The 55,959-nt window shown below is 72.3% G+C and carries 61 protein-coding genes (1 of these 61 only partly in view); 41 read left to right on the top strand and 20 right to left on the bottom strand.

Going from position 1 to position 55,959, the window contains the following annotated elements; genetic code table 11:
* The 6 genes from clpB to V6U82_RS25985 form a co-directional block, all read right to left on the bottom strand.
* On the bottom strand, positions 1-492 hold the beginning of the coding sequence (gene clpB / locus V6U82_RS26010) for an ATP-dependent chaperone ClpB (RefSeq protein WP_334465457.1). It extends 2,163 nt beyond the left edge of the window; the window shows 492 of its 2,655 coding nt (coding positions 1-492); its start codon is at positions 490-492; its stop codon lies off the left edge, out of view.
* A gap of 7 nt (positions 493-499) precedes the next feature.
* Positions 500-820, bottom strand: coding sequence for a chaperone modulator CbpM (locus tag V6U82_RS26005; RefSeq protein ID WP_334465455.1), 321 nt, complete (start codon positions 818-820; stop codon positions 500-502).
* On the bottom strand, positions 817-1,806 hold the full coding sequence (locus tag V6U82_RS26000) for a DnaJ C-terminal domain-containing protein (protein WP_334465452.1): 990 nt from the start codon (positions 1,804-1,806) through the stop codon (positions 817-819). Before V6U82_RS26000 ends, V6U82_RS26005 begins: the two co-directional genes overlap by 4 nt.
* A 15-nt stretch (positions 1,807-1,821) precedes the next feature.
* Positions 1,822-2,421, bottom strand: coding sequence for a nucleotide exchange factor GrpE (locus tag V6U82_RS25995; protein ID WP_334465450.1), 600 nt, complete (start codon positions 2,419-2,421; stop codon positions 1,822-1,824).
* A 45-nt stretch (positions 2,422-2,466) separates the two neighbouring features.
* Positions 2,467-4,353, bottom strand: a complete 1,887-nt coding sequence (gene dnaK / locus V6U82_RS25990) for a molecular chaperone DnaK (protein WP_334465447.1) — start codon at positions 4,351-4,353, stop codon at positions 2,467-2,469.
* 403 nt (positions 4,354-4,756) lie between these two features.
* Positions 4,757-5,143 carry a MerR family transcriptional regulator gene (locus V6U82_RS25985; protein ID WP_334465444.1) on the bottom strand — a complete coding sequence of 129 codons (387 nt, stop codon included), beginning with the start codon at positions 5,141-5,143 and terminating at the stop codon, positions 4,757-4,759.
* A 107-nt stretch (positions 5,144-5,250) separates the two neighbouring features.
* Here V6U82_RS25985 and V6U82_RS25980 point away from each other — a divergent pair, with 107 nt between their 5' ends.
* From V6U82_RS25980 to V6U82_RS25960, 5 genes are all read left to right on the top strand, one after another.
* Positions 5,251-5,676 carry an Hsp20/alpha crystallin family protein gene (locus tag V6U82_RS25980; protein ID WP_334465442.1) on the top strand — a complete coding sequence of 142 codons (426 nt, stop codon included), beginning with the start codon at positions 5,251-5,253 and terminating at the stop codon, positions 5,674-5,676.
* 164 nt (positions 5,677-5,840) lie between these two features.
* Complete coding sequence (locus V6U82_RS25975) at positions 5,841-6,311, top strand: Hsp20/alpha crystallin family protein (RefSeq protein WP_334465440.1); 471 nt, start codon at positions 5,841-5,843, stop codon at positions 6,309-6,311.
* 60 nt (positions 6,312-6,371) lie between these two features.
* A complete protein-coding gene (locus tag V6U82_RS25970) occupies positions 6,372-6,866 on the top strand; it encodes a general stress protein (protein WP_334465437.1) in 495 nt (164 codons plus the stop codon).
* Between the two features lie 75 nt (positions 6,867-6,941).
* The gene (locus V6U82_RS25965; protein WP_334465435.1) at positions 6,942-7,364 is read left to right on the top strand and encodes an Hsp20/alpha crystallin family protein; all 423 of its coding nucleotides are present in this window, start codon (positions 6,942-6,944) and stop codon (positions 7,362-7,364) included.
* A gap of 31 nt (positions 7,365-7,395) precedes the next feature.
* Entirely contained in the window at positions 7,396-8,268 is an 873-nt protein-coding gene (locus tag V6U82_RS25960) for a mechanosensitive ion channel family protein (protein ID WP_334465432.1), read from the top strand.
* A 37-nt stretch (positions 8,269-8,305) separates the two neighbouring features.
* Here the strand turns inward: V6U82_RS25960 and V6U82_RS25955 are convergent, their stop codons facing one another.
* Positions 8,306-8,506: a hypothetical protein gene (locus V6U82_RS25955; RefSeq protein ID WP_334465429.1), complete on the bottom strand. Its 201-nt coding sequence runs from the start codon at positions 8,504-8,506 to the stop codon at positions 8,306-8,308.
* Between V6U82_RS25955 and V6U82_RS25950 the strand changes: the two genes are divergently transcribed.
* The gene (locus tag V6U82_RS25950; RefSeq protein ID WP_334465426.1) at positions 8,490-8,918 is read left to right on the top strand and encodes a hypothetical protein; all 429 of its coding nucleotides are present in this window, start codon (positions 8,490-8,492) and stop codon (positions 8,916-8,918) included. The two genes, V6U82_RS25955 and V6U82_RS25950, sit on opposite strands and share 17 nt — an antisense overlap.
* Before the next feature lie 96 nt (positions 8,919-9,014).
* Here V6U82_RS25950 and V6U82_RS25945 read toward each other — a convergent pair whose 3' ends face one another.
* Positions 9,015-9,734, bottom strand: a complete 720-nt coding sequence (locus V6U82_RS25945; RefSeq protein WP_334465423.1) for a PP2C family protein-serine/threonine phosphatase — start codon at positions 9,732-9,734, stop codon at positions 9,015-9,017.
* Complete coding sequence (locus V6U82_RS25940; protein ID WP_334465528.1) at positions 9,731-10,552, bottom strand: GntR family transcriptional regulator; 822 nt, start codon at positions 10,550-10,552, stop codon at positions 9,731-9,733. The genes V6U82_RS25945 and V6U82_RS25940 overlap by 4 nt, the downstream gene beginning before the upstream one ends.
* Positions 10,553-10,802: 250 nt before the next feature.
* Here V6U82_RS25940 and V6U82_RS25935 point away from each other — a divergent pair, with 250 nt between their 5' ends.
* The 14 genes from V6U82_RS25935 to V6U82_RS25870 all read left to right on the top strand — a co-directional run bounded on the left by V6U82_RS25935 (position 10,803) and on the right by V6U82_RS25870 (position 25,521).
* Complete coding sequence (locus V6U82_RS25935; RefSeq protein WP_334465420.1) at positions 10,803-11,423, top strand: sigma-70 family RNA polymerase sigma factor; 621 nt, start codon at positions 10,803-10,805, stop codon at positions 11,421-11,423.
* The gene (locus tag V6U82_RS25930) at positions 11,420-11,935 is read left to right on the top strand and encodes an Lsr2 family DNA-binding protein (RefSeq protein ID WP_334465418.1); all 516 of its coding nucleotides are present in this window, start codon (positions 11,420-11,422) and stop codon (positions 11,933-11,935) included. The genes V6U82_RS25935 and V6U82_RS25930 overlap by 4 nt, the downstream gene beginning before the upstream one ends.
* Positions 11,932-12,612 (top strand): GGDEF domain-containing protein, encoded by a 681-nt coding sequence (locus V6U82_RS25925; RefSeq protein WP_334465415.1) that lies wholly within the window; start codon positions 11,932-11,934, stop codon positions 12,610-12,612. The genes V6U82_RS25930 and V6U82_RS25925 overlap by 4 nt, the downstream gene beginning before the upstream one ends.
* Positions 12,609-13,109 carry a hypothetical protein gene (locus tag V6U82_RS25920; RefSeq protein WP_334465412.1) on the top strand — a complete coding sequence of 167 codons (501 nt, stop codon included), beginning with the start codon at positions 12,609-12,611 and terminating at the stop codon, positions 13,107-13,109. Before V6U82_RS25925 ends, V6U82_RS25920 begins: the two co-directional genes overlap by 4 nt.
* Positions 13,109-13,375, top strand: coding sequence for a hypothetical protein (locus V6U82_RS25915; protein WP_334465409.1), 267 nt, complete (start codon positions 13,109-13,111; stop codon positions 13,373-13,375). The genes V6U82_RS25920 and V6U82_RS25915 overlap by 1 nt, the downstream gene beginning before the upstream one ends.
* Complete coding sequence (locus tag V6U82_RS25910) at positions 13,372-14,724, top strand: hypothetical protein (RefSeq protein WP_334465406.1); 1,353 nt, start codon at positions 13,372-13,374, stop codon at positions 14,722-14,724. The genes V6U82_RS25915 and V6U82_RS25910 overlap by 4 nt, the downstream gene beginning before the upstream one ends.
* A gap of 83 nt (positions 14,725-14,807) precedes the next feature.
* On the top strand, positions 14,808-15,152 hold the full coding sequence (locus V6U82_RS25905) for a hypothetical protein (protein ID WP_334465403.1): 345 nt from the start codon (positions 14,808-14,810) through the stop codon (positions 15,150-15,152).
* Between the two features lie 257 nt (positions 15,153-15,409).
* Entirely contained in the window at positions 15,410-15,667 is a 258-nt protein-coding gene (locus V6U82_RS25900) for a hypothetical protein (protein WP_047891154.1), read from the top strand.
* 66 nt (positions 15,668-15,733) lie between these two features.
* Complete coding sequence (locus V6U82_RS25895; RefSeq protein ID WP_334465399.1) at positions 15,734-16,231, top strand: hypothetical protein; 498 nt, start codon at positions 15,734-15,736, stop codon at positions 16,229-16,231.
* Positions 16,225-17,097, top strand: coding sequence for a hypothetical protein (locus V6U82_RS25890; RefSeq protein ID WP_334465396.1), 873 nt, complete (start codon positions 16,225-16,227; stop codon positions 17,095-17,097). Before V6U82_RS25895 ends, V6U82_RS25890 begins: the two co-directional genes overlap by 7 nt.
* Positions 17,098-17,191: 94 nt before the next feature.
* The gene (locus V6U82_RS25885; RefSeq protein WP_334465393.1) at positions 17,192-19,549 is read left to right on the top strand and encodes a hypothetical protein; all 2,358 of its coding nucleotides are present in this window, start codon (positions 17,192-17,194) and stop codon (positions 19,547-19,549) included.
* A 34-nt stretch (positions 19,550-19,583) separates the two neighbouring features.
* A complete protein-coding gene (locus V6U82_RS25880; RefSeq protein WP_334465390.1) occupies positions 19,584-20,219 on the top strand; it encodes a hypothetical protein in 636 nt (211 codons plus the stop codon).
* Positions 20,216-22,636 carry a DNA translocase FtsK gene (locus V6U82_RS25875; protein ID WP_334465387.1) on the top strand — a complete coding sequence of 807 codons (2,421 nt, stop codon included), beginning with the start codon at positions 20,216-20,218 and terminating at the stop codon, positions 22,634-22,636. Before V6U82_RS25880 ends, V6U82_RS25875 begins: the two co-directional genes overlap by 4 nt.
* Before the next feature lie 863 nt (positions 22,637-23,499).
* Positions 23,500-25,521: a hypothetical protein gene (locus tag V6U82_RS25870; RefSeq protein ID WP_334465384.1), complete on the top strand. Its 2,022-nt coding sequence runs from the start codon at positions 23,500-23,502 to the stop codon at positions 25,519-25,521.
* 57 nt (positions 25,522-25,578) lie between these two features.
* Here V6U82_RS25870 and V6U82_RS25865 read toward each other — a convergent pair whose 3' ends face one another.
* Positions 25,579-26,385 (bottom strand): hypothetical protein, encoded by an 807-nt coding sequence (locus V6U82_RS25865; protein WP_334465381.1) that lies wholly within the window; start codon positions 26,383-26,385, stop codon positions 25,579-25,581.
* 2 nt (positions 26,386-26,387) lie between these two features.
* Entirely contained in the window at positions 26,388-27,425 is a 1,038-nt protein-coding gene (locus tag V6U82_RS25860; protein WP_334465378.1) for a ParA family protein, read from the bottom strand.
* Between the two features lie 112 nt (positions 27,426-27,537).
* On the opposite strand from V6U82_RS25860, the gene V6U82_RS25855 reads away from it, so the two are divergent.
* Genes V6U82_RS25855 through V6U82_RS25835 form a run of 5 tightly spaced genes read left to right on the top strand, consistent with a single transcriptional unit; the run spans position 27,538 to position 33,419 of the window.
* Positions 27,538-28,122 carry a hypothetical protein gene (locus V6U82_RS25855; protein ID WP_334465375.1) on the top strand — a complete coding sequence of 195 codons (585 nt, stop codon included), beginning with the start codon at positions 27,538-27,540 and terminating at the stop codon, positions 28,120-28,122.
* Entirely contained in the window at positions 28,119-30,104 is a 1,986-nt protein-coding gene (locus V6U82_RS25850; protein WP_334465372.1) for a ParB/RepB/Spo0J family partition protein, read from the top strand. The genes V6U82_RS25855 and V6U82_RS25850 overlap by 4 nt, the downstream gene beginning before the upstream one ends.
* 1 nt (position 30,105) lies before the next feature.
* Positions 30,106-31,953 (top strand): hypothetical protein, encoded by a 1,848-nt coding sequence (locus tag V6U82_RS25845; RefSeq protein WP_334465370.1) that lies wholly within the window; start codon positions 30,106-30,108, stop codon positions 31,951-31,953.
* Positions 31,950-32,396 (top strand): DUF4326 domain-containing protein, encoded by a 447-nt coding sequence (locus V6U82_RS25840; protein ID WP_334465368.1) that lies wholly within the window; start codon positions 31,950-31,952, stop codon positions 32,394-32,396. The genes V6U82_RS25845 and V6U82_RS25840 overlap by 4 nt, the downstream gene beginning before the upstream one ends.
* A gap of 36 nt (positions 32,397-32,432) precedes the next feature.
* Complete coding sequence (locus V6U82_RS25835; RefSeq protein WP_334465365.1) at positions 32,433-33,419, top strand: NUDIX domain-containing protein; 987 nt, start codon at positions 32,433-32,435, stop codon at positions 33,417-33,419.
* Positions 33,420-33,487: 68 nt separating this feature from the next.
* On the opposite strand, the gene V6U82_RS25830 is transcribed toward V6U82_RS25835, so the two are convergent.
* Positions 33,488-33,706: a hypothetical protein gene (locus V6U82_RS25830; RefSeq protein ID WP_334465362.1), complete on the bottom strand. Its 219-nt coding sequence runs from the start codon at positions 33,704-33,706 to the stop codon at positions 33,488-33,490.
* Between the two features lie 103 nt (positions 33,707-33,809).
* Here V6U82_RS25830 and V6U82_RS25825 point away from each other — a divergent pair, with 103 nt between their 5' ends.
* From V6U82_RS25825 to V6U82_RS25785, 9 genes are all read left to right on the top strand, one after another.
* Positions 33,810-34,469: a helix-turn-helix domain-containing protein gene (locus tag V6U82_RS25825; RefSeq protein WP_334465359.1), complete on the top strand. Its 660-nt coding sequence runs from the start codon at positions 33,810-33,812 to the stop codon at positions 34,467-34,469.
* A 134-nt stretch (positions 34,470-34,603) separates the two neighbouring features.
* Complete coding sequence (locus V6U82_RS25820; protein WP_334465358.1) at positions 34,604-35,425, top strand: hypothetical protein; 822 nt, start codon at positions 34,604-34,606, stop codon at positions 35,423-35,425.
* A 25-nt stretch (positions 35,426-35,450) separates the two neighbouring features.
* Positions 35,451-36,242 (top strand): hypothetical protein, encoded by a 792-nt coding sequence (locus tag V6U82_RS25815; protein WP_334465356.1) that lies wholly within the window; start codon positions 35,451-35,453, stop codon positions 36,240-36,242.
* A gap of 104 nt (positions 36,243-36,346) precedes the next feature.
* Complete coding sequence (locus V6U82_RS25810) at positions 36,347-37,000, top strand: hypothetical protein (protein ID WP_334465355.1); 654 nt, start codon at positions 36,347-36,349, stop codon at positions 36,998-37,000.
* On the top strand, positions 36,997-37,374 hold the full coding sequence (locus V6U82_RS25805; protein WP_334465353.1) for a hypothetical protein: 378 nt from the start codon (positions 36,997-36,999) through the stop codon (positions 37,372-37,374). The genes V6U82_RS25810 and V6U82_RS25805 overlap by 4 nt, the downstream gene beginning before the upstream one ends.
* Positions 37,371-37,709 carry a hypothetical protein gene (locus tag V6U82_RS25800; protein ID WP_334465350.1) on the top strand — a complete coding sequence of 113 codons (339 nt, stop codon included), beginning with the start codon at positions 37,371-37,373 and terminating at the stop codon, positions 37,707-37,709. The genes V6U82_RS25805 and V6U82_RS25800 overlap by 4 nt, the downstream gene beginning before the upstream one ends.
* On the top strand, positions 37,706-38,773 hold the full coding sequence (locus V6U82_RS25795; RefSeq protein ID WP_334465347.1) for a tyrosine-type recombinase/integrase: 1,068 nt from the start codon (positions 37,706-37,708) through the stop codon (positions 38,771-38,773). The genes V6U82_RS25800 and V6U82_RS25795 overlap by 4 nt, the downstream gene beginning before the upstream one ends.
* Complete coding sequence (locus tag V6U82_RS25790) at positions 38,770-40,071, top strand: hypothetical protein (RefSeq protein WP_334465346.1); 1,302 nt, start codon at positions 38,770-38,772, stop codon at positions 40,069-40,071. The genes V6U82_RS25795 and V6U82_RS25790 overlap by 4 nt, the downstream gene beginning before the upstream one ends.
* A gap of 297 nt (positions 40,072-40,368) precedes the next feature.
* Positions 40,369-40,806, top strand: a complete 438-nt coding sequence (locus V6U82_RS25785) for a hypothetical protein (protein WP_334465345.1) — start codon at positions 40,369-40,371, stop codon at positions 40,804-40,806.
* Between the two features lie 131 nt (positions 40,807-40,937).
* Here V6U82_RS25785 and V6U82_RS25780 read toward each other — a convergent pair whose 3' ends face one another.
* Positions 40,938-41,459, bottom strand: a complete 522-nt coding sequence (locus V6U82_RS25780; protein WP_334465343.1) for a hypothetical protein — start codon at positions 41,457-41,459, stop codon at positions 40,938-40,940.
* A gap of 390 nt (positions 41,460-41,849) precedes the next feature.
* Between V6U82_RS25780 and V6U82_RS25775 the strand changes: the two genes are divergently transcribed.
* The 5 genes from V6U82_RS25775 (at position 41,850) to V6U82_RS25755 (ending at position 48,261) form a co-directional block, all read left to right on the top strand.
* Positions 41,850-43,556 (top strand): replication-relaxation family protein, encoded by a 1,707-nt coding sequence (locus V6U82_RS25775; RefSeq protein ID WP_334465340.1) that lies wholly within the window; start codon positions 41,850-41,852, stop codon positions 43,554-43,556.
* Positions 43,557-43,964: 408 nt separating this feature from the next.
* Complete coding sequence (locus V6U82_RS25770; protein ID WP_334465337.1) at positions 43,965-44,315, top strand: hypothetical protein; 351 nt, start codon at positions 43,965-43,967, stop codon at positions 44,313-44,315.
* Between the two features lie 165 nt (positions 44,316-44,480).
* Positions 44,481-45,569 carry a tyrosine-type recombinase/integrase gene (locus tag V6U82_RS25765; protein ID WP_334465334.1) on the top strand — a complete coding sequence of 363 codons (1,089 nt, stop codon included), beginning with the start codon at positions 44,481-44,483 and terminating at the stop codon, positions 45,567-45,569.
* Between the two features lie 8 nt (positions 45,570-45,577).
* Complete coding sequence (locus V6U82_RS25760; protein WP_334465331.1) at positions 45,578-45,895, top strand: helix-turn-helix domain-containing protein; 318 nt, start codon at positions 45,578-45,580, stop codon at positions 45,893-45,895.
* Entirely contained in the window at positions 45,892-48,261 is a 2,370-nt protein-coding gene (locus tag V6U82_RS25755; protein WP_334465328.1) for a hypothetical protein, read from the top strand. The genes V6U82_RS25760 and V6U82_RS25755 overlap by 4 nt, the downstream gene beginning before the upstream one ends.
* A 120-nt stretch (positions 48,262-48,381) precedes the next feature.
* Here the strand turns inward: V6U82_RS25755 and V6U82_RS25750 are convergent, their stop codons facing one another.
* From V6U82_RS25750 to V6U82_RS25740, 3 genes are read right to left on the bottom strand one after another with little or no spacing between them, the layout of a single operon-like run.
* Entirely contained in the window at positions 48,382-48,999 is a 618-nt protein-coding gene (locus V6U82_RS25750) for a methyltransferase family protein (protein ID WP_334465326.1), read from the bottom strand.
* Complete coding sequence (locus V6U82_RS25745) at positions 48,999-50,945, bottom strand: heavy metal translocating P-type ATPase (RefSeq protein ID WP_334465323.1); 1,947 nt, start codon at positions 50,943-50,945, stop codon at positions 48,999-49,001. The genes V6U82_RS25750 and V6U82_RS25745 overlap by 1 nt, the downstream gene beginning before the upstream one ends.
* Positions 50,942-51,316, bottom strand: coding sequence for an ArsR/SmtB family transcription factor (locus V6U82_RS25740; RefSeq protein ID WP_442933468.1), 375 nt, complete (start codon positions 51,314-51,316; stop codon positions 50,942-50,944). The genes V6U82_RS25745 and V6U82_RS25740 overlap by 4 nt, the downstream gene beginning before the upstream one ends.
* Before the next feature lie 115 nt (positions 51,317-51,431).
* Between V6U82_RS25740 and V6U82_RS25735 the strand changes: the two genes are divergently transcribed.
* A complete protein-coding gene (locus V6U82_RS25735) occupies positions 51,432-51,782 on the top strand; it encodes a DUF5956 family protein (protein ID WP_334465319.1) in 351 nt (116 codons plus the stop codon).
* Positions 51,783-51,884: 102 nt separating this feature from the next.
* Here the strand turns inward: V6U82_RS25735 and merA are convergent, their stop codons facing one another.
* Positions 51,885-53,306, bottom strand: coding sequence for a mercury(II) reductase (merA, locus tag V6U82_RS25730; protein WP_334465317.1), 1,422 nt, complete (start codon positions 53,304-53,306; stop codon positions 51,885-51,887).
* A 159-nt stretch (positions 53,307-53,465) separates the two neighbouring features.
* Here merA and V6U82_RS25725 point away from each other — a divergent pair, with 159 nt between their 5' ends.
* Positions 53,466-53,786: an ArsR/SmtB family transcription factor gene (locus V6U82_RS25725; RefSeq protein WP_334465526.1), complete on the top strand. Its 321-nt coding sequence runs from the start codon at positions 53,466-53,468 to the stop codon at positions 53,784-53,786.
* A 206-nt stretch (positions 53,787-53,992) separates the two neighbouring features.
* On the opposite strand, the gene V6U82_RS25720 is transcribed toward V6U82_RS25725, so the two are convergent.
* The 3 genes from V6U82_RS25720 to V6U82_RS25710 form a co-directional block, all read right to left on the bottom strand.
* Positions 53,993-54,334, bottom strand: coding sequence for a hypothetical protein (locus V6U82_RS25720; protein WP_334465314.1), 342 nt, complete (start codon positions 54,332-54,334; stop codon positions 53,993-53,995).
* A gap of 227 nt (positions 54,335-54,561) precedes the next feature.
* The gene (locus tag V6U82_RS25715; protein ID WP_334465312.1) at positions 54,562-54,969 is read right to left on the bottom strand and encodes a hypothetical protein; all 408 of its coding nucleotides are present in this window, start codon (positions 54,967-54,969) and stop codon (positions 54,562-54,564) included.
* A gap of 414 nt (positions 54,970-55,383) precedes the next feature.
* The gene (locus V6U82_RS25710) at positions 55,384-55,896 is read right to left on the bottom strand and encodes a hypothetical protein (protein ID WP_334465310.1); all 513 of its coding nucleotides are present in this window, start codon (positions 55,894-55,896) and stop codon (positions 55,384-55,386) included.
* Between the last annotated feature and the right edge of the window lie 63 nt (positions 55,897-55,959).

Genomic DNA, 55,959 nt, shown 5'->3' with positions numbered 1-55,959 from the left:
CTCGTACGCGACCTCGGGGTTGGCGGAGGTGACCCGCTGGTTGCCGCGAATACCGGTCAGGGCACCCAGCAGCCGGTCGCGGGTCAGGCCGTGCTCGTGCAGCGCGCGCCCGGCCGCCGTCTGCGAGCCTTCCTCGGCCAGCGCGAGCAGCAGATGCTCGACGGAGACGTACTCGTCCCTGAGCCGCTTCGTTTCCCGTTCCGCGGTGTCCAGCAGCCTCGACAGGCGCTGGGTGACGAACACCTGCCCCGGCTGGGTACCGGGTCCGGAGACCCGCGGGCGGCGGCCCAGCTCGGCCTCGACGGTGGCGCGCACGGCGTCCGGGTCGGCGCCGGCCTGCGAAAGCAGCCGGCCGGTGAGACCGTCGGGTTGGTCGAGCAGGGCGAGCAGCAGGTGCTCGCCGTCGACCTCGACGTGCCCGAAGCGAAGCGCCTTGGTCTGCGCGTCATGCAAAGCTTCCTGCGATTTCTGGGTCAAGCGGTTGGCGTCCATCAGCTGATCACCTCCGATAGCCGTTCCGGCGGCCACGGCGTTGCGTGCGTAGCGCCGCCTCCAATTCTTCGATGTGCTCGAGTAGGTCGAGCACGACCCCGACCGCGGTGTAGTTGAGCCCCAGCCCGGCGCGCAGCCGGGTGATGCGCCCCGCCCGGGCGAGCTGCGCCATGGGCAGCATGGCCCCTGCCGGGCCGCGGACGGTGTCGAGCAGCCCCAGCGCCACGAGGCGGGTCACCTCGTGCGGGTCCAGGCCGGTCGCGGCCGCGAACTGCGCGAGCGTCAAAGCCGGTGTTGGTGTTTGCCGGGCCAGGACGTAGCGGGTCATGACCGGCTCCCCTCTGCCCCGGCGCGAGCGGCTCGGGGGTCGAACGCCGAGGTTTGCGCGAGGCGCTGCCACAGCTCGCGCTCGTCCGGTGTGGGCTCGGCCGGGACGACGATCTTGACTTCGGCGTACAGGTCACCGGCCGGGCCTTTGGGGTTGGGCATGCCGCGGCCGCGTAGCCGCAGCCGGCGCCCGGACGACGAGCCGGCCGGCACGTGCACCTGCACGCGGCCGCCCGGGGTGTCGACCGGCACGCTCGCGCCGAGGGCGGCCTCCCACGGCGTGACCGGCAGGTCGACGGTGATGTCGCGGCCGTCGACCCGGTACCGCGGGTCCGGGGCGAGCCGCACGATCAGGTACAGGTCGCCGCGGGGGCCGCCGCCGAGCCCGGCCGCGCCCTGCCCGGCCAGCCGGATGCGCTGCCCGTCGGTGACACCGGCCGGGATGGTGACGTCGAAGCTGCGCGGCCCGGACCCGGTGTGCAGGGTGATCCGCCGCCGGCCGCCGACGTAGGCGTCGGTGACCGACAGTTCGATCTCGGCCTCGCTGTCCGCGCCCGGCGCCGACACCCGGCCGCCACGGCCGAAACCTCCCGCACCGGTGCGGCCGCCGAACAGCCCGCCCAGCAGGTCATCGATGTCGACGCCGTCGAATCCGGCCTCGTCGACGCCGCCGCCGCCGGTGTTGACGTACACCCGCCGCCCACCGCCCCCGCCGAAGGGGCCGGCGCCGGGAGCGGGGCCGTCGTAGTCCTCGGGGATCTGCCGCCACTGCGGGCCGTAGCGGTCGTAGCGGGCCCGTTTCTTCGGATCCGAGAGCACCTCGTAGGCCTCGTTGATGTCCTTGAAACGGTCCTCTGCGCCGGGCTCTTTGTTGATGTCCGGGTGGAAGCGGCGGGCCAGCTTACGGTAGGCGCGCTGAATGTCGTCCTGCCCGGCTGACCGCTCGACTCCCAGGACCTGGTAGTAGTCGGTTGTCGTGGTAGCCACCGCTTCACCCCCTCCCTAACCGTCCTGCTGTTGCGTGCTCTGGTGCTCGCGCGCCTGTGCCACGGTGACGACCGCCGGTCGTACCAGCGTGCCGTCAGCGCCGGTGTAGCCGGCCCGATGCACGTCGACCACGGTGCCCGCCGGCACCCCGTCGCCGGCGGGAACGGAACCGGCGGCTTCGTGGCGGGCCGGGTCGAACCGCACACCCGCAGTGTCGATGCGCTGATAACCCAGCGTCGTGAGCACGTCGATCGCTTGGGTGTGCACGGCCCGCACGCCGGTGACGATCGCCGTCGGGTCGGCGTCGGCGTGCCGCAACGCCAGTTCCAGGTTGTCCAGCACCGGCAGGAAGGCCGCCGCCGTGCGGGCCCGTTCGGTGCGGGCCTGCTCGGCCAGTTGCCGCTCGAAGCGTTTGCGCAGGTTGTCCAGCTCCGCGACGGCTCGCCGCCACCGGTCCTCCAGCTCCGCCACCGTCGGGCCGGCATCGCGCGGGTCTGGTCCGGCCGGTGTGCCGGCCGGCGCCGTGTTCGCGTCGGCCGGCACACTCGCCTGCTGCCGCGGGGTTTCCTCGGCATCTGCGTCCTGCGGGTGGGCATGGTGCTTGGCGCTGGTCATCTCGAGGTCACCTCCGAATCGTTCGCTCACCCTCCGGTGGGCCGGTCACCCGGCCGGGGAGTAGTCCGCGTCGATCACGTCGTCGCTGCCCTGGCCGCCGCTCTGCCCGCCTGTCGCGGCGCCGGCCGCTGCGGCGCCGCCGGATGTGGTGGTCAGGCCGTGCAGCATCTGCTGCAGGTCCGCGGTCAGCGAGCGGACCCGCTCGAGCGGGGCCTCGTCCTTGATGGCCTGCCGGGCGTCACCGATCAGCATCTCGGCGCGGGCCTTGTCGTGCACCGCCACGCTGTCGCCGAGCTCGGCGAGGCGCCGCTCCAGCTGGTAGGCGGCGGAGTCGAGGGTGTTGCGGGCCTCCACGGCCTCGCGCAGCTTCGCGTCGTCGGCGCGGTGCTGTTCGGCGTCGGCGACCATGCGCTGCACCTCGGCCTCGTCCAGGGTGCCGCTGCCGGAGATGGTGATCTTCTGCTCGGCGCCGGTCGCGGAGTCCTTGGCCGAGACGTTGAGGATGCCGTTGGCGTCGATGTCGAAGGTGACCTCGATCTGCGGGGTCCCGCGCGGCGCGGGCGGGATGTTCTCCAGCCGCAGCCGGCCCAGCACCCGGTTGTCGGCGGCCTTCTCCCGCTCACCCTGCAGCACCACGACATCCACGGCGGGCTGGTTGTCCTCAGCGGTGGTGAACGTCTCGGACCGGCGGGTCGGGATGGTGGTGTTGCGCTCGATCAGCTTGGTCATCAACCCGCCGAGGGTCTCGACACCGAGCGAGAGCGGGGTGACATCCAGCAGCAGGACGTCCTTGACCTCGCCCTGCATCACCGCGGCCTGTACCGCGGCGCCGAGCGCGACGACCTCGTCGGGGTTGACCGACATGTTCGGCTCCTTGCCGCCGGTCAGCCGCTTCACCAGCTGCTGCACCGCCGGGATCCGGGTGGAACCGCCGACCAGGATCACCTCGTCCAGGTCGTTCTCGCTGATCTTCGCGTCCGCCAGGGCCTGACGCACCGGCTGCAGGCACCGCTCCACCAGATCCGCGGTGAGCTGCTCGAACTTCGCCCGGGTCACGGTGGTGATCAGGTGCTTCGGGCCGGAGGAGTCGGCGGTGATGAACGGCAGGTTGACCTGCGTCTGCGTCACCGACGACAGCTCGGTCTTGGCCTTCTCCGCGGCCTCGTAGAGCCGCTGCAGCGCCTGCGGGTCGCGGCGCAGATCGATGCCGTTGTCCCGCTGGAACTCCTCCGCGAGGTGGTCGACCAGGCGCCGGTCGAAGTCGTCACCGCCCAGATGGGTGTCACCGGCGGTGGAACGCACCTCGACCACGCCGTCGCCGACGTCGAGGATGCTGACGTCGAAGGTACCGCCGCCCAGGTCGAACACCAGGACCGTCTCGTGGCCCTTCTTGTCCAGCCCGTACGCGAGGGCGGCGGCGGTGGGCTCGTTGATGATGCGCAGCACGTTGAGCCCGGCGATGCGCCCGGCGGCCTTGGTCGCCTGCCGCTGCGCGTCGTTGAAGTACGCCGGAACGGTGATCACCGCGTCGGTGACCTTCTCCCCGAGGTGCTTGGCGGCGTCGTCGACCAGCTTGCGCAGCACCTGCGCGCTGATCTCCTCCGGCGCATGCTGCTTGCCCCGCACGGTGAACCGCACCGCACCCTCAGGGCCGGCGGTCACCTCGTACGACACCTGGTCGGCCTCGGTCTTGATCTCCTCGTGGCGGCGGCCGATGAACCGCTTCGCCGACGAGATGGTGCCCTTGGGGTTCAGCACCGCCTGCCGGCGGGCCAGCTGCCCGACCAGGCGCTCACCGCTGTCGGTGAACGCCACCACCGACGGGGTGGTCCGGGCGCCCTCGGCGTTCGCGATCACCTGCGGCTGACCGCCCTCATAGACCGCGACCACCGAGTTGGTGGTGCCCAAGTCGATACCTACGGCGCGTCCCATGGTCAACCTCCTTCACACTCCAGGAATCGCCGAAGCTCTCGTCATCCACAGATAAAACTTGAGCCGAGCACTGTCAACTATTTCGGTGTAGCCCAGGTCACACCGCTGACGGCTGGCACTCAGGTGGAGCGAGTGCGAGAACATGGCTTAGCGCACCTGATCCGGTAGCGCGGGGCTCGCCCGGTTCGGCAACGGCCCCTCTTCGTACAGAGTCCGCGCCCGCGGGGGTACGCATTCCCCGCGGGCGCGTTGACCTTCCGCAAACGATCATCACGCTGGCCCACCCTTGCCCGAAGGCGCCCCGGGCGCGGCCTCAGTTGCCGTCCGGCTCGCCGTAGTCGCCGTCATCGTGCTCAGCCCCGCCACAGGGCGAGCCCACCGCCGGGCCCGGCGTGCCTGCAGGTCAGCCGGTTCCGGATGCACCGCGTTCTGCCGACGCGGCGACGACCGGCTGCGGCACGCCGTCGAACTCGGCGCGTATCAGCGCCACCTCGGCCTCGAGCTGCAGGATCCGGCGGATACCGGTCACGTTGATGCCCTCGGCGGCCAACGCGGCCGCGCGGCGCACGATCGCGACGTCGCGGGGGCTGTACAGGCGCATGCCGCCGGCGGTACGCGCCGGCTGCAGCAGCCCGGCGCGCTCGTAGCCGCGCAGCGTGTGCGCGCCCAGGCCGGTCATCTCGGTGACCACCGAGATCGGATACAGGCCCTGCACCTTCCACTCGGCATCCGGCACGGCGCCGCCGACGGCACCCGACATCTTCTTGAACGCGGGACTTGACGCTGCCATGACTTCGTTGTATCGGTAGAGACAAGTTGAGTCAACACCACTCAACTACCGGGAGATCCCCGGGAACCGAAGCCTTTGGTGAAGGAGCACCCGAGGAGGAGATGACCATGCTGATGCGTACCGACCCGTTCCGCGACATCGACCGCGTCTTCAACCAGCTCACCGGCACCGCCAGCCGACCCGCGGTGATGCACGTCGACGCCGAACGCGACGGCGACTGGTTCAACGTGTACTTCGACCTGCCCGGCATCGACCCCGACTCGATCGAGCTCACCGTCGAACGCAACGTGCTGCAGGTCAAGGCCCAGCGGCAGCGCACCCCCAAGGACGGCGTCGAGACCGTGATCAGTGAGCGGCCCATGGGCGTGTTCAGCCGGCAGCTGTTCCTGGCCGACACCCTCGACACCGACAAGCTCGAAGCCACCTACGACAACGGCGTCCTCGAGCTGCGGATCCCGGTCTCGGAGAAGGCCAAGCCCCGCAAGATCAGCATCGGCTCCGGCAACTCCGGCCGCAAGCAGATCAAGGGCTGAGCGCACCCTCGCGGCCACCACATCCGCCCGCACTGACCTTTCTCCCGGTCACCTCCGAAGCGGCCCGGCACCCCCACCGGGGTGCCGGGCCGTGACCGGCCCCATTCACCCGCGCCCGGCGGACAACCCCGCACGGCGCGCTGTGCACAGCTGTGGAGGAAGCGATGACACTTCCGGTTCTGCGATCCCACACCGCCGCGGGCACCCCGACGGTCTACGAGCCGCTGCGCGAGTTCGCCGCGCTGCAGCAGCGCATGACCGACCTGCTCTCGACCGTCCTGGACGCCAGCCCACTGGCCGGCCTCGGCACCGGCTGGACCCCGCTCGCCGACGTCACCGAAACCGACGACGCCTACCTGGTCGAGATCGACCTGCCCGGCGTCGACCGCAAGGACCTCACCGTCGAGGTCGCCGGCGACCAGCTGCGCGTGACGGGTGAGATCGTCGAGAAGGAAAAGGTCGGCTGGCTGCGGCACCGCACCCGCCGCGTCGGCCAGTTCCACTACCAGACCCTGCTGCCCGGCGGCATCGACACCGAGCACATCAGCGCCGACCTGGCCGACGGCGTGCTCAGCGTGCGCGTGCCCAAGAGCCAGACGGCCAAACCACGCCGCATCACCGTCAACGCCGGCTAATCCTCCCGCATACGCAAAATGACCGGCTGACTCGCCCGTCAAGAAAGGAGCAGATCCGCGATGACGCCGACCCTCGCACCCACCACCACCACGCCCGCGCAGCGGGCCGTGGCCTCCTACCCCGACTACGCCGCCGCCCAGCAAGCGGTCGACTACCTGTCCGACCAGCACTTCCCGGTCGAGCACGTGGCGATCGTCGGACGCGGCCTGCACAGCTACGAACAGGTCACCGGCCGGCTCACCCTGGCCAAAGCCGCCGGCTACCACGCCATCGGCGGCGCCGTGCTCGGCGCACTGTTCGGCTGGATCCTCGGCCTGTTCGACCTCGTCAACCCGCTGGTCTCCGCGCTGCTGCTCGCCGTCTACGGGGCCATCATCGGCGCCATCGGCGGCGCCCTGCTCGGCATGGCCGCGCACGCGCTCACCGGCGGCCGCCGCGACTTCTCCTCCATCGACGCGCTGCGCGCCGACAGCTACGAAGTCCTCGTCGACGACACCCACGCCGAGCACGCCGCCCAACTGCTGGCCGCACCCGGCAACCCCGCCCGCAGCTGAGCCCGACAACCCGCGGTCCCGGCCACCAGCCCCGGTGCCGGGACCGCCGCCTGAGCCCAGGAGGTGACCTCCACCATGACCGCCACCGCCACCCAGCACACCACCGGCCGGCCCGCCAGAATCAGCACCCGCCACCCCCGCGCCAGCCAGCCGGCGGTCCCCGTGGACATCTACCAGTGCGACGACCACTACGTCGTGCTGTGCGACCTGCCCGGCCTGGACCCCGGCAGCCTCGACGTGCAAATCGCCGGCGCCACGATCACCATTCACGCCCACCGCAGCGCCCCGCACCCGAGCGACGCGACCCTGGTCACCGGCCAACGACCGCACGGCACCATCGACCATCGCATCCAGCTGGCCCAGCCCGCCACCGGCACCGGCATCACCGCCACCTACACCGACGGCGTGCTCACCCTCACCATTCCCGTCGCCGGCACCCGCGCCCGCCACGTGCACGACCCACGCTCACCCGCACACGTCCTGCACGCCATCAACTGACCCCCACCCGAGCACCGAGCGACTCACCGCCATGACCGCCCGACCCATCACCGCACCCACACCCCCCGGCGCCGCCGTCTACGTGTCCACCAACGCCCGCCCGTGCCGCCCCGCGCCGGGCTGGCAACCCGCCATCCTCACCCTGCTCGCCGCCGGCGCCGCAACCGCCGCCGCCAGCGGCGACCTGCACTCCCCGCACCTCACCGGACGGCTGATATGCGCCGCCGGCACCGCCGCGTTCATCATCACCGCCAGCGCCGCCGTCCTGCGAACCGCCACCTGGCTGTCCCGCCTCACCGCCGACCGGCTCGGACACACCCACGCCAGCGCCCTGCGCATCCTCACCGTCGTCACCGGCGCCGCCACCATCGCGCTCACCACGCTCGGCCTGCTGGCCGTACCCGTCGGCCAACTCCTACTCGGCGGTGCGCTCACCGGCGCCCTACTCGGCATCGCCGGCCAGCAAACCCTCGCCAACCTCATCGCCGGCGTCGTGCTGCTGTTCACCCGCACCATCGCCGTCGGCGACCGCATCCGCCTGCACAACGGCACCCTCGGCGGCACCTTCGAAGGCACCATCACCGAACTCGGCCTCATCCACCTGCACCTGCGCACCACCGACACACCCCTGGCCATCCCCAACACCCAAGTCCTGGCCAGCGCCATCGCCGTGCTCAACCCCGAGGCCGCCCAACCCGCCAGCCCCCTCACCCGGCGCCCCCGCACACCACGCAACCGCCGACGCCACCCGATCACCCACACCCAAGTGCTACGCACCCCCCGCGTCATGCCGATCCCGACAACCCCCAGCACCACGACGCCGCCCATCAAGCCGAAACAGTCGCCTGCCCGCGAGAAGAACCCCACCATCGCCCTCACCGCCGACTACGACCTCAGCGGCTGAGACGCCCACCCTTGGATTGCGGCTGGTGACACGGTTCTTACCGACACCCCAACTCGCCGCGGCGGGGGAACGGCTGGTCGAGCTGCTCGGTGGCGCGGGCGATCTCTTCGTGCTGATCGGCGATGCGGGCCTGCACGGTGGCCCGGGTGGCGTCCAGGTCGGTGAGCTGGTTCTCCAGGCGGCGGACGAGGCCGGTGGGGTCGCCCTCCACGGCGGAGGTGATGCTGGCCTGGGCCATCGGGATCACCGCGTGCAGTCACGCCATCGATCCCCTGACCTACTGGCGCACCCGCGACCCCCGCCGGCTCGCCCCGGAGTACGCCGGCCAGACGCTGCCCGCCGGTCGGATGCTCCGCCTCGACCGCACACGCATCGAGATCAGCGACGGGAACCTCCACCGGCCGCTGCGACTGAACTGGACCGACGTCGGCGCCGTCCTGGACAACGGCCGCATCACCAACGACCTGATCCACCAGTGCGAGGAGGCCGTCACCGCCTGGCGCGACCACCCTGGCGGCTTCCGAGGCGCCGGCTGGACCGACGTCGTCGACGCCTGCTCTCGCGCCGGACAAGCCGTATGGGCAGCGTGCCGACCAGCCGACCCCGGGGAGCAGCTCGACCTGTTTGCCAGCATCGGCATCGGCAGCTGAGGCAGGCGCCTTAACTGCCCTCAGATCCGAGCCGTACGCAGTGCTTTCGCGGACTGGCCGCGCTCACCCTTGCCACGAAGTGACCGAGTCGTCTGTCTACCGGATGTCGACTACGGCCACCGTGATGTTGTCCGGGCCACCGTGGTCGAGCGCTGTCGTGATCAGGCGCTCTACCGCCTCGGCTGGGCTCGGAGCGGCAGCCAATGCGGCATGTATCAGCTCTTGGGGGACGTAAGAGCTAAGTCCGTCGGAACACAACAGAAATCGGTCACCAGGCTGCAAGGCCAACAAGGTGATGTCGGGTGAACGGCCGTCCGGTCGTCCATCCAGGAAACGCGCCAGTCGCTCTGGAAGATTGGGCACATCGGCTGCGTCTGCGACTAGGTGCCCGTAGACGTGATCTTCAGTGATTTGAGTGGTCTGGCCCCGCTGCGGGCCCTGACCATGCAGCCGGTAGGCCCGCGAGTCACCGACATTGGCCAGCGCGGCAGTCGTGTCGCTGATGAGCATCGCAACCAGAGTGGTGCCCATGCCCGCCAACTCGGGCTCAGTCTTGATCCGGTGCCGAAGGGCGTCATTGGCGCCGTTCACCGCCCGCCCGAGGACATCAACCGAGGAACGCGACTCGACTTCTTGGTCATATTGACGCAAAGCATCGATTGCCGTGGAGCTGGCTACGTCGCCAGCCACATGCCCCCCGAGCCCGTCAGCGACCGCAATCAGGAAGCGCCCGAGGTGCATCGCATCCTCGTTGCGGCGCCGCACGAACCCTAGGTGCGAGTCGCCTGCTGACTCGATGCGAAGAGGTTGCTTCATGCGTCGCCGCCCGGCTCGCTACCAGGCGCGTCGTTGATCTCGTCAGGCCAGGGGGACTGTGCGGACTCATCCCGATGCAGGACGTGAATCGTCTCGACGCGGTCGCTGGCAACGATGTACTCGGTTACTTCAACGGGCTTGCCGTCCGCCCCGGAAGTGCCCACGCGGACGATCTCCAAGACCGGAAGACTGGTCGGGATCTCCAAGAGGGCTGCCTCGTCCTTGCTGGGCATCCGGGCTCGGTGGATCTCCATCCAGCTCAGGGGCCAATGACCAGCCCTTTCCAGGCGGTAGAGCCAGTCTCCGGGACCCGGTGCCTGCGAAGCCACTCCCGGAATGTCGGCCACCCGAGGGTGAACCCACGAGATGTTGATCTGGAATGGGGGCTCCGATTCTGGGCCGGTGACCCGGAAGCGACGCAACACTCGGGCGCCCACCTGGACACCGAGCAGCCTGGCGATCCGGGGGTCGGTCAGGGGTTCCACGGTCGCCGCCGGTGGGATGTGGTGCTTCCAGACCTCCTGGCTGGATGCCGAAGGGAACGAGTATCCCGGGGCGGTGGCGTTCCGCTTCACCAGGTTTCCCCGAGGGCGGCGAGGGCGGATCGTGCCGTGGCGAACGATGATCCCTCGGCCTTGGACCGCCCAGACGTAGCCCTCGGCTTCCAGGGCTCCGATGGCCCGTCCGACGGTGTCTCGGTTCGCTCCGTACTCGGCGGCGAAGTCGTCAAGGCGCGGCAGCCTGGTGCCAGGCTCCCACTCGTTGGCCTCGATCCGAGCGCGGATCTTGGCTGCGATGTCCAAGTAGCGCGAGTGCACTGCCACCGCGTCTCCTCATCTCGGCCAGATTGTCTTGGGACTATCGTTGACACGAGCCTATCCGACAGTCAACATTGTCCCAAGACAAGCTGCAAAGGGCTTGAAGGATCGCACCCATTGAGCCCTAAAGGTGACCGCGGCGGATCGCACCCGCCGCGGTCACGGCCCTAGCGGATCGCACCCGCTGTGACCAATGCCCTGCGGATTTGCACCCACAGGGCGGTCGGCATCTCTACCTGAGGAGGCTCAGATGCCTGCAACGAGAGTACGTGCTGCCCAAATTCGATCAGGGCAGCCCCAACCGGGATCGACGTCCGGCGAGGTATCCGCCCTGGTGGCGCGGGCGCAGGCCGGTGACGCAGAGGCGTTCGGTCTGGTCTACGACCGGTACGTCGACCAGGTCTTCCGGTTCGTCTACCGGCGGGTTCTGGACCGGCAGGTGGCCGAGGACCTGACCTCGGAGACGTTCCTGCGGGCGCTGCGCAACCTGGCCAGCTTCCGCCGGCCGGGCGGTGACTTCGGCGCCTGGGTGACCACGATCGCCAGGAATCTGGTGATCAACTGGCAGCAGTCGCACCAGCGGCGGGAGCGGCCGGTCGCCGAGCTGCGGGACGCGGCCCCGGTCGACCAGGCGCCGAGCCCGGAGGCCGCTGCGGTAAACGCCCTGACCCGTGAGGCCCTGCTCGCCGGGATCGAGCAGCTCAACCCGGCGCAGCAGCAGTGCATCACGCTGCGGTACCTGCGCGAGCTGTCGATCGAGGAGACCGCGCAGGCGCTGGGCAAGACCCCGGCGGCAATCAAGGCGCTCCAGTACAAGGCGCTGCGGGCCCTGCGGGGGCTGCTGCCGGTGACGGCGGTGATGCCGGCATGAGCACCCCGACGATGGAGGTCAACGGCGTCGACCGGGCCGCCCTGGTGCGGGCCGCGAAGGGTATGCCGGGCGTCCCCGACCTGGGAACGCCGATGGGTATCCGGGTCATCGCGGCGCCGGCTGACGCGCCGGTGCCGGCCAGTACCCAGGACGTCCTCACCGGCAAGACGCTGGAGCAGTTGCTGGCCCTGGCCCAGGGCAGCGAGGCCGGCCGTACCCGCCAGCTCGCCGAGAAGGTCGGCACCCTGGTCGCGGAGCTGACCGGCCGGCTGGAGGCCGAGCAGGCCGCCGAGGCCCGGCGCCGGGAGCTCGCCGAGAAGGAAGCCAAGCTCACCGCCGAACTCGCCGCGCTGCGGCAGAAGATGGGCACCGGACCGGAGGCCGCTGCGCACCGCGCCGCGATCCGCCAATGGGCCCAGGCCAACGGCTACGCCGTACGCGAGCGTGGCCGGATTCCGCGGAATGTCGTGCAGGCATGGGCGGCGGCCACCGGGTCGGAGGTGACCCGGTGAAGGCACGGACGATGCTGCTCCCGGCCGTCGCTGCGGCGTCGCTGGCGGGCCACGTGTGGGCCGCCTGGACGGCGCGGTCGTACCGCTCGCAACTGGCGCAGGTCCGTCGGGCCGCGACCACGGATCCGCTGACCGGGCTGCTCAACCGGCTCGGGCTGTTCACCGTCCTCGGTGAGCTGGGCGGGGAGTCCTACGACCTGGCGCTCGTGGACCTGGACGGGTTCAAGCAGGTCAACGACACCTACGGCCACCACATCGGCGACGAGGTGCTGATCGAGGTCGCGGCCCGCCTGACCGAGGCGATCGGCGAGGTCGACGGCGCGGCGGTGGCCCGGCTCGGTGGCGACGAGATCGTGCTGGTCTGCCCGTCGCCGGCGCCGATCGCGCACCTGCTCGGCACCGAGGTCATGCGGTCCCTGGCCGCGCCGCTCACGCTGCCGGGAGGCCAGAACCTGGCGGTACGGGCCAGCGTCGGCGTGGTGTCGGCGATGGTCGGTGACCAGCCGTCACGGGTGCTGCGCGCGGCCGACCTGGCGCTGTACCGAGCCAAGGCCGCCGGCGGCGACCAGGTCGCCGAGTACGACCGGATCACGGAGCTGCCGCCGGTCGAGACGCGGCCGGTGGTGCGGCTGCGGGAGATGACCGAGTCGGCCCGCGCGCTGGGAGGTGCGGCATGACGGCTCCGACGAAGGCGATGGACCTGGCCGCCGCGCTGGCGCAGTACCGCACGGGCCTGAAGGGCCTGACGGACGCCGGGCTGGAGCGCCGGGCCGCCGAGGTGGCGGCGCTGCCGGGCTGGTACGCCAGCGAGCTGCGGCGGATGGTCGACACCGAGCGCGAGTCCCGCCGCACGGCGCCGAACCAGCCGCCGACCCGGTCGCGGGCGCTGCGGGTTGCTGCCGGCGCTGCGGTCGTCGGGGCTCCGGCGGCGGTGCTGACCGGCCGGGCCCTCACCGAGTACGCCGACCAGGCGCCGCAGGTGCTGCTCTACTCCCCCGCCGTCGCGGTCGGCCTGGTGGCCGCCGCCGTCGGGGCAAGCTGGGCGGCCCGGTGGGTCGACGACCGCCGGCACCCCCTGGCCGAGGACGTCGACGAGGTCGACCTCAACCCGCTGGGCAAGGAGCTGCTGGCGAAGGTGCGGGCGGCCCGGCAGGCGCGCGGGGAGGTGTGCTGATGGCCGGGCTGCTGGTGGTGCGGGTGCACCTGGACTGGACCGGCCCGGGCCACTTCGACCGCGACAGGTCGCTGCCCTGCCGGGTCTGCGACACCGCCACGAAGATGCGCGACGCCCAGGGCGCGGCGTGCCACCAGTCGTGCGCGGAGGACGAGATCGCCCGGGAGCTGCTCGGCGCCGGGCGGGCCCTGATCGCCGATGAGCGTGTCCCTGCGCCGGCGCAGTTGGCTCACGGCGAGCTGGCCACGGCAGGAGGCTCGCAGTGAAGGACAAGCTCGCCGGCGTGTCGTGGGGACCGTGGATCGCGATGACCGCCGCGGTGATCCTCACGGCCAAGGGTGAGTTCGACCTGGCGGTGCTCGCGCACTTCAGCGAGTGGATCGCCTGGATGTTCCCGGTCATGATCGACGTCTATGTGATCACGGCGTTCCACCGTCGCCGGTGGAAGGACATGGTCATCGGCATGCTGCTGATGATCTTCTGCCAGATCGCGGTGCACCTGCTCCCCGTCTACATCACCGAGGGCGAGGAGACGCCGTGGGGCCTGGTGGTCGCGGTGGCCTGCATCGCGCCGATCGTGGTCGTCCGGGTCAAGATCCTCACCGGCCGCACCGGAAAGGAGATCGAGGCCGAGCAGGAGGCGGTCCAGCGGGCCGAAGAGCTCCAGGCGGCGCGGGCGGAAACCGCCGCCGCTCGGGCGGCCCAGGTGAAGGCGGAGGAGAAGGCGCGAGCGGAAACGGCGCGGGCCGAGGCGGAAACCGCCGCGCGGGCCGAGGCGGAAACCCGTGCCACCGAGGCGGAAACCGCCGCGAAGGCGCAGGCGGAAAAGCAGGCGGAAATCGAGGCCGCCACGGAGGCGGAAATCGCCGCCCACGCTCGTGCCGCCGCCCAGGCCGCCGAGGCGGTGCGAGCCGCCGAGCAGCGGGCCGCCGCAGCGACCGAGGCGGCCCGGCTGGCCGAGGGCCGGCTCGCCGAGGCCCGCGACACCGCCGACCGCGCCGCTGCCGCCCGGGTCCTGGCCGAGCAGACCAGCGCGGAGCAGGTACGGATCCTCACCGAAGCCGCTGAGCAGGCCGAACGCGACTACCAGCACGCCCTTGCCGACGCCCGCTTCACCGCTCAGACCGCCCAGGCCCGGGCCGAGGAACTGGACGAGATGACGCGCACGCTGCAGGCGCAGCTCGCCGAGGCACAGCGATTCGCCGAGCGGCAGGCCGCCGCCCGGGCCCGCGCGGAGCAGGATGCGCAGGCGATCATCGACGCCCGCGACGGGTTGGTCAACGAGCTGGAGCGCACCCGCCGCGCTCTCGCCCGGGCACAGGAGAAGGCGGAAACCACCTCGGGGCGGCAGCCGGAAATCGTGCGGCCCGCTCCCCGGAAATCTCTGGCCGCTGTTCCGGCTGAGTTGCCGCCTGGCCTGCCCGAGGTGGAAACGGTCAAGCCGGAAAAGGTCGCGGCGATCCTCGTCGCCCGAGCGGAAAACCCGGACGCCACGCAGACCGCGCTGGCGGAGATCACCGGAATTTCCGACCGCACCATTCGCAAGGTCCTCAACGCCGTGCCGGCGGAAATCGTCGGCCAGGTCCTGGAACTCACCAGCGGTCGCGTCGCGTGACCGGGGGCCGGCCCGCGCGTTTCCGGCCGGGCCGGCCCAAGATCAACAATCCCGCTCCCCCGCAAGATCAACTAGGAGGTGTGATGTCGGGCTACCGCAGGACCCGCGCCGCCGAACGCGTCGTCGGTGTTTCCGCAGGCCAGAGCCGCGATGACCGGCGTCGGGTCCGGGACGCGGCCCGGTCGGTGGTCGGCGATCTGCCGGCGGCGCCGAAGCGTTCGGAGTCCCGGCCGCAGCGCAAGCGGGCCGCGTTCGGCATGCGGATCGCTGCCGCGAAAACCCCTGGTCAGAAGGTGTCCGCCGCCGCGTCGTTCCTGGCCAGCGCCCTGGCCGAGCTGCCCGCCGCGCGGGCCGACCAGGTCGCCGGACACACCGTCGAGCAGCTCAAGAACCTGGCCGAGCAACTGCTGAAGGAGGCATCGGCATGAGCACCACGACCAACGAGCAGGCCACCACGGCCCGCCGCCGCCCGTCGCCCGTACCCGTGACGGAGCGTGAAACCGCACTCCCCACTTCGCACTCCGCAGGGGTCCCCACCGAGACGGCCAGCAGCGCAGCGCGCGCAGGTGCGCGCGCGAGGGTAGCCCCGGAAACCGCACTCACGCAAGGTCACGAGGCGGCGGATTCGCCGGGGGTCTGGGACGGCCTGAAGGAGCGTCTGGCGGCGTACTGGCGGCCTCCGTCGGTGGTCGCCGACCCGCCGGCGACGCTGCTGGAGCTGATCGCCTACGCCCGCACCGGCGAGTGGACCAGCGCCGGCATCGGCCCGGTGCGCGCGCTGGGCATCGGCTACTCGTGGCTGGCCGTCGCGGCGACGACGGTCCTGTACTACGCGGCCTGGATCGTGCAGCGCCCCGGCCGCCTGGCCACCGTCACCGTCCTCTACGGGCTGCTCGCCCACACCCCGCCCGGCGCCTGGCTGCCCTGGCCCGGCTGGCTGTAGCACTTCCCGCTCGCATTCCACGGAATCCCCCCTGTTCCACCTACCTGCCTCGAAGGGAGGCACCTCATGTCCACGCTCACCCTCCTGGCCGCGCCGGCCGCCGACGCCGGGTCGTCGGCCGCCGCGTCGGCGACCGCCGTCGCCGTGGCCGTCTTCGCCCTGGTCCTCGGTCTGGTCCAGTGGAAGCGGAAGAAGACCCCGAAGATCGTCGGCTGGCTGATGCTCATCGCCGGCGCCGGTATCGCCGGCGCCGCGGGCTGGGCCGGCGACTTCCTGCGCAAGGCCGGCGAGCTGGCCGGCACGGCGATGTCCGCCGGCACCGCGAGCACGTTCGGTGTGGCGATCCCCGGCGCGATCGTCGCCGGCGTCGCCCTGTGGCTCGCTCACGACCTGTGGCCCAGCAAGAAGGCCAAGGCGTCGAAGCTCCTGCCGTGGCTCGCTCTGGCCTTCCCGACGCTGCTGGCCATCGTCGGCGGCGTGTGGGCGGGCATGGGCAGCGACGCCGTCAACGTCGTCGGCGAGGCCGCCGCCGACGTGGCCAGCGCTTTCGTGACGGCGTGGTGATCGACGTGTTCCTGCCACTCGTGCTCGTCATCGCCCTGGTGTGGGTGCTCAAGAACGCCGTCGAGGACGTCATGCACGCCTCGAAGGGCCAGAACAGCCCGCGCCGCGAGTTCTGGGACAAGCGGTGGACCGCCCGGGAGAAGCGCACCGGCAAGCCCCGCCCGAAGGCCACCGGCTTCTGGAGCAAGGGGCCGCTGCGCCGCTACCTGTTCGACTCCTGGGCCGACGCGTGGGCCAACGCCAACACCAAGCGCGCCGACCGGGTCGACGACGAGCGCGCCGCGTACGAGGCGGCCCGCGCCGAGCAGGTCGCCGCCCGCGACGCCGCTCTGGCCGCCGCCGCCGAGCAGCGCACCCAGGAGTCTCGCCCCACCCCGGCCCCCGCCCCGGCGGCCGGTCAGGCCGACGCGCAGCCGGCCCCGGCTGGCACGGCGACGGCCGTCGCCGACCCGGCGTCGATCCCGACGCCGACCCCGGAGGAGCTGGCGGCGATGTTCGCCCGCCCCTCCATGCCCAACCCCGTCAGCCCGACCGGGCAGGGGGCCCCGTCCAGCAAGGAGGCAGCACCGATGAGCACCCCCACTCCCGAGGTCAGCGGGCACGCGTCCGCGAAGAACTACGCCGACGCGATGGCCAAGGCCGCCGCCGCGGCGGTCAGCAGCCTGGAGCAGACCATCGCCCGGATGACCGCCGGGAAGGTCGGCGCCCCGGCGATCGGTCACCTGGCCCAGGCCCAGGAATCCGCCACCGCGATGGCCGCTCAGCTCAAGGCCGCGCACGCCGTGCTGTCCAAGCACGACGCCGTCGGCGAGGCGTACCAGGCCAACCGGGACGCCGGTGACAAGGACTGGATGACCAAGGAGTAACCCCGCCGGCCGCCCGGCCGGGCTTCCCCTCCGGCCGGGCGGCCACCCCGCCCCGCACCAACTTCCTGCCCGTCGAGAGTCGAGGTGATCCACGATGGTCCACACCAAGCCCGGCCTGACCGCCGTCGAGGCCATGGCCGCGCCGCCGGCACCCGCGTCGACGGGACCCACCGCCGCGCAGATCCGCGCCGACCGCGAGGCCCGCCGCCGCGACCGGATGCGCTACCGGCTGCGCCACCAGACCGCTCCGCACAAGGTCCTCGTGGCCGTGTGGTCCGCCGCGTGGCTCGCCCGCGCCGCCGTGTGGCTCACCGGCGACGCCGAGGCCGTCTCCGCCGCGACCGCCGGCACCGCCGGGCTGGCCGCCGTCATCGTCGCCATGGTCCTGCGCCGAGGCCGCACCCGCCGGGTCCGTACCTGGCTGTACACGTGCCTGGCCGCCGCCGTGACCTGGCTGACCGTCGCCGCCGGCAACGGCGTCGACTGGACCATGACCGCCGCGCTGGCCGGCATCGGCTTCGGCCTGGCCACCCCGTGGTGGCGGCACCACCGCATCCCGAACGTCACCCCGGCCACCGCGCCGACGCCGGCGTTCGACCTGGACAGCGTGCCCGCCCTGTGGGCCGCGAACGTCGCCAGCAAGGGCGGCGCGCTGCCGGAGTCGTACCTCACCGACCCGCGGATCAGCGCCACCAAGGAGCGCTACAACGTGCAGCTGCGCGCCGGCCGCCAGTCGATCGCCACCGCGATGGCCGCGCTGACGCTGATCGCCTCCGGCCTGCACGTCGCCCAGGAGGACATCGTCCTGGAGCGCCACGACTCCGGCGACGCCTCCCGGGTCGCGCTGACCGTGGTCCGCAAGTCCCCGATCAAGGTGTCGCAGCCCTACCGCGGTCCGCAGCTCGACTACGACCCCGCCACGAACATCGGCACCGTGTTCCTCGGCCCCTACGCCGACGGCGAGGGCTCGGCCCCGTGGAAGCTGTTCAGCCACAACTCCATCTGGGGCGGCCTGGTCGTCGGCGGCATCGGCTCCGGCAAGTCCCGGCTGCTGGAGGCGCTGCTGTGCTCCATGCGGGCGTCCGGGCTGGTGACTACCTTCTACGGCGACCCGCAGGGCGGCACGTCGTCGGACGCGCTGGCGAGTAACGCCACCTGGGCCGCGCGCGGCAACGAGCAGATCATGGCCATGCTGCGTGGCCTGGACCGCCTCGTCTACTGGCGCGGCATCGAGAACTCCGCCCGGGGCCGCAACGGGTTCACCCCCCGCCCGCACCGCCCCGGCGTGGTCGCGGTGCTCGACGAGTGCCACATGATCCTCAGCGACGAGGTCCACGGCGAAGAGGCCACCGCCATCTGCGAGCGCATCGGCCGCGTCGGCCGCAAGCTCGGCATCGCCCTCATCCTCGCCAGCCAGGAAGGTGACCTGCCGACCTTCGGCGGCAGCAACGGCCTGCGCAACGCGGTGCGTCGCGGCAACACCGTGGTGCTGCGCACCACCAACACCCAGACCGCCGGCGTCCTCAAGCTCGACTTCGACCCGACCCTACTGCCCGACCTGCCCGGCTACGGCTACACCGTCGCCGCGATCGGCACCACCGACCGCACCGCCCCGTTCCGGTCGTACTACCTCGCCGAACTCGACGACGACGAACTCGACGCGGTGCACGCCGGCGCCGACCCCCGCGAGGGCACCTCCCACTGGTGGCTCGCCCGCACCCCCGACGCGCCCCTGGACGACGACCTGGTCGCCCTGCGCGCTCTGGGCACCCCGTACGCCGAGCGCAACGTCGCCGTCGAGGCCGCCCGCGCCGAACTCACCGGCCAGCTCGACGACCTCATCTCCGGGCGCATCGACGCCGTCGAGTTCGCCACCCCCAAGGCCACCCCGGCCGACGCCGGGCAGGCCGCCGGCTACGGCAAGGTCGTCGCCTTCCCCGGCGCCCTGAACCTGGAGGCCCCCGCCGAGAACCCGGCCACGCCGACCACCTCGGTCGCCGCCGCGCCGGACCCGTCCGGTCTGACCCCCGCCGCGCGCGACATCTACCAGGCCATCAAGGCCGGCACCACCAAGAAGGGTGACCTGATCACCGTCACCGGCCTGTCCGACAGCGGCGTCATCAAGGCCCTGTCCGAACTCATGGCCCGCGGCGACGTCGTCAAGGCCCGCCACGGCCACTACGCCCTCGCCGGCGACCAGCCCGCCGCCGACGCCGCCGACGTCGCCGTCGACGAGCTGCTGCGCCAGGCCGTCGCCCTGGTCGTCACCACCGGCATCCCCACCCCCGCGATGCTCACCCGCCGGCTGACCGTCACCACCGACCAGGCCCGCTGGCTGCTCGACCGCATGACCGAGACCGGTGTCCTCGGCCCCGCCGGCCCCGACGGCACCCCCACCGTGCTCGTCACCGCCGACCAGCTCGACCAGACCCTCGCCGACATCGACGCCTGACCCCCGCCACCCCATCGACCGAAGGAGAACCTTCGTGGAACCGCAGTTCAACGCCGGCATCGACTCCCCCGCCGACGCCTCCCCCACCCCGACCACCCCGGCGACCCGCCGCCTACCGGCGTGGGCCACCCGGGCCGACACCTGGGTCGTCGCCGGCGTGCTGACCGTCCTGGCCATCCTGGCCGGAGGGGCGCTCTGGCTGCTGTGGAAGCTGATCACCGGCTTGATCGCCATGCTCGACGCCGGCGGCGAGATCGCTGGCGACGCCGGGCGGGCCGCCGCCGGCTGGCTGGCCACCGGCCCGATCACCCGCACCATCACCACGCCGGTGCACGCCTACTTCGACAGCCACGCCGTCGGCCTGCCGGCCACCGCCGAGCAGTTGCGGTGGGGCTGGCTCCTCACCGGCGCGGTGCTGCTCACCGCCGCCAGCCTCGGTGCCCGAGGCGCCCGTATCGGCTGGTGCCTGCACGGGGCGAGCACCGCGGCGATGGTCTGGTCCGCCAGCCCACCCGGCAACCGGGAGCTCGCGGTGGCCGTCACCGCCGCCGTGTGGTCCCTGCTGGCCGTGCCCGCCTTCGCCCGCACCCGCGCCGCCCCCCGGCACACCACCGTCGTGATCACCCGGCCCGCCGGCGCGGATTCCGCGGAATCGCAGGTGGCCCGATGACCACGACGCGCGCCGGCGCCCGGCGCACCACCAGCACCCGCCGCCCGGCCCGCCGGCCCGCCCGACGGAAGAAGACCAACGTCATGAAGACCACCGGCAAGGTCACCGCGATCAGCTGGATGGGCGCCGCTGGCGGGGCCGGCTGGTTGGTCCGGCGCGCGGCCGAGCCGACCGTCGACGCGCCGTTCGGCTACCGCGACGGGACCGGCCTGGCCCTGACCCTGACCAGCGCCGGACTCGGTATCGGAGCGTGGTGGCGACCGGGCGGCTGGGCCGGCGCCCTGCCCGGCGGCCTGGCCGACCTGTGCGCCCTGTTCGTCGGCCAGGTCACCTGGACCATGCCCGCCCTGCTGGCCGCCGGCGCGGTGCTGGCGTTCCGGCACCCCCGGGGCACCCGGGTTCGCCGCAGCATCGGCGGTGGACTGCTCACCGCGGCCGGGGTGACCGGCCTGGTCGACCTGGCCGTCGCCGCCCGCGTCCCGCACGCCGGCCTCGGTGAGGCCGGCGGCCTGCTCGGCCGTCTCGCCGGCCGGGCCCTGGCCGCCGGGATCACCGGCTGGGCGGCGGTGCCGCTGCTGCTGGCCGCCACCGCTGCCGGGCTGCTGCTGGCCACCGGCGCCACCCGGGACAGCCTGCGGGCCCGGCTGACCGGGCTGTCCCCCACCGGCACCCGCCGCCCGGCCGCCGCCCCTGCGTCGACCTCGGGCCCGGTCTGGTCGGACGACGTCGCCAAGGTGGACCCCGACGACGAGGTGGTCGTTGGTGAGGTGGTCGACCCGGCACCCGCCGCGCTCGCTCCCACGGTTCACGCCGTCCGGCCCGTCTCCCCGGCCGCGCCGGCCGCGTCGACCTCCCGCCCGGCCGAGGCGCCGGTGGCCGGATCCCGCTATCACCTGCCGCCGCTGACCCTGCTCGCCGCCGGGGCACGCCCGAAGACCCAGGACGCGGCCACCGCCGCCCACGCCCAGGCGTTGCAGGGCGTGCTGACCGACTTCAAGCTCGACGCCCGCGTCAGCGACCACCGGCGCGGACCCGCCGTGACCCGCCACGAGATCACGATCGGGCCCGGGGTGAAGGTCGAGAAGGTCCTCGGCCTGGCGAAGAACTTCGGCTACGCCGTGCGGACCGAGAACATCCGGATGCTGGCCACCATCCCGGGCAAGAGCGCCATCGGCGTGGAGGTGCCCAACGAGCACCGGGAGATCGTCACCCTCGGCGACGTCATCCGGGGAGCGGCCCGCGACCAGCACCGGCTGCTGGTGGGGCTGGGCAAGGACATCGACGGCGCGGCGGTGACCACGAACCTCGCGGCCATGCCGCACCTGCTCCTGGGTGGGGCTACCGGCGCCGGGAAGTCGGGCTGCCTCAACACCCTGCTCGTGTCGATCCTGACCCGGGCGACCCCGGACGAGGTGCGGCTGCTGCTCATCGACCCCAAGCGGGTCGAGCTGACCGCCTACGACGGCATCCCGCACCTGGTCACGCCGATCATCACCAACGCCCGCAAGGCCGCCGACGCCCTGGAGTGGGTCGTGCGGGAGATGGACATGCGCTACGACGATATGGCCGCCCACGGGTGCCGGCACGTCGACGAGTTCAACCGCAAGGTCCGCGCCGGGCAGATCACCGCGCCGGCCGGCAGCGAGCGCACCCTGGAGCCGTACCCGTACCTGGTGGTCGTGGTCGATGAGCTGGCCGACCTGATGATGGTCGCCCCCCGCGACGTCGAGGACTCGATCGTGCGGATCACCCAGCTCGCCCGCGCCGCCGGCATTCACCTGGTGCTGGCCACCCAGCGGCCCAGTGTCGACGTCGTCACCGGGCTGATCAAGGCCAACGTTCCGTCCCGGCTTGCCTTCGCCACCAGCTCGCTGACCGACTCCCGGGTGATCCTCGACCAGCCCGGCGCGGAGAAGCTGCTTGGCCAGGGCGACGGGCTGTTCCTGCCAATGGGCGCCTCCGCCCCGGTCCGGATCCAGGGCGCGTGGGTGTCCGAGGCCGAGGTCACCGCCGTCGTGGAGCACTGGCGCCGCCAGGCAGGCCCCGCCTACGACCCGACGGTCACCGCCGCCCCGGCCGCCGACACCACGGCGACCGCCGAGGCCGTCGACGCCGCCGGCGTGGACGACGCCGACCGGGAACTGCTCGTGCAGGCCGCCGAGCTGATCGTCACCAGCCAGTTCGGCTCGACCTCGATGATCCAGCGCAAGCTGCGCGTCGGGTTCGCCAAGGCCGGCCGGCTCATGGACGCCCTGCACCAGATGCGCGTCGTCGGCCCGGCCGAGGGCTCCAAGGCCCGCGAGGTGCTGCTGCGCCCCGACGAGCTGCCCGCCCTGCTGGCCACCCTCACCGGCCAGCACGCCGACACCGACGGCGCGGCCACCAACGTGGTGCCGTTCCCGCGCACCAGCCGCTAACGCGGCGCGGGCGGCCCCCCTGCCTTCCAAAGCCGGGGCCGCCCGCCAACTCCCCATCCGCAACAGACGACAGGAGTCCTACTCATGGTGCCCGATTCGGGTGACCCGACCTACCTCGGCGCGGCCTACGCCAGCGACCACGACCCGCGCGGCCAGCGCCGTCACTTCCAGATCCCCACCGCGGGCGCCCACGCGGTGCTTGTGGAGGTCTCCCCCGGCCTGGCCGACAGCACCTCCCGGTGCACCCACCAAGCTCACCTAGATCAACTGCTTGGCGTTGGTTCTTCGCTGGAAACTACGGGCGGGCCCCGAGGACCGCTACGGCGAGCTGTACGCCCACGACGGCGACGGCGCGGCCGTGCACTGCGACACCGTCCACCTGCCCGCGTGATCACCCCACGCACCTCGCACGGGCGGCCTGATTCGTCGGGCCGCCCGTCGTGGTGCCCACGGCCGGAAATCCTTGCCCGGAAAGGCTGTCCAGCTAGTACCGGTATGTACGTATTTCGACGCGGAGTCTACTCAGGACAATCACTTCGTGGGCGTGTTGGGGCCCCCGTGACGGTCTGCTTCACCGTAAGATCCACGGGTTACGTTCAGACTTTGATCTTGAGGGAGCGCCCGCGCTCAACCCCTAACTGCAGACAGCAAGAGAGCCCCACACCCCCGTTTCGTTTGGCCGCGAGTTCGGGGTCTGAGGCTCCAACAAGCTCGGAGGACACCATAGCATCCACCTCCGGGCTGGGTGCATCTTTGTCTCTCGACACTTCTTCGGCGTGTCGCGCTGAGTCCTTTGCGCGCCCAGTCCCGCCCCTCCACGTCGCCGCAATTGCCGCAGGCGGTCTTTGCCTGGCGGTGCCGCGATGATCGCCACGCCCCGCTCGACCACCCTGTCGCCAGATCGGGTCACCGCCCTCGGGTACTGCCCGGACTGCTACGCCACCGGCACCGTCTCGCTGGTCGTGGCGGGCCAGTCCCGCTGCCACACCCACTTGGCCGACCAGCGGCTACTGGTGGAGTTCACGGGCACCGGGCAGGCGCGCCTGGCCTCGACCCCCGGCGCCCGCCGCCGTCCGGTTTACCCGACCGGTCTGCAGACGCCCTGTGTGTCCTGCGCGGCGGCCGGCCGGGACAAGCAGGGGCTCCCCCGCGACGGTGAGGGCTCCGAGGCGCTGTGCTGGTCGTGCTGGCGCAGCCGCACCGATCGGCAGGGCGCACGGCAGCGTCAGCGCCTGGTGGCCGAGCTGCGCGAGCGCCTGGACGTCGACGAGCCCGCCGGGTGCGCGGCGTGCAGTGAACCCGAGCCGGTGCCGACGTGCTGGCTGTGCGGGTACTCCTGGCTCGCCCAGGCTCGCGCCGACCACGAGCACGCCGTGGCCCTGGAGGCTGCCGCCACCGCCGCGCGGTTCGCGCAGCTTGCCGAGGTGACCGAGGCCCGCGAGCGCGTCGACGCCCTGACCGCCTGGACCAACCGGCTGGCCGAGACGGTGACCGCGTTCCAGACCGGCGAGAGCTGGGGCCGGCCGGTGTGGCTGCTGGCCGACGCGCTCGCACGCGACACGGCCGCCCGGGTCAGCCGCCGAGGCCGGCGCTCCGCCCTGGGCCGGGTCTGCGCCGTCATGGCCGTCAACGCCGACCGCCGCTCCGGCCGCCGCGCCATGCCCGGCCGGGCTGAAACCGCTGAGCTGGCCGGCTGCGACTCCACCCGCCCGGTCACCGATGCCTGGCGCCGCGCCGAGGCCCTGGGCTGGTGCATCCGCACCGAGCAGGGGCGCCGACTCAGCTACGCCGAGCGGTGCGCCACCGGCCGCGCCCAGGCCCGCGCCACGTTCGACATCACCCCGCTGCACCGCGGACCGCTGCACCACAGCGACCCGGCCGCCCGGGACGCCTACCTGGCCGACGCCCTGGACATCCTGGCCGGTCTGCTGGAGCACGCCCGCGGCCTGCTCGCCGCTGCCCAGGAGCGCGTCGACGCCCTCGAAGCCCGTGCGGGCGGCTGGGTCGACTACCGCGAGCAGGTCCGTCGCCGGCGGATGCGCCATGCCGTCGCCAGCGTCCGCGATCAGGCCCGCCACCAGGCCACCAATTTCCGCACCCCCCACACGGTGTCTTCAGCTATGAGTGTTTACTCCTGCTTGTCTCGGGGTCTGCTGATCTCGCCGTCGATCGCATCCGCTCCGTCGCAGAACCGGCGAAGCCGGAGGAAGGACGGCGCTTCGCGCTCATCAACGAGGAGCGGAGTCGATCGCGGCCCTGCCAGGTTACACCCTGTACAGCGTCCTAGGCCGGCTCAGAGGCCCGGTGGCGCGTCACGACGGGCCCGGCCACGTCCTGAGTGGTCGGAATGGGCGTACGACCTCGCACGGGCCGTTCAGGGCCGGTGGGTGTGGCTGCGCCGCGCTCCCCTGCCTCGGGTTGCGGCCACGCTGGGCGCCGCACTCGGTCCGGACTGGACGGCCGAGGCGCTCGACGCCTGGGTCCGGCGGGCCCGGACCCGTCCGCTGCTGGCCGAGCCCGACAACCCCACGGCCTACCTGCGCGCTCTGCTCGACGAGGCGATGACCGGACCGGCCGAGCCGCCGTACCCGACCCGTCGGCACGCCGAGCACCGCCGCGCCCTGGTCGTCGAGCAGGCGGCGGAGCAGCAGGAGCGTCGCAGGGCCGTCCGTGAGGCCCAGCGCCATGATCGGGGCGCCGTGGCACCCGGACGGCGGAGCGCGGCGGCGGAGGCCGCCCTGGCCTCGGTCCGTGCTCGTACGCCGGGACACCTTCGACGGGCCGATCGCGCCGCCCTGCTCAACGCCGCGCCGCTCGCCGACTGCGACTGGCCTGCCGTCGCCCAGCCCGGCGCCGGACTCCCCCACGGTCTCGACGAGTCCTAGCGACCACGCCGGCGGGCACCGGGGTCAGGTCGACCCTGACCCCGGTGCCCGCGGGGGTCACGCCTTGGGTCGGCGTCCGCGCGGTCGGTCGGCCGGGAGGTGAGCGTCCAGGGCCGCCACCACCACCTCAGACCGGGTGATGCGACCGCCCAGGGAGCGGGGGCCAGCGCCGAGCTGCTGCTGCACCCACCCGACCAGGGTGTCGATGACCTGGAGTTCACCGGCCAGGGGCCGGATCGGCAACTGCACCCGGCGGACCTTGGCCGCCGCCGTACGCCGCTGCGTGGAGGTGCGCCACGGGAACGGCTCGCTGGCGTCGGTGGCCACTGGCCGGCGCGCGTCGGCGACCAGGCGAGGCAGCTCGGCCAGATGCGCGCGGAGCGCGTCGAGGACGAGTTCGGTGTTGCTGCTCGAGTTACGCCGTGCCCGCTCGAACCGGGCCATCAACGGCGCCGGGACGCTGAGGACCGTCGGGCTGACCGCCAGCGCGGCGGGATCGTCCATGTCCACCGACAGGTCCGGCATCCCGGCGGCTGGGGCGCGGCCCGTCGACACCTCCTCCGTCGTCGGCGCGGACGCTGCCCGCGTCGGAGCGGCGGGCGCAGCCTCGGTACGGCCAGCGCCGGCCGCCGGCGGTTCCTCGGCGGCCGCGGGCGCCGCCTCAGCCCGGGTGGCAGGGGCCGGGCTCGCTGATTCCGTGTCATCAGGCACGCGGGGGCTGGTCGCCGGCGCGGTCAGCGCCGCCACCGCCGAGGTGCGGTCAGCGCTGACCAGCCCTGCCAGAGAGGACCCACGGGTGCTGCCGAAGCCGCGGAGCTTGGGCGCCGGCGGGGTGTAGGCGTCGGTGTTCTCCTGCTCGCTCACGTTCACCGCCCCAACTGGCTGAACCGGGTGAAGACCTCGCCGGCGAGGTCTTCGTACTCCTGGGCGACCTTCCCGGCCTCGCTGCTGGGCACCGGCCGGCCCTTGGCGGTGCCGGCGCGAACCTCCCACCACTTCGGGCCCACCACCTGCTCCAGCTCGTGCACGAGCTGGCCACGGTCGCGGCAGGCCTTGGCGACCGACGGCATGTAGCGGATGACGGAGTTGAACACCAGGGCGTCGGTGCCGGCGGCGCGCAGGTCCTCCTCCAGCTCGCGCCGTACCTCCCGCCGCTGCCCCACCTCGTCGCCCTGGCGGTTGACGCGGTACTGGAACCCGAACATGGCCACGCCCAGCAGCTCCAACTGCTCGTTGATCGTCAGCGCCCGACCGAACCGCTCCGCGACGCCGGACAGACCCTGCCGGCTGGCCTGGTCGAAGCTCACCGGCACCAGTGCGGCCCGGCTCGCGACCAGGACCAGGTCCTGCAGGTTGATCTCACGCGGCGGGCAGTCGATCAGGATCCAGTCGTACTCATCGGCGACCGTCGCCAGGACCTCCGCCAGAGCGAGGCGGGCCTGGTGGGCGTGGCCCCGCGCCGTCTTGCCGAAGATCATGCCGTTGACCTCGTCCAGGGCCGACCCGCCGGGGATGACGTCCAGCCACGGGCGAACGTCGCGCAGCCGGTGCGGCACCGTCCCCGCCTGCAAGGCCGTCATCAGCCCCTTGCCGTCGTCGCCCACCTGCACGCCCTCCGGCACCCGCCCGTCGACGGGGACGTCCTCCGGTTTGAGGTAACCGAGGTCCAGGCCGAGGTTGCCCTGCGGGTCGCAGTCGACCAGGAGCACCCGCCGCGGGGAGTTCGCCTGCTCCGCCGCCAGCGCCAGCAGACCTCCCAGGTTCGCGGTCACCGATGTCTTGCCCTGGCCGCCCTTCCCGTTCAGCACCGCCAGCACGCGGCCGAGGGACGGCCGTAGTCGACGCGACAGCTCCATCGCCGCCACGAGGTCGGGATCGGCGCCCACCATCTGCCCGAACGTCATCGGTCTGCCTTCTCTCATCGCGCAGGTTGCGTCTTCGGCCGTGTGCCTATCACCCACGAGGCCCATCGCGCCAGGTGCCGCGCGCCGGCGCGCGCCGAAGATCACACCCACGATGACCAGCAACATCGCCGGTCAACACGCGAGCGGTCGCGCAACCAAGCTCGCCTACCAGTCCACGCACGATAGGGCATGCGATACGACGCGCTATAGAGCACGCAACAACACTCATCACTTGACAAGCCATATTGTCAGCACCAGAGTGGACGGTATGACAAGTCACGTTGTCCACGAGAGTGGATCAGCTACGTCGAGAGAGAAGGTGAGCACTACGGCACACACGAACGTGCACGACATCGACCGCCAGGTGGTGCAGGACCTCGTTGCCGATCTGGCGTCGCGTATCACGGACCAGACGGCGTGCGACAGCGCCAGTACAACTCAGGAGCGGATTCACCTGCGGCAGCTCACTGCCTTGGTGGTCATCCGTGCAGCGGCGGAGGAGCTGGCCAACGCCGCCGCATCCGAGGCCGCGCGATGCGGCGCCAACTACCCGGCGATCGGTGAAGCGGCCGGGATGACGCGGCAGGCCGCGCGTGTCCGGTGGCCGGGTCTGGTCGACCGGACGCGAACGGTCAGGAAGCCCAGTACGGACGCGACAGAAGCAAGCAAATCGATGGCCGGTAGGGAGGATTCGTGACGGTGCCGAAGGAGGGTCAGTTGCACAACGAAGAGGCCACTGATTCCCAGGAATCAAGCCCGGTAGTCGTCGCGCCGATGCGACCGGAGTCGGCCGAGCTGTCCGACGTCATCACCCACCCGGCGAACCCGCGCAAGGTGCTGGGTGACCTGGGTGACCTGGAGGCGTCGATTCGGGAAGTCGGCGTCATTCAACCGCCGGTGGTGCTCCCGGCGGACCGAGTCGCCGCGGCGTGGCCGAAGCACGCTGAGGAAATCGCCGGCGCCAAGTGGGTGGTGCTGGTAGGCGCCCGCCGACGTACCGCAGCCGGCCGGGTCTACGGGGACGACCCGGAGGCCACGCTCAACGTGCTGGTCCGCGAGGACGCCATCGCCGACGACCCGCTGGCGCAGTTGGACGTGATGACGGCGGAGAACGTGGCCCGAGCGCCGCTGAGCCCCGTCGAGGAGGCCCGCGCCTTCGCCGAGCAGGAAGCCGCCGGGCGGAAGCAGCGCGACATCGCGGCCAAGGTCGGCTGCTCGCAGTCGCACGTGTCCAAGCGGTTGAAGCTGCTCAAGCTGCCCGAGGCGATGCTGGCCGCGTTGGAGACCGGCCCGAGAGCCGACGACGACCAGGGCGACGCGCAGGAACCGGCCCTGCAGATCAAGGACGCGCTCGCGTTCGTCGAAGCCGCCGGAGGCGACCAGGAGCTGATGCTCGCCGCGTACCAGCTGCGCGACGACCGCCGGGCCCGCTGGAGCGCTGCGGACCTGGTCAACGAGATCCAGCGGATCCGCGAGCGCCAGGCGGCGATCGACGCGGCCAGCAAGAAGCTGGCCGCCGAGGGCACCCCGGTCATCGCCGACCCACTCAAGCAGTTCGGCAACGACTACTGGCAGCGCCGCCTGACCGGCGCGAAGGCGGTCGACGCCGCCCGCAAGGCCGGCGAGCTGGCCGCCGGCGTCGACTCCTACGGGGCGGTCACGTACTACTCGACCGGCCGCAAGCCCAAGGCCGCGGACAACCGCAGCCCCGCCGAGCAGCAGCGGATCACCGACGAGAGGGAGCGCCGCAAGTCGATGACCGCCCGAGCCGAGGCCGCCGCGCTGCTGGCCGCCCGGGCGCCAAAGCTGCCGAAGTCGGCGGAGGACATCATCGACGCCTGGCTGTGGGCGCCCGGCAACGAGTGCGCCCAGCTCGCGCACCGGTGGCTCGTCGCCGCCGGCGTCGGCCCCGACCCGGCCCTGCCCAACTACCGCTGGTGGGAGGACATCCGCAAGGCGGACTGGAGCACGCGGGTGCAGGCCGCGCACGCCCTCGGGATCGCCCGCCGCGAGGTGCAGGCCCGCGCCACCTACCGGTCCTGGACCGAGAGCGACAAGGCGTGGCTGGATCGCCTCGTCCAGGAGGCCGGCTACACCCCGAGCGAGTGGGAGCAGGCACGCCTGGCCGCCATCGACCCGCCGGACGGCGAGCCCGCCGGCCAGGTCGACGAGGCCCCGGAGCGGGTGTCGCTGTCCTTCGACGCCGAGGACGCGTGCTGCTGGCTGCTGCACTACGACCTGCGGGTCGACGAGCCGGCCGCGTACGCGGAACACCTGACCGACCCCGACGACGTCGACGCCGCCCAGGCATGGGCCACCGAGGTGCTCGCCGAGCGGCACAGCATCGAGGTCACCGGCTGGTCCGACGGGCAACTGCTGCCTGGTCGACCGGCATACCTCGCGGTGCACGCCGGGGACCCGACCGCCATGGCGGCCGGGACCGGGCCGGTGACGGAGTGGCGGCTGGTGCACGACCCGGTCGACGAACTGTGGCTGCTGCTGGCCGACGACAAGCCCCACGCCGACCACGACACCCTGACGGCCGCCGACGTCGACCAGGCGTGCACGTGGGCCACGGGCGTCCTCGCCGACGCCGGCGTGGTCGGCCACGGGTGGACCGCCCGTGCCGACGGCAACGCGACGCTCGAGTACGTTGCCGACCTGACCGGGGAGTGCTGAGGTGGCCGATCACGGCTTCGGCTGGGAGCAGCTCCGCGAGGTACCCATGCTCGACCTCGCGCCCGGCGACACCTGGGTCCAGCCCGCGATCGGATCGACGTGGTCAGCCGGCCCGGACGGTCGCCTCGCCGGCTGGGACCACAGTTGGCACACCCGGCCGCCGCGCGGCAGGGCGTTGACGGTTCTCAGCCGGGACGGCGACGTCATCACCATCCGCACTCACGAAGGAGAGCAGAAGACTGTCACCATCCCTCGTGACCGGCAGGCGGATGTGCTGCTGGTTGACCAGCTCGGAGAGCAGCGCCGTGGTTGGACCGCCCGGACGAACGGCGCCGCTCCCGCCTCCAGCGCCGGTGCGGGGGCGATGATGGCGGCCGGGGAGGTCGGCTCGCACGCTGCCGCCCTGACCTACACCGCGGCGATGAGCGCAGCCGCCGCGGACACCGCCACGAGCCTGGAGAGCACCATCGCGGCGATGGTCCGCCGCCAGGTCGGTACCGACGCGATCGGGCACCTGAGTGCGGCTCGGGCCGAGGCCACGGTGATGGCGAGCGCGCTTGCCAGCGCCCACGAGATCCTCACGAAGCACACGGCCGTCGGCGAGGCATACGCCGCCGCGCCGGACGCCGGCGACAAGAACTGGATGAGCGACGACGCGGGCGGCCGGCACCGCGTCCCCGAACCCCGAAAGGACACCATGACCTCTGCACATTCGCCTGCTGGCGAGGACACGGAACGACCCTCATCGGGCGTCGCCGACCTGCTCGGCTACGCCGACGGCGACACCTGCCACGGCACCGATCAGGTGGCCAGCGTGGCCGGCCCCGCCACCGTGCTGGCGTTGATGGACTACGGCGACGGCGGCGACCGGTGGGACGGTGGCCGGTACGTCGCGGTCGGCACCTCCCCGCACCGGTGGAACCCGGTCACCAACGCCGAGGACGTCGACAGCGGGCAGCCGACGGGCTACGCCGCTCCGCACCTGGACCCGGCCGAGGCCGAGGCCGCCGCCGCGCACCTCGACGAGCTGGCCGACCTCGCCGAGGCCGGTCACCGCCCGGCGAAGCCCACCAAGTGGAGCCGGGCCGCCGACAGGCTGGAGCACCTTCTCGCCGGCGACGCCGACCTGGCCCGGGAGAAGGTGACCGTCATCGACGACGAGCTGCCGGTCACCGTGCGGGACCTCCTGGGGCTGCTGCGCGACAAGCAGCCCGCCACCGGGCCGGCGACCCGCCGCCACGTGGCCACCACGGCGATGCGGGAGGCCGGTGGGGACGTCGGGACGCTGTGGATGGACCTGGTCGACCACGACGGCGCGACCCGGGTCGCGGTCACCGGTGTGGAAGGCGACGAGGACCCCGCCGCCGACTTCTGGCAGCCCTACACGGCCCAGCACACTCCGGCCGAGGCCCGGGAGCTGGCCGGCAAGCTGCGCGCTTTCGCCGTTGGCGCCCGGGAGGCTGCCCGTGGGGTGCTGTACCTCGGTGATGGCGATGACGTCGGGTACCTGGACTGGTCACTGCGGACCTCCGACGGCGGCCGGAACCTGGAGATCGGCGCCGGCGCCGACGCGGTGAACTTCGACCTCAACCCCACCCAGATGCGGGAGCTGCACGACGCGCTCACCGCCACGATCACCGCCGACGACTTCGCCGACGCGCCCGGCGCCTACTGGCCGAAGGAGAACGACGAGCAGTACATCGACTGGTCCGACTTCGAGTACGAGCGCGGCTTCAGCCTGGTAGCCGGCGACGGCACCCGCACGGTGAACCTCACCCTGACCATGAAGCAGTTGCAGGCATGGCGGGACCGGCTCGCCACCGAACTCGCCGACGGGGACACGCAGTGACCTCCCCGCGGCGGGTCCGAGTGCTCGGCGACCTGTACCACGGGCGGATCCCGGCCGGAGCGGTCTACGTCGGCCGCGCCGCGCCCGGCCTGCCGGCCAGCCGGTACGCCAACCCGCACCGCGTCGGCTCCTGCCGCCGCTGCTGCCGAGAGCACGACCAGGCCGACGCGGTGGCCGCGTACGCCGACGACCTCGACCGGCAACCGGACCTCGTGGCCGCCGCGCGAGGGGACCTCGCCGACGTCGACGTCGCGTGCTGGTGCCGCGAGAACGTGCTCCTCTGCCACGGCGAGGTGCTGCTGCGGGTCGCCGCCGGCGCCGCGCCCCGCACCGCCCTGGAAGCCGTACTCGGCGGAACTACCGCCGCCATCCCACTGTTCGCGCGGTCGGGGTCGTGCTGGAACACGACCCCGACCACTACCTCCGGAACCCGAAACCACTGACCAGCAACCCCGAGAGACCCGAAAGGCAGACCCATCATGACCGACCTCCGTACCTACACCGATCCCGACGTGTACCTGCGCGGCGTCGCCGAGGGCTGGGCCGACCCGCAGACCGACCCCACCCGCATCGACTGGCCCGCCCGCCAGGCCGCCGCCGCGATCCCCTTCAAGGTCGTCAACGGCCGGCCGGTCAACCCGGTCGAGCGCACCGGCATCCGCTACGGCCGCAACCAGCTCGGACACTGGGGCGAGCAGCAGTGCGCCGACGCTCTCGTGGAGATCACCGACGCGGACGGACACCGGTGGATCGTCATGATCAAGCGTGGCGACGGGCACGGCTGGGCGCTGCCCGGCGGTCACGTCGAGCCCGGTGAGACGCCCGCCACCGCCGCGTTCCGCGAGCTGGCCGAAGAGACCGGCATCCAGTTCGACCGGATGCTGGAGCCCTACGAGCAGCAGGATCCGCGCTACGTGCCCGACCCCCGCGCCTCCGACGAGGCATGGATGGTCACCCACCTCGTGCGCTTCGACATGTGGGACGGCTGGAAGACGCTGCCCAAGATCCCCGGAGCCGGTGACGACGCCGTCGACGTCGCATGGATCCGCGCCGACAGCTACGCCGACCTGGCCCGGCACCTGGCCACCAACCACCAGGGCATCGTCTTCCCCGCCCACCAGCAGATGCTCGCCGACATCCTCGGCGGTCCGACGTGGCCGACGCTGAGGATGGTGGCCACCATCGACGGCATCGCCCTGAGCGACATCGGCGAGGACGGCGACATCGTCGCCGTGGGTCACCACGACCCGCGACGGATGCTCACCGCGCTGCGCCGCTACGCCCGCGAGTCGTGGGGCGAGGCCCTGGCCCCGGCCGACCCTGCCAACCCGTACGCACAGATCCACCACGAGTGGGTCGTCAACACCGGCGACACCATCGCCGGCCCGGAGCAGGAGTGGTGCCTGGAGTCGGCGCCGGCCGACGCCCCGGGTGCGTTCCCGGTGACCCGCTGGTACGAGAGCTGACCGACCGGGGGCGGATCGCCGGCCGGCGCGACTGCGCCGGCCGGCCCGCCTCCGGGGCTACGCGCGGGTCACCGGACACCATCGCTGTCGTCGATGATCTGGTTGAACAGCACGATCGCCCCGCCGACCGCCGTGCCACCGGCGAGCAGGGCACCCGCCCAGCCACCGCCAGACGCGATGGTCAGCCCGGCAGCCGCGCTGCCAACCAGCAGGCTCAGCGCCAGGACGAGGCTCGCCCGCACGCTGAGCAGGTACGGACGCCCGACGGTCCGCGACTCCTTCGCCACCTTCGACTCCAATTCGGATTGGGTCTTGACTCCACGGCACCGTACACTATGGTTCGAAGTCGTTGACGACTCCGTTTCGGAGTCGCGGGAGAAGGGATCGTGTGTGGCGACGCTGGACGCTGACAGGTCGGTCGGGGAGTACTTCGCGATCAACCTGCGCAAGATCCGTGAAGAGAAGGGCCTGTCCCAAGCCGAGCTGGCGCAACGGATCAAAGACCTCGGCCACTCCTGCACCCAGGCGACGATCTGGAAGCTGGAGCAGGGTCACCGCGAGCCCAAGCTCACCGAGGTCGTAGCCATCGGCGCCGCGCTCGACCTGTGGAGCTGGACCGAGTTGGCCGCCAAGCCCGCCACGTTCGACGCCGCGACGGCGCTGGATCGGTGGCGGCGCCGAGCGTACGAGTTGGCCGAGCAGACCCGGGCCGCCGCAGCTGCGCAGATGGACGCACTGGTTCAGCTCGCGTTCGCCGTCAAGGCGGCCGAGGACGCCGGGCTTTCGGTCGAGTGGGCGAGGAAGCGCGCCGGCGGATTCCTTGAGTTGACCCCCGAGGTGACGGTGCTACGCGAGGTGCTAGCCGCCCGGGCCGCCGAACAGTTGGAAGGCGAAGAGCGCGATCGCCGGTGGGCCGAGGAAGACCGCCTCGTGGAGCAGATCGTGAACGCGCTCGAAGGCTCGGGGGTGCCCCTGGTGATCAAGCCCGACGACATTGAGCTCGTGGGACCGAACTCGCCGCGCGACGACGACGTCGGGGCGGACGGCTGACGCCAGGGGGTCGCCCCTGATTCCCCGGAATCCAGCCTCCCCGCCCATGCCTTCATAACTGATCTTATCGAGGCATGAAATTGTCTGACCCGACCCGTACCGTCAGGCCCGTTACCAACCCCCAGGAGGAACGTGTGAGCACCAACAGCAGCACCACCGAGAAGACGGTGGACATGGCGGCCGTCCGGCAGCTCGTCGACCGCGCGGTCAAGGCGGCGGTCCCGGCACACCAGATGACCACTCGCAAGATCCGGCCGGAGTCGGACTACGGCTTCCCCGAGCCGCGGCCCCTCGCCGGCCTGCAGGCCGCGCTGTCCGTGGCCCGCCTGGCGCAGGCCCAGGCGTACTCGTTCGCCAAGGGACTGCGCGGCGAGGGTTCCTCGTGGGACGAGATCGCCGACCTGCTGGAGATCGAGTGGTCCGAGGACTACGTCCAGCGGGAGCGGGCGTTCGAGCTCGTTGCCGGGCCCGTCTCCAGCTACGGCTACGACCGGTACGTGTTCTTCACCTGCGGCGGCCCCCGCGGCTGCGGCGAGAGCATCACCGACCGCGGCCCGTACAACGGCTACCCCTCCGACAACGAGGACGGCCACGCCGAGGGCTGCCGGCGGCTGGCCGCCGAGGTCGAGGCGTACCGGCGGGCGCAGGATGAGCTGGAGCGCCGCGCCGAGGTGATGGATGAGGCGCAGGCCCGCGTCACCGACACGTTCGGCAAGGAGACGGTGGCGCGGGTCCGGTACGTGCAGTCGCACGGCGGCCGGTACCAGGGCTGGTCGACCAGCGAGACCCTCGCCGTCGCCCTGGTCCTGCGCGACGACGAGCAGCTCGCCGCGGTCGGGTACGCCAGCCCTCAGGAGGCGATCCGGCGGATCGTGTCGGGCATGTCCACCCCGCCCCGCGACCCCGCCGCATGGCTGGCCACGGTCCGGGCCGCCGCGACCGGGCTGCAGGACTGATCACCACGGACCAGAGGAGACCTTCATGGACCACACCCATCCCGCCGCGGGCGCAGATGACGACCTGGCCGGGCAGGCGATCGAGGCGCTGACCTCGCTGGCCCGGCAGACCCGCGTTCGCGGCGCCGGCACCCCGGCCGAGGCGACCGAGCCGGTCGACTTCGCCGACCTGGCCGCCCAGGTGCTGACCTCGGTCGCGGCGAACCTCGGCGGCGTCGAGACGCTACTCGCCGGCCGGCCCGGCTCGTGGGAGGCCGACCTCGTGCGCCGCCTCATCGAGGGCACCACCTCCGAGGACCGGATCCTGGCGTGGCGCACCGAGCCGTACCGGATCAGCCTCAACGTCGACGACGTGTTCGCCGACTTCGGGATCTCGCAGCTGTACGACGCCGACCTCGACGCGGCCATCGAGGCCGCCAGCGCCGACGGCCTCAGCGAGGCGCAGGCCGACGCCGCCGAGGCGCGCGAGACGGCGATCGAGGCGCTCTACCGGCAGGACCGCGACGCGTACGCCGCGGCGTACCTCGACGTCGCGCGGGCCTGGCTGGAAAAGCGCGGCCTCACCACCGGCGTCGAGCTGATCCGCACCGACTACGACCAGCCCGGCCGCCGGCTGGACTCCCAGCCGAACTGGAACGGCCTGGACGACGCGCTGGACCAGCACGCCCGCGAGAACACCCCGCTGCCGCAGACCGGCGCCCTACCGGACTGGTCCGGCGGCGAGCCGGTCGACGCGATCCGCGCCGCCGGCCGCACCTACGCCGAGCGCGTCGACCAGGCCGCCGCCGGCGAGGCGAGCGCAGCCCCATCGACCTGATCAAGTACGGCTACTTCATCTCAGGTGGCGTGGGCCGGGACCACCGGTAATGGTCCCGGCCCACGCACCCGATCATCCCCCGAGCGCACAGGAGGACGCATCGCATGACCATCGACAGGCAGACCCTCGCCGACCAGCAGGAGGCGGCCGCCAGGGCCGTGACCGACGTGTTGGCCCGCATGCCTCGCGAGTTCGCCACGGCGGGAGAGCTGGCCGCACTGATGGCGGCGTTGCCGGCCGACACTCCGGTCAGTGTCGCCTGGACCGTGCACGTCGATCCGGACCTGCCGCCCGGCCCGACGGTCACCGCGCATACCGCTGCCGGCATCACCCTGCTGGAGCCCGACCCGGTCGACGTCGTCGATGACAACGGCCAGGTCCGCTCCTACGGCCGGCTGACCCCCGGCGTCGAGCTGACCGCGGTCGTCGTCGCCGAGGGCCAACCCGCACCGGCCAAGACCGTGGCCTACCAGCCGTACGAGCGGGCCCAGAACGCCCTGGGCGTCGGGGATGTCGAGACCACGCTGACCGCGCTGGTGGAGCTGCTGAAGTGGATGGCCGACCTGCTGCCGGACACCCCCATGGGCGAGGACGGTACGCCGGAGACGGTGGCGCAATGGGTCACCGACGCCGGCATCCGGGCGCGCCTCGGCATCGAGGCGACGCGGCTGAACTACAGCGCCGAGCGGCTCACCAACCTGCGCAACGACCTCACCAACCGCGAGGCCGCTCAACTCGCCGAGGACGACCCGAAGTGAGCGCCGCCGTCGACATCAGCCCCCAGCCAGCCCGCGAAGCCGAGGTCCGCCTCGCCGACGTCCTGGCCGCGATCGCCGCGATCGACCCGTCCCGGCACGGCCACACCGGTCCGGACACCCCGCAGATCACCGCCGCCTACGCGCAGCGCAACATCCTGATCTGGACCGCCCTCGCGCTCGCCCACGAGGCCGGCGTCCCGGCCGGCGTCGGCCACGACCCGACAGACCCCCGTCCCGTCGTGGTCTACCTGGAGCTGCCCACCGGCCAGGTGTCCTGGCACCTGCCCGCCCACCCGGCCGGCTGGGACGGGCACAGCACCACGGCGAAGTACGTGCGAACGGCGGCGTTCGTCGACCTGGTGGCCGGGCCGTGATCCGGGTGCGGATCGTCGCCGACGACGTCGACCAGGCCGACGCCGCCGCGCTGGCCATCGGCCGGGCGCTCACCGTCACCCGGGAAAACCCGCCCCGTCCGCGCCGCTCCGGTGACGGCGTCACCGTCTACCTGCACGCCGAGCTACCGCCGGTCGACCTGGACGCCGCGGACCGGGCAGACCCCGGCAACCGGTGCGGCCGGACCGGCTGCGGCCAGTACGTGCCCCTCGATGAGGCCCTGCCGGTGCCGACCGTCGACGACGACGGCGTCCGGTACGCCCGCTGGCATCCGGCGTGCCTGCGCGCCGAGCAACGCGAACGGAGGACTCGGTGACCGTCCTGTCCGGCGAGGTGCTGCCCGCCGTTCCGGCCCCCCACGGTGGGGCCCGCACCGTGGGGGGTGCCGCCGGCGACGAGCTGGAGGAGCTGCTGCGCGAGTGGCTGATCGGATACGCCTCAGTCCACACCCGGGCGGCGTACCGCCGCGACCTGCAGCACTGGCTCGCCTTCCTGGCCGCCTCCGGCGTCGACCCGCTCACCGAGGCCCGCCGCGTGCACACCCACGCCTGGCTACGCGCCCAGGAAGCCTCCGGCACCGCTGCCGCCGCCACCCGTGCCCGCCGCCTCGCCGCCGTATCCGCGTTCTACTCGTGGTTGATCGCCGAGGACCGCACCGACCGGGCCAACCCCGCCGCCATCAATCCCAAGCAGAAACCGAAGACCGACCCGACCCGGCCGAGCACCGCCGGCCTGTCGCGTACCCAGGCCGAGGCGCTGCTCGCCGCCGCCGACGCCGACACCGGCCCCCAGGCCGCCCGCACCGCGGCGATCGTCGCCCTGCTGCTCTACACCGGGCTGCGCGTGGGAGAGCTCGTCGGCGCCGACGTCGAGCAGCTCGGCCACAACCGCAACCACCGCGTCCTGCGCTTCACCGCCAAGGGCGGCGGTGAGCACCTGGTCGCGCTGCCGGCCCCGGTCACCCGCCGCCTGGACGCCTACCTCGCCGGCCGGCCCGACCTTGCCGAGGCCCGGGTGCCGGTGCCGGCCGGGCAGGCCGGGGCCCGGCCGCGCCGGCCCATGGTCGCCACGGCCAGCGGCGCTCGCGTCGACCGGGGCGCGGTGTGGCGGCTACTACGCCGCCTGGCCACCACCGCGGGGATCCCGGTGAAGATGAGTCCGCACGTGCTGCGCCACACCTGCGCCACCCTCGCCCGCGACGCCGGCGCCCGCCTGGAGGACGTCCAGGAGCAACTCGGGCACGCCGACGCCCGCACCACCCGCCGCTACGACCACGGCGGCCAGCGCCTCGACCGGGCGCCCGCCTACACCCTCGCCGCGTACCTCACCGCCGACGACGGCGAGCATTCCGCGGAATCAGCAGATGAGGAGGCGGCATGACCACCAAGGCACGCACCTCCGCGGCGGTGACCGCCTGGACGGAACTCAACGACCGCCAGCAGGGAACCCTGCGCGCGATCTACCTGATCGATCAGCGGAACGAGGAGAATCGGCGCCGGGAGGCGGCCCGCGGCAGGTTCGACGGCACCCCGGCGGTGGAGTGGCGGCGCATCGACTTCGCGCACGACCCCTCCGACCGCCGGCTGGTCGGCCTCACCGAACTGCAGTCCCAGTTGGAGCTGCACGGGTGGGACAACCAGGGCAACGGCTCCACGATGGCCGCACTGGCCAGCCGAGGGCTGATCACCCGCAACATCCGGGGCACCGCGTTCGGGGTGATGCACACCGTGGCGCTGACCCGGGCCGGCCGGGCCGCCGCCCGCGCCGGCACCTCCCTCGACACCGGGGCGAAACCGAAGGTCGGGCTCAGCCAGCGCGCGTGGGAGGTCCTAGCCCTGCTGTGGACCGCCGACCAGCGCGGCCAGCCGCTGACCTGGGGCTACTCCGCGACAATCGAGCACGTACTGATCGAGCGGCACATACCGCCGCTGGCCGAACCGTGCCCGGACGGCTACCGCATCACCGAACGAGGCCGCGACTTCTACCGCAACCAGCACGCCGCCCACTGCGCCGCGTACCCCACCGTCGTCGCCCCGCACCCCGACGGCGCCGACGCCGAACCGTGGCCGGCGCGCGCCGACGAACTCCTGGACCAGCACCGGAGGCTCTACCAGGCGCTGGTCAAGGCGTGGAGCGCCGTGCGCGAGTTGCACCTGGCCGCCGAGAGCGAGGCCAGCGCCGAGCCGCCGGCGCCCGCAGCGATTCTGCCCGCCGCGGTGACCGAGCAGGCCGCCGCCATGCACGAGCTGTGGCAGGAGACCGGTCGGCAGCGCGCCAAGCTCGCCCACGCACACGTCACCGACCTGGCCGAACGCGCCGAGCGGGCCGCCCGCGCCTACGCCGCCGCCGCGCTGGGCGTCTACCACGCCGCCATCTCCAACGCCGACCCCCTGGCAGGCCTGCAACCGCCCAGCGACACCGACACCTGGGACGAACCACCACTGACCCTGCGCGGCGAGACCGGCATCCACGCCATCGACGCCACCGTGAAGAAGCTGCACGCCGCCGCCGTCGGCGCACCCCTGAAACGACGGGGCCCCGCACCGAAACGGCGCCGGACCGCCCTCACCCGGCGGCCCGAGCAACCACCACAGCCGGGCGCCGACCTGGCAGCGCTCGCCAACTACCTTCGCGAGCACACCTACGGCGGCACGCTGCTGCGTCGACTCCACCACTGAGGCGACGGCACCTCGCCGTGTCTCCACGCCGAGCTGCCCGCCGGCCGTGGCGGCCGACGCGCCAACCCATAAGACGTGCCAACCTTGGCGGCGAGGAACGCGCGAACCCACAAGACGTGCGAACCGTCGGCCGGGGCGGAGAGCGCCCCGCACGGCCGCGGGCGTGAAGGCCCACAAGTTCCGGGGAAAGGCCCACCATCCGGGCAGTGAACTTCCTGGTGGGCCGCGGACACGCCGCGCCGCCCTCGCTGGCGTGGCGGCCGAGGGTGCGGGGTGGGGGCGTCGTACGGTGCGGGCGTGACGAAGTCTCGCGCCAAGCGACAGGCCGACGCCGACGCCGCGTACCGGCAGGCGCTCAACCTCCCGTCGAGCGGTGAGTTGCCCAAGCAGCTCGGTGCCACCGGCTCCAGTAAGCCGTCGCGCAAGCCGCGCCCGAAGAAGAGCACGGGCAAGACGGCCGCCACTGCGGGGAAGCGTCGCAGCGGCGGCGGCCAACCTCGGCCGAAGCACGCTGGCGGCGTCGCGGCGAGCGTCGCCGGCACCTGCGTGGCGTGCGAACGTGGCTACCCGGCCGGAACGCGGCTCGGCAAGATCCCGTCAGGTTGGGCGCACGTGGCCTGCGCAGACGCGGTCCGCGAACGCGACCGGATCCTGCGTGGGGAGACGTTCGCCGCGCGCAAGCCGTCGGACTGGCGACTCGGCAAAGGCCCCTTGTCAGCCCGAATCACCCGATAACCAGCCTCCGGTTCGCACGTGCGAACCGCAAAACGCGCGCGCGACGACACCCGGAGAGGCGACAGGAACCGCGGACCACGCACCCTCACATATACCCCGGAAATCCTCACCTGCCGGTGAAAGCGCGGGCCTCAGTCCAGGTGCGCTCGTCGCCGGTACCACAGGCCCGCGAGGAACACCGCCAGCACACCGAACACGGCCGAGCCGACACCGCAGGCCAGCCGCACCGCACCGGACCCGATCCAGGAGGCGAGCAGCGCCACCGTGGCCACCACCGCACACACCACGGCGGCCGCCATCAGCTTCTGCTCCGACGGTGCCGCCGCCTGGGCAGGTTGTCGTGGCACCAGCAGCACGTGCTCGTCGAGCGGATCCGCGTCGACCTGGTAGCCGGCTCGCTCCAACACCGTCCGGTAGTGGGCCATCGTCTGCGGCACGTCGGCGGTGCCGCAGTAGGCGACGCTGAACGGCTCCGGCCCGTCCAGGCTGGCGTTGGCGCCCTCGACCGCGAAGCCGTCCAGGTGCCGCTCGTCGACGTCCCGCAGGCCCGCCCGGCGCAGCACCCGTCGCAGCGCCTCCGCGTCGCGGTCCCGCGACGACCCCAACGGCCGCCCGCCCCTGCCGTACCCGTACCGCGGCTGCTCGGTATCCATGGCCGTCACCGTACTGGCGACCGCCACGCATCGGTGAGGGCCGGCACCTCGCACACCGCGATGCCGGCCCCTCCCGTGCACCCGCCGGCGTTCCAACGGACCCCTCCGGCCGGCAGATGCACCCCCTCGCCCAGGTCATCGAGCAACGCTCGCCTTCGGTTACGGCCCTGGTTTCCAGAGTTTCGCGAGCCGCTTACACGCGGCGCGCGAGCCGGACAGCCTCTGTCAGGGGTTGCCGTTTGCTTCGGACCCGAACGGCAACCTCGACCACGCTCACAGCGCTGGTCAGGCCGCCTGTGACAGATTCCGGTCGACAGGCGACTGACACTGTCTGTGTCACCGGAAGGTGGCCATACGGAGCGAGATCGCGGGGGAGGGGGCGGTGCCGTCGTGTCTGATCGGGCGTTCGTGCAGCGGCTGCGGACCTCCGGCGGCCCGTCGCACGAGCTGCTGGTCCTGCTCGACGCCCACCGCGTCCTGACCACCGACCAGTTGGCCCGGGCCACCGGTGCGCCGGTCCGCACGGTCCGCCACCGCCTGGACCGCCTGCGGACCGCCGGGCTGGTCGACGCGGTCCGTCCCGGCCGGGAAGCGGGGTCCGCGCCCCGGCACTGGTGGCTGCGCATCGCCGGCGCCCGCCTGGTCGCCGGGACCGCCGCCGCGCCGGGCCGGCAGAAACCCTCCGGACTGCACGTGGCGCACGCCGCGGCGATCGGCGAGGCGTGGCTCGCGGTCCGCGACCACGGCCCGGCCGTAGGCCTGGCGCTGCGGCGCTGGTGGTCAGACCGGACCGGCTGGCAGGAATGGGAGAGCACCCGACCGGGCTGGGGCTCGCGGCAGCGGCGGCTGACCCCGGACGCCGTGCTGCTCGTCGACGTCGACCACGCCGGCGTCGTCGGCACCGCAGCCGCGTTCGTGGAGGTCGACCTCGCCACCATGTCGCAGGCGGTGCTGCGCGAGAAGGTCACCCGCTACCTCGCCTACGCCGAAGACCGGGCGTGGGAGAACGTGTGGCCGCACTGCCCGCCGCTGCTGCTGCTGACCACCACCGAGGCCCGCGCCGCCACCTTCCTCGCCGCCGCCGGCAAGCAGCTCGCCGCCGCCCGCCGCGGCCGCCTGGTCTACGGCGGGCAGGCCGGCCGGGACATCGCCGACGCCCGCGCCCTCACCGTCGCCGCGTGCGGTCTGGTCCGCGACCCGGCCGCCGCGGTGGTCGACGCGCCGGTGTGGCTGCTGCCCGGCGAGGCCGCTACCCGGGCCAGCCTCGCCGAGCTGCTCGCCGGTCGCATCACCGCGCAGGCCCGCGCTCAACACCACCACGACCAGGCCTCCACCGAGGCGGCCCGCCGCGACCGCGTGCACGCCTTCAGCGCCGTCTGCGACGCCGCCGACGACGTCGCCCGGCTCCTGGGTAACCCCGCCGCCGGGCAGCTACTCGACCACTGGCCACCGGCCACCCGACACCAGCTGCTCGACGACGCCCCCGAGCTCGTCGACGCGCTCCTGGCGTGGTGGGCCGACCGCGACGACCCGACCCTCACCGCCCGCGCCCGCACCGTGCTGGCCGACCGGCACGCCGCCGAGTGGACCGCGCAGGCCGAGCATCTGCTCACCGCCGCCGGCCACGGCGACCACCCGCGGCTGCGCGCCGCCGCCGCGGCGCTGCAGGCCGGCCGGCTGCTCGACCGCTACGAGGTCGACCGGCTGCGCCAACCGCCCGCGCGTACCCAGGAGCACGCCCAGGAGGCGGCGCTCGAGGACTACCGGGCCGTGCGCGACGACCACGTCGCCGCGGTGTGGACCAGGCTGGGCTGGCGGGCCCGCCGCCACACCAGCCCCGCCCAGCTCGGCGCCGAGCACGACCGCGAGCACCTGATCGTCTGCGGCACCTGCGCGATCGCCTACCCGCGCCCCGACCCCGACGGCCCCGACTGGCACGCCGGCGAGCACTGCCCGCACTGCCACGCCGGCACCCCGATCCCGTACACCGACCGCGACCAGATACCCACCCTCGACGAGCGGATCACCGCCATTCGTGGCCGCCTCGCCGCCGGGGGCAAGGCGGTCTTGTCCTCACCTCGGCCCGCCACCGGATGACGCGCTACCAGCCTGCGGCGTGCATCTGATCGTGGGCTGCCGTCGCCGGCCGGTGTTGACGTCCGTGTCGCGGCGTGCCTTGGCGTTGGTGTGGGGGTTGGTCTAGAGGCGGACCCCGACACCGACCACCTCAATCCGGCGTTCGGGCAGCGCAGCGCCGGTCCACGGGTCCGCCGTCGTGGACGACAAAGACCCTCAGGGGTCTCTCCTGCGGGGGTGGTGCCCAGCGCGGACCCGCAGACGTCGACCACGACCGGCTCCCAACGACGCGTCCGCGCTTGCCTCGCCGCCAGGGGCAAGGCGACCGTGGCCCCCACCCCGCCCGAACTGATCGGCGCTACCAGAGAGCCGCTACCAGCCCAGCGGAGGCGTTACCAGGGCGCTACCAGGCCGGTAGCGTCAACGGGCGTGAGCGTGGACTGGGGCCGGCTGACACCGGCGCTGCGCGCCGGCGACTGGACCTGCCCCACCCACGGCCGGATCCGGCCCGCCACCGGCGGCCCGGTGCCCACCTGCCCGCACTGCGACGACCTCGCCCACCAGGTGCGCCGCACCCGCACCGGCGGCATCCAGTTCGTCGCCCCCACCCCGAGTCACTGCTCCGGACCGGGCCGGCATCCCGCCGGTGAGCCCGGCGGGCAGGTCGGCTGGACACCCTGCCCATGCCCGCCTCCGCACACCCACCGCGGCCACCACACCTGGACCTGCCACTGCGGCGCCGCCACCCACCACCCCCGGTTTTGTGCGGAATTGCATTAGATGCAACATAGGGCAGGGCGGTGATCTGAAGAGAATCGCAGGTCAGGCGGGTCTGCGGTGGGCGTTGCGATGTTACGAGTCTCGGCGTGTCCAGGACGTCTTGAGCAGCTGCAAGATTGATGCATCTGATACAACGTCGGGGTGCGGCGTGATGACCCTGGCTCGGTGAGCCTCGTTCTGGCGCCCAACGTTGTGCATCTGGATCCGGCGCCGGTGGTGTTCGAGGAGATGCTGCGGGGTTGGGCGGCTCAGCAGCGCAGCCGTTTCCTGGCCGAGGCGACGGTCACGCAGCGGCTGCGGTTGGCGCGGCGGCTGGCGGAGTTCTCGGGGCTGTATCCGTGGCAGTGGACGCCGGCCGAGGGGGAGGCGTTCATCTCCCACCTGCGTGGTGGCGACAGGCCATTGGCGTTGTCGACGGCCCGCGGCTACGAGGTGGACCTGCGGATGTTCTGCGAGTACCTGCTGGATGCCCGGTACGGCTGGGCCTCGTTGTGCGTCGAGCGGTTCGGCGTGGCACCGCAGCAGGTGTTTCACCAGGACAACTCCGTCGTTCACATCGAGGATTACGAGGGTGAGCCGGGACGGCGACCGTTGACCTACGACGAGTTGCAGGCGTTGTTCGACGCGGCCGACGGCCGGGTCGCTGAGATCAGGTCGCGGGGTGTCAAGGGTGCGCTGGCCGCGTCGCGGGACGCGGCGATGCTGAAGCTGACGTACGCCTTCGGGCTGCGTCGGCGGGAGGTGGCGATGCTCGACCTGGTCGATATGCGGTCGAATCCGAAGGCGCCGCAGTTCGGCCGGTGCGGGATGGTCATGGTGCGCTACGGCAAGGCGTCGCGGGGCGGGCCGCCACGGCGGCGCACGGTGCTGTTGGTGCCGGAGATGGATTGGGTGGTGCCGGTGGCGGAGCACTGGTTGCACGAGGTGCGTCCGGCGCTGTGGCCGGGGAGGCATCCGGCGCTGTGGGTGAGCGAGCGGCGTGGGCGCGTGTCGACGCGGTCGGTCAACGAGGCGTTCGTCGCGGCACGGGAGGCCGCCGGGCTGGATCCGGCGCTGGACCCGCATTGCCTGCGCCATTCCTACGTCACGCATCTGATCGAGTTCGACTACCCGGTCAAGTTCGTGCAGGACCAAGTGGGGCACAAATTCGCCAGCACCACCGCCATCTACACCGGGGTGTCCAACGACTACCGCAACCAAGTGCTGCGCCGCGTCATGCAAGACCGGCTCGGAGAGATGTGGGACGGGCAGTGATCAAAAAGATGGGGTACCGGTGGCACCTGCGGCAGTTAATGGCCGCCAGGGACATGTTCGCCACCACGGACCTGGTGCCGCTGCTGGCCGAGCGGGGCGTCACGCTGTCGCGGGAGCAGGTGTTCCGGCTGGTCACGCAGCCGCCGCAGCGGCTGTCGATGGACACGCTCGTCGCGTTGTGCGACATCCTCGGATGCACGCCCAACGACCTGATCGAGCCGCAGGTGGCCAATCAGACGGTCCGCAAGGCCGCCGCTGGTGGTGGCAGGGTGGCACCGGCCGCGCCGCCGCCACGGGCCACGATCCGCCGGCCCAGGCACGAGTGAGCCCGCGCCGACGACGCGTCCGCAACCGCTACGTCGGCGACCCCACCGAGGCGGCCCAGGAGCGGCTGCTCGGCCACGTGGTCGCGGCGGCCGGAGCGCAGTTGTCCCGTGAGACGGCGCAGGCGCTGCTGGAGCGGGCGAACGCGTGGACGTTCATCCCGATGCGCCAGCTCGACCAGCACCTGACCGCCCGGCCGGACGCCCTCGCCGCGCCGGACCCGCACGCGCCGAGGGTGCTCCTGCGGCTGATCTACGCCCTGGTCGACGCCGGCTTCGCGCACGCGGTCACGCTGCCCCGCTGCGCCGGGTGCGACCGATCACTGCCGGACCTGCAACGCGGCCGGCCGCACCCGGACGGGATCGGCCGATGCTGCCAGCCCTGCATGCTCAAAGCCGAGCAGATCATCTGCGCGCGGTGCGGGCGACCCGGCGACCGCGCCGCCCGCCGCGACGAGGGGGTGATCTGCCGGTCCTGCTACGGCACCGACCCGGCCCGGCAGCAGCAATGCGCCGGCTGCGGCCGGCTCCGGCAACCGACCCGGCGGACCCCTGACGGTCGACCGCTGTGTCAGGGCTGCGCGCCCCGTCCGATCCACGTGTGCGTGACCTGCGGCCTGCCATCGCCCGCGCACGCGGTCACCGACGCCGGTCCCGTTTGTCGACGCTGCTACCGGGCGCCCGAGCGCCGCTGTGGTGGCTGTGGCCGCCCGAGGCAGATCAAACGCCGCGCCGCCAGCGGCAGTCCCGATCTGTGCGCTGCCTGCGCCGAGTCGCCGGTGGCCGAATGCGGCGCCTGCGGCCGGTGGCGGCACTGCCAGCGCGGACCGGACGGCCTGCTGCGCTGCCCCGGCTGCCGCCCTCGACCGCTGCGCGAGTGCGCGCTGTGTCGACGCCGCCGCACCACCCAGGCACACTGGCCGCTGGGGCCGGTCTGCTCGACCTGCTACAGCGGAACGGTCAACAACCCCGGCCCCTGCGCCACCTGTGGCCAGGTCCGCGTCCTCGTCGGCCGCGACGCACGAGCAGCCGGCGTGTGCGGACCCTGCGCGATCCGCGAAACCGGCCGCAACGGCATGCGCGCGAACCTGGACTACCTGTGCGCCTCGTGCGGGGAAGCCGGGGACCTCTACGCCGCGCGCCGATGCGCCCGGTGCGTGCTCACCGACCGCGTCACCGACCTCCTCGGCGACGACCACGGCACCATCGGCCCCCAGCTGCTCCCGTTCGCCGACGCGCTGGTCAACGCGGCCATCCCACGGCACGTCCTCGCCTGGCTGCGCCGCAGCGGCTCCGCCCGGCTGCTCGCCGAGCTGGCCGCGACCAGGGCGCCGGTCACCCACGACGTGCTCGATGAACTCCTGCACACGCCGAAGGCGGGCGCGGTCGACTACCTGCGCAAACTGCTCGTGGCCACCAGCGTCCTGCCCGACCGGCTGGAGCCGCTGGCCCGGCTCGAACCGTGGCTCGACGCCCTGCTCGCCGACCAGCCAGCCGATCGCCAACGACTCGTCCGGCCCTTCGCCCAGTGGGTCGTCCTGCGCAAGGCCCGCCGCGCCGCCACCCGCGGCCGATACACCGCCAGCTCCGCCACCGCCGACCGCGAGGACATCCACCAGGCGCTGGCCCTGATGTCCTGGCTGGGCCAGCGCAACCTGACGATCGACGACCTCACCCAGCCGCGCCTGGACGAGTTCATGACCGACGGCCGAGCCCACCGACGCCGGGCGGTCCGGGCCTTCACCGCCTGGACCGCCGCGCGACGGATCACTCCGAACCTGGTCATCGCCCGCCGCCGCGACGACACGCCCTCCCGGTTCCTCGCCGAAGACCACCACCTGCACCTGCTACGGCGGTGCCTCACCCCGGACGACCCGACGCCGGTCGACGTGAAGGTGGCCGGCGGTCTCATCCTGCTCTACGGCGTCCGGTTGCCGAAGATCCACGCGCTGACCACCGAGCGGCTGAGTCGAGACGACCGGGGAACCTACCTGGCCCTCGACTCCGTGCCGGTCCTGCTGCCGCCGAACCTCGCGCAGCTCGTCGACCAGCTCATCGCGCAACCACCACGCACGTTCGGTCTGCGCCCCACCGCGCAGGCCCAGGCCGCCTACCTCTTCCCGGGCAGACCGCCGACCCGCCCCATCGCGGCGGCCAGCCTCGGACACCGTCTACGCCAACACGGCATTCCCGTCGGCGCCGCCCGCAACAACGCCCTGATCGCCCTCGCGGCCGACCTGCCCGCACCCGTCATCACCGACCTGTTCGGCCTCACCCACAAGACCGCCGCCACCTGGAGCACCTACGCCCGAGCCGACTGGACCGCCTATCTCAACAGCCGACCCGACCCCGACGCCCCGCACCCATGACCGGTCCATCCCTCTGCTCGGGGCCGTATGCTGCGGAAATGGACATCGCCTGCGACTGGGCCCGCCCGTAGCTTTCTCCGAAAAATCAACGATTATTGGTTGATCGTGAGTGAGAGGCGCTCAGCGACGGGTCGGTGCTGGTCGGCGGCCGATTCCGGGCCAGAATCGGCCGACCCGGGCGGTGTAGTCGGCGTAGGCGGCGCCGTGGGTGCGGGCGAGGTAGGGCTCCTCGACGGCGCGGACCTGCAGCTGGATCGACGCGACCAGGACTGCGGTGGCGGCCAGGGCGATGGGGTTGGGCACCATCGCGGCAAGACCGGCGCTGGTAGCGGTCATGGCGGTGAAGATGGGGTTGCGGGCCAGGGCGAACGCGCCGCCGGTGACCAGGGCGGTGCGCTCGGCCGGGTCGACCCCGACGCGCCAGGAGGCGCCCATGCTCAGTTGCGCGGCGAGGGTGGCGGTCACGCCGGCGACGGCCAGGACCAGCCCAGCCACCCGCAGCCCGCTGTAGTCAAGAACGCTGACCGGGTCCATGCTGGCCAGGGCGGCGGCCGGACCGGCGAGGCCGAGCAGCAGTGCAGCGACGAACAGCAGCTTCGCCCACCAGCCCACCGACCCGGGCGGACCGGCATCCAACCGCAGCCCTGTGTCGCCGGTTTCCTTCCACTGCGCGACGCTGCGCCACCCGAACGCCAGCCCGAGGCCGGCCAGGTACAACGCGAGCGCGATCGCAGCCATCACCGTGCCCCTCCTGCAATCTCAGGCTGGGCGGTTGGCAGGGAGGGGCGGATGCGGCCGGCGCGTACGCCGTTGCCGATGACGACGATCTCGGCGAGTTCGTGGATCAGGACGACAGCGGCCAGGCCGAGGACGCCGAAGGTGGCCAGTGGGATAAGAACGGTGATCAGTCCAAGGGACAGGCCGACGTTCTGCAGCATGATGCGGCGGCTTCGGCGAGCGTGGGCAAGGGTGTGTGGCAGGTGCCGCAGGTCTTCGCCCATCAGGGCGACGTCGGCGGTTTCGATCGCGACGTCGGTACCCATGGCGCCCATGGCGATGCCGACGTCGGCGGTGGCCAGGGCGGGGGCGTCGTTGACACCGTCGCCGACCATCGCGGTCGGCCGCGCGGCCCGCATGGCCCCGACAATCCTGGACTTGTCCTCGGGTCGAAGGTCGGCGTGAACCTCTTCGATACCGGCCTGGGCGGCGAGTGCGGTGGCGGTGCGGGTGTTGTCGCCGGTGAGCATCGCCACGGTGTATCCGTCGGCGTGGAGCCGGGCGACGACTTCGGCGGCTTCGGGACGTAGTTCGTCGCGGACGGCGATGGCGCCGATCAGGGTGCCGTCGTGTTCGACGAGGACGGCGGTCGCGCCGGCCGTCTGCATGGCGGTGACGTGCTCGCCCAAGGGGCCGGGGTGGATCCAGCCGGGGCGGCCGAGCCGTGCCGGCCGGTCGTCGACGATGCCGGTCAGGCCGGCACCGGTGACGGCCTCGACGTCGGCGGCCGGCGTGTGGTCGGGTGCGGCGGCGAGGATCGCCCGGGCCAGGGGGTGTTCGCTGCGTGATTCGAGTGCTGCGGCGACCCGAAGGACCTGGTCGCGGCTGGCCGTGTCGGTGGTGGCGACGTCAACGACGGTGGGTTCGTTGCGGGTCAGGGTGCCGGTCTTGTCCAGCGCGACCGCGCGGATCCGGCCCAACGCTTCGAGTGCGGCGCCGCCCTTGACCAGCGCGCCGATGCGGCTGGCCGCGCCGATCGCGGCAACGACGGTCACCGGCACCGAGATGGCCAGCGCGCACGGCGACGCGGCGACGAGCACCACGAGGGCACGTTCGATCCAGGTACGTGGATCGCCGGCCAGAGCGCCGGCCACCGCGATGACCGCAGCGAGGATCATGATGCCGGGCACCAACGGTTTGGCGATCCGGTCGGCGAGCCGCTGGGCGGCACCCTTGCGGGACTGCTCGGCCTCCACGATGCGCACGATCCGCGCCAGAGAGTTGTCGGACGCGGTAGCGGTCACCTGTACCTCAATGGCACCGGTGCCATTGATCGAACCGGCGTAGACGGCATCACCAGGATTCGCCTCAACCGGCACGGACTCACCGGTCAACGCGGACACGTCGAGCGCGGAACGGCCCGTGCGGATCACACCATCGGTCGCCAGGCGTTCACCGGGCCGCACGAGCAGCAGATCACCGACACGCAACTGGGCGGGGTCGATGGTGACTTGCGCCCCGTCGCGCAGGACGGTTGCCTCAGCGGGTACGAGGTTGAGCAGCGCCCGCAGGCCGCGCCGCGTCCGGGCGATGGAGTACTCCTCCAAGCCCTCGCTGATGGAGTAGAGGAACGCCAGCATGGCGGCCTCGGCGACCTCGCCGAGCACCACCGCACCGACAGCGGCGATCGTCATCAAAGTGCCGACGCCGATCTTTCCCTTGGCCAGGCGCTTCAGGGTGTTCGGCACAAACGTCCATGCGCCGACCAGCAACGCAACAGCGTTGAGGCCGATGCCAACCGGGCGCGGGGCGTCGACCAGTCCGGCGATGAACCCGGCGAGCAGGAACACCCCGGCGACGGCAGCGGCCCGCAGTTCGCTGACCTGCCATAGCCGCTCGGGCTCGCGTTCCTCCTCGGTACCTTCCACGCGGGGTTCGTCGTCTCCGCAGCCGCACGCGTCGCTCATCGCACAGCCTCCTCGTCGCCGATCCCGGTACCGCCAGGGCCGTAATTGGGGCACAGCGCCACCGCATCGCCGGTGGCGGCCAACAACTGCTCGGCGCTGGCAAGCAGATCGAGCAACTCAGGCCGGGCCAACGAATACACCGACGCCCGACCGACCGGCCGATAGTCGACCAGGCCACAGTCACGCAGACACGCCAGATGCTTCGACACCGTCGACTGAGCCAGACCCAGCTCTCCGGTCAGGTCCACCACCCGCGCCTGCCCCCGGGCCAGCCGCTGCACGATCCGCAGCCGGGTCGGATCGGCCAGGGAAGCGAACAACGCGACCGCCGGACTCAACCCGGCCCGGTCACAGCCCTCCACACGATTCATCGCCATACAGCGATACTAGCGCTATTGGGGAATGTATTACCGGCGGCGTGGTCCACGTCACCACCCGCTCGGCAGTTGGCCCCAGACGCGCCCATGCTGGGTCTTCCTGCCCGCGGTGTGGCCCCGGCAGCTGCGTACCTGGGTGCCGGACCGGGCTACCCGCTGTGAGACCTGGTACGAGCAGGATCCGAAGACGTACGAGGTGCTGAGGGAGCAGACCGTGCTGGCCAGCCGGGAGTCCCGCGACGAGGTCGAGAACGACAACGACGCCTTGCTGGCCGACTCGGGCGTCGCCGGCCGGCCGCGGGGGCGGCTGTGGCTACTGAAGCCGCCGCCCGGGTTCGCCTCCGTTGACGGCTTCCTCGCCGATCTCGGTCGGCGTACTGATGCCGCCCGCATCGGAGGCGCGTGCAGCCCGGAGTACGTACGGTTCACCGCGGACCTGCTGCGAACGGTGACTGCCTGAGGATCGTCATCTCGGGCACTGCGGTGGCTGCCCGGCAGGGTGCCAGACAGCCACCGCGTGCGCCTCTTGAGATCGGTCAGGCTACGCCCGTTTGGGGCGCGGTCAGGACGCGCAGCAGGAAAGCTTCGTCACGTCGCGGGTGAAGGTTTGGGCGGCGAGTTTCAGGCCTTCGGCCATGGTGAGGTAGGGGCACCAGGTGTCGGCCATCTGCGCTACGGTCATGCCCGCTTGCACCGCGTAGACCGCGGCGGCGATCACGTCGCCGGCGTTGTCGGCCAGCACGTGCACGCCCCGGATGCGGCCGCTGCCACGCTCGGCGACGAGCTTGACAAGGCCGCGGGTGTCGCGGTTGACGATCGCCCGTGGCACGAAGTCCAGGGGCAGCACGCGGCATTCGCAGTCCAGGCCCTGCTCGGCGGCTTGGGCGTCGGTGAGCCCGACGGCGGCGATCGCCGGGGTGGTGAAGATGACCCGCGGCAGGTGGGTGTAGTCCATGCTGCGGCCGGCGTTGTCGAAGGCGTTGTCGACGATCAGGGTGCCGTGCGCGCCCGCCACGTACACGAACTGCGGATGGCCCGTGACGTCGCCGGCGGCCCAGATCCGCCGGTTGCTGCTGCGCAGCCGCTCGTCGACGATGATCTCGCCCCGCCGGCCGACCGTGACCCCCACCTGGTCCAGGTTCAGGTCTTGAGTAAGCGGGCGACGGCCGGTGGCGACCAGCAGCTGCTCGGCGGCCAACTCGATCGTGCCGTGACCGGTGGTGAGGGTGAGCGAGTAGCCGGCGTCGCCGCGGGCGACGGCGGTGACGGTGGCGCCGGTGTGGACGCTGATGCCCTCGTCGGCGAACACGCCCTCGATGGCGGCGGAGATCTCCGGCTCCTCGAACGGCGCGAGCCGGTCCACGGTCTCCACCACGGTCACCCGCGTGCCGAGGCGGGCGAACAGTTGCGCCTGTTCCAGGCCGATCGCGTTGCCGCCGATGACGATCATCGACTCTGGAAGCCGGTCGAGGTCCATCGCCGTGGTGGAGGTCAGGTAGCCGGCGTCGGCGAGCCCGGCGATCGGCGGCGCCCACGGCGTGGACCCGGTGGCCACCACGTAGTGCGCGGCCTCGATCGTGCGGGTGCCCCCGTCGGCCTGTTCCACCGCCAGGCGCGGTTGGTCAGGGTCGCCGGTGAACCGGGCCGTGCCGGGCAGGATCTGCCAGCCGTACTCGGCGGCCAGGTCCACGTACTTGTCCGCGCGCATCGTCTCGACCATGCCGCGTTTGCCGTCGATCAGCGCCGCGAAGTCCACTACCGGTTCTGCCGGACGCAGACCGGGGAACCGGCCCGCGGCAAGCGCGGTGTGTCGGGCGTCGGCCGCGGCCAGGAGCGCCTTCGACGGCACACAGCCGGTGTTCACGCACGCGCCGCCGACCGTGCCCTGCTCGACCATCACCACTGACAGGTCACGTCGTCGGGCCGCGATGGCCGCCGCGAACGCCCCACCGCCGGAACCCACGATCGCCAGGTCGTACGCCATGGCCCTGTCCTCCACCCTGCTCAGCCGAGCCCCGTTACCCAGATGATGGCCAGATGCTACGCTCCCATCCTGGTATCCGGATGGGTAGGGGATTGTTTGGTGGGTCGGGATTCACGCGATCGGATCATCTTGCTGCCCCGCGAGGCAGGCGGGGTGGAGATGGTCGCCAAGTTCTTCCGCGCGCTGGGTGACCCGACCCGGTTGCGGCTGCTGGAGTTCCTGCTCCATGACGAGCACACCGTCGGCGAGTGCGTCGCATACGTTGGCCTGTCCCAGGGCCGGGTCTCTACCCACCTGGCCTGCCTGGCCGACTGCGGCTACGTCACCGCCCGCCGCGAGGGCCGTCGTACCTTCTACAGCGTCACCGACCCCCGAGTCGCCGACCTGATCCTGCAGGCCCGCTCGCTGGCAGCCGACAACGCCGCCGCCCTGGCCGCCTGCATACGCATCACCCCCAGCCCCGAAGAAGGCACCCGATGACCACGGGCAACAGACCCTCGGTCGCCCCGACGGCCGCCGCCGCAGGCGGCGTGGCCGCCATGGCCGCCTGCTGCACCACCCACCTACTCATCCTCACCGGAGTCCTCGGCGGGATCGGCGGGTTCACCCAGGGCGGTATCGCCCTCGGCGTCGGTGCCGCAGTCGCCGCCGCGGCATGGCCCGCCGTAATCGCCCTGCGCCGCCGGTCAAGCCAGCCGACTGCCTGCTGCCCCGCCCCCCGCTTGTGACGCCGGCGCGCCGGCGGGTAGCTGGTGGCGCGCTCGGCCCTGCGCCCGCAACTCGCGCAGGTCAAGGATGTGGTTGTAGAGGGTGCCGGGGCTGACGCCGAGCAGCCGGGCGATCGCGGTGACGCTGGCGTCGGGGTTGGGGTTGGGCAGCATGTCTCTGACCGCACGGATGATCTCGGGTGTGACAACGACTGCAACCTGCGGCCATCGGCTCTGCTGCCGAATTCGGTTGAGGCGGCGAAGGGCGGCCTCGCGCTCATGATCAGCGAATAGCGCAGGAATCGAATAGGTGCACTCCACCGGTGCTCACCGCCGAGCCCGACGACCACACCCAGGCACTACCCACCTGAACCCCGCGCGGGCATTCCACGGAATCACCACGATCCCCCGGCCGGTGACCGTTTAGCCCTGGCCGCACTACCTCGGCAGGCCACGCCCTGGTGTCGACTTACAGGGGACACACCCCCTTGCATTCTCGGCGTGCCCGCAACGTCAGTGACGCCAACACGCGACGCCAGCGGGCCGGGTCACGCGGCGACGTACGTCGGGCGTTGGCGGGCGCGAACGAGGGTCAGGGTCGGACCGACGCCAGCGACGAAGGTGAACGCCGCAGCGGCCATCCAGGCGTGCGGCCGGCCGGCGTCGGCCAGGCGGTGAGCGACGCCCACGGCGAACGCGATCGCGGCCAGCGCGAGCACGAGCGGCGCGAGCCGGGCACCGCTGTGATAGGCCCACTGCTGGCCCGACCAGTGCGCGATCAGCGTGGGCGTGAGCGCGGCTACCACCGTCACCGCGGCGGCGCCGAGCGCCGAGTCGGCGACCAGGTCGCGCATCTGCCACACCTGGTAGCCGGCGAAGGCCATCGACCCGGCGGCCAGCACGGCCGCCAAGAGGCCAGTGCCACGCTCGACCACCCATGGCCCTGACTTGACCATCGTGCCGCCACCTCGCTTCCCGAAGCCACCGACGCTGACGCTACCGGCGTGCCAGCCAGGAAGCGCGGGTCTGCGTGGCGGGCGAACCGGAATGGCCCCGCGGCAGGGAGCAAGACATCCGATGGTCCGTGGATGTCAAGTGGCGCGGCTTCGGCGTAGCCGAGTCCGCTGTGTCGAGCAGGTACGCGGGCACGTGATCTACGCGTGGTCCCCCGGCGTCGACTGTTGGCGGGGGCCTGATGTGTGTGGCCGGCACCCACCCCCAGGTGCCGGCCATGCTGCGTGTTGTCAGCGCTCGGGTGGGGCGGGGCGACACCTGCCGCCGACAACACGCCCCCTCACCCATAGTCATCGATCGGCGTCCGCGCTGGTAACGGCGTGTGCTTCGTCAGGATCAGCCGAGTCGGATGGTGGTTATCCGTGCTGGCGGGGTGATTCCTGCTGGAACGCGGCGTCGGCGGCGTCGGCTAGTTGTGCGGCCAGGGCGCGCAGGGATCGTAGCTGGGGTCCGGCCGGGTAGCCGGTGGCTTTGAGCACGGTAGTCGTTTGTATCGCGATTTCCCCGGTCAGCCTGGCCAGTTCCAGTCCTGGCGATGGCAATGGCACGTTGGTGAGTGGCTCGGTGAGTCGGTGTAGCTGCCCTGCCACCGGCGCCAACTGTTCTCCGAGTACCCGTGGGTGCAGTGGCGTCTCCTGATGTTGCTGGCCGGCTTGGCCCTCACTTTTGGCCTCGTCGATGGGACCCCACACCGAGGACACCCGCACCGTCCACCTGACCGCCGTCGCGGTGGTGGGCCGCCATTGCCCTGCGATCGCCTCGGCGACCCGGCCGGCGTTGGTGGTGTCAACGCCGGTGAGGTCCCAGTCGGCGCTGGTGTCTCCGCTTCGCGTGGCCACCTGGCCGCCGTGGATGTCGTACTCGGTCACTGAGCCATTTTCATCCTGCGTAGCGGTCGGCTTCGACGCGGTGCAGGACGAGGATGGCCTGCA

The organism is Micromonospora sp. CPCC 205554 (assembly GCF_036902745.1).
GTDB classification, from domain to species: domain Bacteria; phylum Actinomycetota; class Actinomycetes; order Mycobacteriales; family Micromonosporaceae; genus Micromonospora; species Micromonospora tulbaghiae.
This window is presented reverse-complemented; position numbering and strand designations above follow the sequence as displayed.

Coding starts and splice junctions, on each gene's coding strand:
- V6U82_RS25780 (WP_334465343.1), bottom strand. CDS start 41,459: ATGGATACCGAGCAGCCGCGGTACGGGTACGGCAGGGGCGGGCGGCCG.
- V6U82_RS25965 (WP_334465435.1), top strand. CDS start 6,942: ATGACCGCCACCGCCACCCAGCACACCACCGGCCGGCCCGCCAGAATC.
- V6U82_RS25955 (WP_334465429.1), bottom strand. CDS start 8,506: ATGGCCCAGGCCAGCATCACCTCCGCCGTGGAGGGCGACCCCACCGGC.
- V6U82_RS25870 (WP_334465384.1), top strand. CDS start 23,500: ATGATCGCCACGCCCCGCTCGACCACCCTGTCGCCAGATCGGGTCACC.
- V6U82_RS25895 (WP_334465399.1), top strand. CDS start 15,734: ATGTCCACGCTCACCCTCCTGGCCGCGCCGGCCGCCGACGCCGGGTCG.
- V6U82_RS25725 (WP_334465526.1), top strand. CDS start 53,466: ATGGTCGCCAAGTTCTTCCGCGCGCTGGGTGACCCGACCCGGTTGCGG.
- V6U82_RS25920 (WP_334465412.1), top strand. CDS start 12,609: ATGACGGCTCCGACGAAGGCGATGGACCTGGCCGCCGCGCTGGCGCAG.
- V6U82_RS25760 (WP_334465331.1), top strand. CDS start 45,578: ATGGGGTACCGGTGGCACCTGCGGCAGTTAATGGCCGCCAGGGACATG.
- V6U82_RS25930 (WP_334465418.1), top strand. CDS start 11,420: ATGAGCACCCCGACGATGGAGGTCAACGGCGTCGACCGGGCCGCCCTG.
- V6U82_RS25855 (WP_334465375.1), top strand. CDS start 27,538: ATGACCAGCAACATCGCCGGTCAACACGCGAGCGGTCGCGCAACCAAG.
- V6U82_RS25980 (WP_334465442.1), top strand. CDS start 5,251: ATGCTGATGCGTACCGACCCGTTCCGCGACATCGACCGCGTCTTCAAC.
- V6U82_RS26005 (WP_334465455.1), bottom strand. CDS start 820: ATGACCCGCTACGTCCTGGCCCGGCAAACACCAACACCGGCTTTGACG.
- V6U82_RS25745 (WP_334465323.1), bottom strand. CDS start 50,945: ATGAGCGACGCGTGCGGCTGCGGAGACGACGAACCCCGCGTGGAAGGT.
- V6U82_RS25885 (WP_334465393.1), top strand. CDS start 17,192: ATGGTCCACACCAAGCCCGGCCTGACCGCCGTCGAGGCCATGGCCGCG.
- V6U82_RS25750 (WP_334465326.1), bottom strand. CDS start 48,999: ATGGCTGCGATCGCGCTCGCGTTGTACCTGGCCGGCCTCGGGCTGGCG.
- V6U82_RS25790 (WP_334465346.1), top strand. CDS start 38,770: ATGACCACCAAGGCACGCACCTCCGCGGCGGTGACCGCCTGGACGGAA.
- V6U82_RS25975 (WP_334465440.1), top strand. CDS start 5,841: ATGACACTTCCGGTTCTGCGATCCCACACCGCCGCGGGCACCCCGACG.
- V6U82_RS25985 (WP_334465444.1), bottom strand. CDS start 5,143: ATGGCAGCGTCAAGTCCCGCGTTCAAGAAGATGTCGGGTGCCGTCGGC.
- V6U82_RS25835 (WP_334465365.1), top strand. CDS start 32,433: ATGACCGACCTCCGTACCTACACCGATCCCGACGTGTACCTGCGCGGC.
- V6U82_RS25815 (WP_334465356.1), top strand. CDS start 35,451: ATGGACCACACCCATCCCGCCGCGGGCGCAGATGACGACCTGGCCGGG.
- V6U82_RS25995 (WP_334465450.1), bottom strand. CDS start 2,421: ATGACCAGCGCCAAGCACCATGCCCACCCGCAGGACGCAGATGCCGAG.
- V6U82_RS25810 (WP_334465355.1), top strand. CDS start 36,347: ATGACCATCGACAGGCAGACCCTCGCCGACCAGCAGGAGGCGGCCGCC.
- V6U82_RS25960 (WP_334465432.1), top strand. CDS start 7,396: ATGACCGCCCGACCCATCACCGCACCCACACCCCCCGGCGCCGCCGTC.
- merA (WP_334465317.1), bottom strand. CDS start 53,306: ATGGCGTACGACCTGGCGATCGTGGGTTCCGGCGGTGGGGCGTTCGCG.
- V6U82_RS25970 (WP_334465437.1), top strand. CDS start 6,372: ATGACGCCGACCCTCGCACCCACCACCACCACGCCCGCGCAGCGGGCC.
- V6U82_RS25860 (WP_334465378.1), bottom strand. CDS start 27,425: ATGACGTTCGGGCAGATGGTGGGCGCCGATCCCGACCTCGTGGCGGCG.
- V6U82_RS25915 (WP_334465409.1), top strand. CDS start 13,109: ATGGCCGGGCTGCTGGTGGTGCGGGTGCACCTGGACTGGACCGGCCCG.
- V6U82_RS25905 (WP_334465403.1), top strand. CDS start 14,808: ATGTCGGGCTACCGCAGGACCCGCGCCGCCGAACGCGTCGTCGGTGTT.
- V6U82_RS25875 (WP_334465387.1), top strand. CDS start 20,216: ATGACCACGACGCGCGCCGGCGCCCGGCGCACCACCAGCACCCGCCGC.
- V6U82_RS25950 (WP_334465426.1), top strand. CDS start 8,490: ATGCTGGCCTGGGCCATCGGGATCACCGCGTGCAGTCACGCCATCGAT.
- V6U82_RS25935 (WP_334465420.1), top strand. CDS start 10,803: ATGCCTGCAACGAGAGTACGTGCTGCCCAAATTCGATCAGGGCAGCCC.
- dnaK (WP_334465447.1), bottom strand. CDS start 4,353: ATGGGACGCGCCGTAGGTATCGACTTGGGCACCACCAACTCGGTGGTC.
- V6U82_RS25715 (WP_334465312.1), bottom strand. CDS start 54,969: ATGGTCAAGTCAGGGCCATGGGTGGTCGAGCGTGGCACTGGCCTCTTG.
- V6U82_RS25740 (WP_442933468.1), bottom strand. CDS start 51,316: ATGAATCGTGTGGAGGGCTGTGACCGGGCCGGGTTGAGTCCGGCGGTC.
- V6U82_RS25945 (WP_334465423.1), bottom strand. CDS start 9,734: ATGAAGCAACCTCTTCGCATCGAGTCAGCAGGCGACTCGCACCTAGGG.